This is a genomic window from Nitrospira sp. (assembly GCA_030692565.1).
Classification (GTDB): Bacteria; Nitrospirota; Nitrospiria; order Nitrospirales; family Nitrospiraceae; genus Nitrospira_D.
In genome coordinates this window covers 1-46,024 of sequence record JAUYAO010000002.1, presented here as the reverse complement: position 1 = coordinate 46,024, position 46,024 = coordinate 1, and the positions used below count along the sequence as shown (strand labels likewise).

Genomic DNA, 46,024 nt, shown 5'->3' with positions numbered 1-46,024 from the left:
CAGCTCCTGCACGGACGGAGGGAGCAGTACCGGCTGATCGACGTCCCAGGATTTGAATGTTTTAGCCATGCCGCCTAGAAACCACAATGCCCGCTGCCTGTCCAGTCCAAAATGCACATTACTCGGACAGGCTCCTAGCCCTTCTAGAGCATTCCCTTGGTCGAGAGGACTTTTCCGGCCAGCCGTTCTTCCGGCATAGGGGCCTGATCGAGGGCTTTGGCCAGCCCTTTGAAAATGGCTTCCATGATGTGTGTAGGTGCGACCATCACGTCTATGCCAATTCCCGGCCCCTTCGCGAACCAGCCCCAATTGCCCTCATTCAACGGCCCGCTTTTACCGGACGTCTGGACCGCCTAGCTTGGCGCGGGTGCTTCGAGATCAGCGGGAACTTCTCTGGATGCCTGATGGACTCCACGGCCACATCGATATCAAGGTCAGGCCAATAGAGGTGATTCGGCTGCGGCCACTCAATTTTCAGAATTTCTAAGACCGAGGCCTCCTTGAACCAGGGAAACTCTTTGAAAGGGATAAAGAGCTCTTCGTCGGCCAGGAGCAGCCAGAACCCGTGCTTTGAGATGCTCATCACCTCAGCGCCCGAAGTGGCTTTGCCAAGCGTTGCGGATTTCATTCTCGTGCTCCTCGATGAGAGTATTCGCGAGCCGGACCTGCCGGGCGTTCAGACCTGAATTTTGCGCCAATTCAATGGTCGGCTCCAGCCAGAACTTCGCTTCGCCACGTTCACAATACACATGGACGTGCATCCGTGTTTCCTCACGGGAAAAGAAATAAAAGCGAAATCCTCCCGCTCGAAAAATTGTTGGACTCAGGCCACATCCTCCGTCTGTGATCCGCACAAACCATTGTGGGCGAAGGCCCTGGATTAAAACAGATTCAAAGCGCGGCCTTTTTTACAGCATCCCCTTTGTAGAGAGAACTTTCCCCGCGAGCCGTTCTTCCGGCATGGTCGCTTGATCGAGGGCTTTGGCCAGGCCTTTGAAAATGGCTTCCATGATGTGATGCGGATTGCGGCCATACAGGAGGTTCACGTGCAGATTCAATCCGCCATGCGTCACGAAGGCCTGGAAAAAATCCTCGAATAAACCCAAGTCGAACGCCTTGATCTTCCGATCCGGCAAGGCCACGTTATAGACGAGATACGGCCGTCCGCTGAGATCCACGGTGATCTGGGCAAGCGTTTCATCCAACGGCGCCGAGGCAAACCCGAATCGCTTGATCCCCGCCTTCTCGCCCAGCGCTTGATGCAACGCCTTACCCATCACGATTCCGACGTCCTCAACCGTGTGGTGTTCATCGATATCGATATCGCCTTTGGCTTTGACCGTCAGGTCAAAGAAGCCGTGCTTAGCCAGCAGCTCCAGCATGTGATCGAAGAAGCGGATGCCGGTGTCGATCTTGCCTTGCCCGCGGCCGTCGATCGTCCACTCGACGGAAATATCGGTTTCTTTGGTGGCGCGATGAATCGAGGCCTGCCGCGATGCCGATCCGCGCTTCTTCATGAGAACCTGCTTTCAGCCGACTTGGCATGCGCATCGAATCCTTCGATATGCGCGAGACGCACCAGATGATCTTTCACCTTCCTCAACTCCTCTTTCGTGTAGTGCACGATATTGCTGGTCTTCACATAATCATGGACGGACAAGGCGGAGAAAAACCGCGCGGACCCGCCGGTCGGCAACACGTGATTCGGCCCGGCAATATAATCCGCTACAGACGGCGGGGTATACCGGCCCAGGAACAAGGCCCCCGCGTGGCGGACTTTCTCCAGATAGTCGAAGGGATTGTCCACTGAGAGGGTCAGGTGCTCGGCGGCGATTTCGTTCGCCAGGTCGATGGCTTCATCCATTGTCGTCACGACAAAGGCCACCGCGTGCCGCGCGATCGACTTCGAAGCGATCTTTTCCCGCTGTAGCCCCTTCAACTGGCTGTCGATCAGTTTGGACACGTCTTTGGCCAGTCGCTCGGAATTCGTCACCAGAAAGACTTGCGCATCTTCATCATGCTCGGCTTCGCAGAGGAGATCCGCGGCGACATGAGCCGGCTCCGCATCGGCGTCGGCAACTACCAGCAACTCGCTGGGGCCGGCGATCATGTCGATACCGACCGTTCCGTAGAGCAAGCGCTTCGCCGTCGCCACATAAATATTTCCGGGACCGACAATTTTGTCGACCTTCGCGATCGTCTTGGTGCCGTAAGCAAGCGCGGCGACCGCCTGCACGCCGCCGACACGATAGATCTCCGTCACTCCGGCGATATCAGCGGCCACCAGCAGATAGGGATTGATGGGGCCCTTCTGCGGCGGCGTGACCATCACGATCCGCTCGACACCGGCCACTTTAGCGGGAATGGCACACATCAGCACCGACGAGGGATACACCGCTTTGCCACCGGGCACATAGACTCCCACCGCATCCACCGGCGTCACGACTTGTCCCAATGTCGCGGTCTCATCCTGATACATCCAGGTCTTCGTGCGCTGGCGCTCGTGAAACGCGGTGACCCGCTGCGCGGCAAACCGGAGGGCATCGCCTTCGTCTTTGCGGATATGGTGATAGGCTTCTTTGATTTCCTCAGGAGACACTCTCAGCGCCTCGGCCTTGAGCGCGACACGATCAAACTGCTTCGTGTAGCGCAAGACCGCACGATCGCCGCCGCGTTGGACTGCCTGGAGGATCGTCCGAACGGTTTTTTCAACCGCATTGCTCTGAACCGCCCCGCGCAAGGCGACCTTCTTCACCGTCGCGGCAAACGACCGATCAGCCTGCGTGAGAATTTTCATGCGCGATCCTTCGCTGATATGGAAGCTCGTTTCAATCCTGTATTGCCCCGTGGCATCGATGGTGGTTTCTGAGAATCCGCCACGGCCTTCCGCAACCGGCGAATCATATCCATCAGTGGTGCATGTTTGAGCTTGAGGCTTGCCCGGTTCGCGATGAAGCGTGCGGTCGACTGGGCAATCAGGTCCACTTCGACCAGATCGTGCGCCTTGAGCGTACTGCCGGTCTCGACGAGGTCGACGATCCGATCCGCCAGTCCCACAACCGGCGCTAACTCAATTGAGCCGTACAGCTTGATGATTTCGACCGGGACCCCGCGCTGGTTGAAAAAGCGCTCGGTGATCCTGGGATATTTCGTCGCGACGCGAACCTTGGATGACAGCCGATCGCACGCGACCTCGGCCCGGAGCGCAGCGACCGAGATTCTACACGCTCCGAACAGCAAATCCAATGGCTCATAAACGTCGCTGTCCTGTTCCATCAGCACGTCTTTCCCGACGATTCCGGCGTCGGCACCCCCGTATTCCACATAGGTAGGCACGTCGCTCGGCCGCACAATCAAGAAGGTGGTGTCGATCTCAGGACAAGGAAAGATCAACCGCCGGCTCTCCCCCACTAACCCTGCGCTGTCATAGCCGGCCCGGCGGAACAGTTCCAGCGTCGGTTCGATTAACTTCCCCTTCGAGAGCGCAATCGTCAGCATAGATCCCTCTAACGGACTCCTGTGGCGGGGGTTGTCTTTCGGCGCTCAATGTTCGCCCCAACCGCCCGCAGTTTTTCTTCAATACGCTCATAGCCGCGATCGAGGTGATACACCCGCTGTACTTCCGTCGCACCCTCGGCGGCCAAGCCGGCCAGAATGAGCCCCGCGCTGGCACGAAGGTCCGAAGCCATGACCGGCGCTCCTGTCAGCGTGGGACGTCCCGTGACGATCAAGCGATTACCTTCGACCCGAATATCCGCTCCCATCCGTCGCAGCTCTTCCACATGCATGAAACGGCTTTCAAACACCGTCTCCGTGACCACGCTCGTGCCTTCCGTAATCGCCATCAGCGCGACCATCTGCGCCTGCATATCCGTCGGGAACCCGGGAAACGGTAAGGTCCGGACATCCGTCCCCTTGAGCCGTCCATTCCGCCTGATTCGCACCGTCTGGGCCTCGACCTGAATGTCCGCACCCGCTTCCCGCAACTTCATCAAGACCGCTTCAAGATGAACGGGACGACAATGGGTAATCGTGACATCTCCATTCGTGATCGCCCCGGCTACGAGGTGCGTGCCGGCCTCGATGCGATCCGGGATCACCTCATGATCCGCACCGTGCAATTCCCGCACACCTTCAATCGTGAGCATATCCGTCCCGGCCCCTGCGATACGGGCGCCGCGCTTGTTCAGAAACTCGGCAAGGTCTACGATTTCCGGCTCTTTCGCCGCATTTTCGATAACGCTGGTCCCCTCGGCGAGGGAGGCGGCCATCATCAGGTTTTCCGTACCGGTCACCGTCGTGGTATCGCAATAGATCCGCGCACCCTTCAGCCGCTTCGCCCTCGCGGTGATATACCCATGCTCGATCGAAATGTCAGCTCCTAATTTTGCCAACCCGGCCAAATGGAGGTTTACCGGTCGGGAACCGATTGCACAGCCGCCCGGCAACGAAACCTTCGCTTCCCCCCAGCGAGCGAGCAAGGGTCCCAATACCAACACTGAGGCACGCATGGTTTTCACCAGGTCATACGGCGCCTCTGTAGAATGAATCACGTCAGCTTTAATGACGGCACGGTTGGCCTCATGGGAGACCTGAGCCCCCAGAATGCCGAGGAGTTTCCCCATCGTCAGCACATCGACCACCCGGGGGACATTCGTAATGACACATTCACCGCCACCTAAGATGGTCGAGGCCAGAATGGGAAGGGCCGAGTTCTTCGCCCCGCTGATCCGGACTTCTCCGCGCAACCGATTTCCACCCGTAATGACAATCTCATCCATCGACGTTGTGCTTCCTATTCCACCCGCTGAGTCATGACCACCCGTTCGATCCCTGCCGCATCTTCGATAATCCGAAGCCCCCCATACCCGCCGATCTCCGCTACTAACCGCCGAACCGTCGGGGCTTGCCCCGCCCCCATTTCCATGACGAGCCACCCGCCTGGAACGAGAAATTCCCGGGATTCGCGCAGCAACCGCTCGTGAAATTCCGTTCCCTGCACTCCCCCGACCAATGCCATGCGCGGCTCAAATACCCGGACTTCCGGCTCCAGGCCAGTCCAATCGGATTCGGAAATGTAGGGTGGGTTTGAGACAATGACGTCGATCGTGTCAGCCGCCTGCCGAGCGTGAAGTGGCGACAGCAGATCCCCTTCGAGCCATTCAATCCGATCACGCACCCCATGTCTCATCGCGTTGGCCTGCGCCACCGCCAGCGCCTCCGGAGATCGGTCAATTGCAATGACGCGCTGCCCCTTCAGTCGAGCGGCCAATGTGATCGACAGGCAACCGGAACCCGTTCCCACATCAACAATGGTGGCATCGGGAAGAGATCGGACATGGTCCATAACGTGATAGATCAGCAATTCCGTCTCAGGACGGGGAATCAGCACGGCGGAGCTGACAGCGAATTCGAGTCCGCAAAACTCTTGCGTCCCAAGCAGATATTGGAGTGGTTCACGGGCCACACGCCGTGCGACCAGGGACTCAATACAGGCCCAGACATCGGGAGAGACCAACCGGTCCACCTGACTCACCAACTGGTGACTTCGTACCGCAAGCGCGTGCTCCAAGAGCCACCTCGCCTCCTGCGCCCCGTTGCTCACCCCGGCCTGGACCAAGGACTGCCGAGCCCACGCAACGAGGGCACCCACCGTCTTCAGCTCTGGCATGACAAGGGCCGCCATAGTCCCCTACACGTTGGCTGTGTCGATCTGCTGCTGTTGCGCTTTCAACGCCTGGACAAATTCATCCAGATCACCTTCCATCACCAATTCAAGCTTGTGCAACGTCATGCCGACCCGATGGTCGGTGACGCGATTCTGCGGGAAGTTGTAGGTACGAATCTTCTCGCTCCGCTCGCCGGTCCCGACCTGGGATTTTCTGTTCTGGGCGATCTCTGCGTCGTGCTTTTCCCGCTCCGCCTCAACAATTCTTGCGCGCAAGGTCCGCATGGCTTTCGTGCGATTCTTCAGTTGCGACCGTTCGTCCTGACAACTGACCACCACCCCGGTGGGGATATGAGTAATGCGCACCGCAGACTTGGTCGTATTGACGCTCTGCCCGCCGGCGCCGGAGGAGCAGAAGGTATCGATTCGGAGATCTCCCGGATCGATCTTGACGTCGATTTCGTCGACTTCCGGCATGACTGCCACCGTCACGGTGGACGTATGGATCCGGCCGGCCGCTTCCGTCACCGGCACACGCTGCACGCGGTGCACGCCGGCTTCGTACTTAAAATGACTATAGGCCCCCTTGCCCTCGATCAATGCCGTGATGTTCTTATACCCGCCTATGCCGGTTTCGGTGGCCTCGACGGTATCAACCTTGAACCCTTTCTGCTCTGCATACTTGCTATAGAGGCGAAAGAGTTCTCCGGCGAATAAGGCGGCTTCATCGCCACCGGTCCCGGCCCGGATTTCCAGCAACAGGCTCTTCGCGTCCCGTGGATCTTTCGGGATCAGGAACTCTTTGGCCTGCTCTTCCATGATCGCTTGCTGCCGCTGCAACTCATTCGTTTCATCGGTCGCCATCTTATGCATGTCACTACCGGCTGAGGGGTCGGCAAGAATCTGCGCCGCCTCTTCAAGCTGTCGGACGTTCCCGCGGTAGCTCTCAAACAACTGCGCCGCCGGCTCAAGATCTACCCGCTCCTTGCTCAGCTTGTGGAGTTGGGCCGGCTGACTGACGACCGAGGGGTCCATGAGCTGATCGGTCAACTCTTGGAATCGCGATGCCACAGATTCCCATTTTTTGAGTAGGGCGGCTTCCATCGTTCTCGTTCCTAGCAGGATGCTGAAAAAGTCCGCCAGCAGCGTTCTCGCTTCGCTCAGACCCCTCAACGTACCTCACAGGGTACGCCTCGGTACTTCACTCGCTGCGGCCTTGCTGGACGGCCTTTTTGAGCATCCTAACGTTCGATCAGGCCAAAAAACAAAGAGACCCTGCTCCAGGGCGAAGCAGGGTCTCTTCTATGACACGTAGAGTGGCTACTTGTCCTTCTTCGCGTACTTCTTCTTAAACCGTTCGACCCGTCCTTCGGTATCGATAATTTTTTGCGTGCCGGTAAAAAACGGATGACAGGCACCGCAAATATCGACGCTGATTTCCCCGATGGTCGTGCGCGTCTTGAATGAGTTGCCACAAGCGCAATGGACCGTGGCTTCCCGATACATTGGATGAATACCCTTTTGCATGACCTACGACTCCTTGCCAAACATTCGTTCAGGTTCCTGGCCCCACGCCAGGAGCGATGCACTCTATCCGAACCACAGGGGTAGAAACAAGCGGCTCCTACCGATTCATGGATTGCAGGAATTCCTGATTGGTTTTGGTCCCGCCGATTTTGTCCATCAGGAACTCCATCGCTTCCATCGTTCCCAACGGGCTCAGGACCTTCCGCAAGATCCACATCTTATTGAGCCGATCCTTATCCACCAACAACTCTTCTTTTCTGGTTCCGGACTTGCTGATATCGATCGCCGGGAAGAGGCGCTTGTCGGCCAAGCGACGATCCAGATGGACTTCCATATTGCCGGTTCCTTTGAACTCTTCGAAGATCACGTCATCCATGCGGCTGCCGGTATCGACCAGCGCAGAGGCCATGATCGTCAAGCTCCCGCCGTGCTCGATGTTGCGGGCGGCACCGAAGAAGCGCTTGGGCCGCTGCAGCGCGTTGGAATCGAGACCGCCGGAGAGGACCTTGCCGCTGGGCGGAGCGATGGTATTATACGCACGTGCGAGACGCGTAATGCTGTCCAACAGAATCACGACGTCCTTCTTGTGCTCGACCAATCGTTTAGCCTTCTCCAGCACCATTTCAGCGACTTGCGCATGGCGCTGTGCCGGCTCATCGAACGTCGAACTGATGACTTCGGCCTTGACCTGCCGCTGCCAGTCGGTGACTTCTTCCGGCCGCTCGTCGATCAACAACACGATCAGCGTCACTTCTTTGTGATTCTTCAGGATGGCCCGCGCAAGGGCTTGGAGCAACATCGTCTTACCGGTGCGGGGAGCGGCCACGATCAGTCCGCGCTGACCCTTCCCGATTGGCGTGGTTAAGTCCATCACGCGCGTGCAATATTCTTCGCGGTCAAATTCGAGATTGAGTCGTTCTTCGGGATAGAGAGGCGTCAGGTTGTCAAAGAGGATCTTATCCCGCGAGACTTCCGGGTCTTCGTAGTTGACCTTCTCGACTTTGAGCAGCGCAAAGTACCGCTCGCTCTCCTTGGGAGGCCTGATCTGCCCTGAGACGGTGTCACCGGTACGCAAATTAAACCGGCGAATTTGCGACGGCGAAATATAGATATCGTCGGGCCCCGGGAGATAGTTGGAGTCGGGAGCGCGCAAAAATCCAAATCCGTCCGGAAGGGTTTCCAGAACGCCTTCTCCGTAGACGACGCCGTTCTTTTCGGTCTGGCCTTGAAGAATGGCGAAGATGAGCTCCTGTTTCCGCAGATTGGCCGATCCTTCGATCTTGAGGTCACGCGCCACCTCGTTCAGATCGGCGATGGATTTCTGCTTCAACTCCGCCAAATACATGACCTCTCCCTTAGCAGCTTGCATAGCACTCCTATCGAGCCATCGGCTCTGTTGTCATGAACAAGAACTCACTAGATTGATTGACCATTCGTCGGAACAGATGTGTGTTTGTGTTTGAATCAGCGATATCGTAGTTTTGAGAGGACGATTCGTACGGTGCCTTGGCTACGCACGTTTCATGGTTATGAAGATGCTGCCCCGAGTCTCCGAAACATCTGAGAAATTGACCGTGATCAATGGATATTAGTGGCGTTCGCCTTCTACTTCGATGCTGACCAACTCAGTGTGGTTTCGATTCGAGAAAGATTCCGGAGGTTGAAATTACGTGGAGAGCGATTCGCATCAAATGTGAATGCTACAGCGGATGATACGCATGGCTCCCTCCATTGTCAACAGAACAAAACATTTTTCTCCATTCTCCGGCCGTCTCTACGTAAAGCGCCCGCTCCCATTGAATCGGGAAAAGGGCTGTGATACACAGCCTCAAGGAGTACCGACGACTATGGCTGAAGATCGAGATGAAGACAGTCCGGGACGAGTCTTTACGCTATTTGAAGCGAATCAACTCATTCCGCAGCTCCAAACCCACCTGGAGACCGTCAAGCAATTCAAGTCTGTCCTCGTCCGAACGCGCGATGAGGTCCGTAAGGCCTCAGAACAAGCGCTCTATGGAGGCGGAACGTCTGTGGGAACCCAATACGTGATCAGCCTGCAAACGATTAGTTCCAATCTTCACGCCATCCATGAATTGGGTGTCCACGTGAAAGATATCGATCTAGGCCTGTGCGACTTTCCTCACGCCCGTGACGGACGAATCGTGTATCTCTGCTGGAAACTTGGAGAAACCGAAGTCCGTTGGTGGCATGAAGTGACGCATGGATACAAAGACCGATGCCCCCTTGAAGGCCCTGCCTAAATCCCGTTCATAACGAAATTAGTGAGCCAGACCTGCTCGCGAAGAAAGATCTACGATGAAATTTGTAATTCTTGGTTACGACGGCCCTGAAGGAGAAGCGAAACGGAAAATCCATCGCCCAGCCCACCTCGCCAATCTTGAACCATTAGCGCAACAAGGCCGCGTCATTCTTGCCGGTCCTCTCACAGACAAAGCCGGCAGTTTGATGGTGCTGGAGTTCGAGTCGCAGGCTGAGGCCGAACACTTCGCCAACCAGGATCCCTATATGGTGAACGGCGTCTTTGAGCGGGTTGAAGTTCACCCGTTCATGCAGGTATTGCCCAAATAAGTTGGGCACTTCTGCACTTCACAATATTTCATCTCACCATTCCTTGGCCTAACTAAGATTCAAGCGCTAGCCCTACCTTGGGTGCATTGTCCGTCCAGATATCGCGCGGTATAGTTACACTATGAATCGCTCGATTTTGTTGCCGCTCACACGTCTCACCCTGTCGCTATCCATACTCTTTCTCGTTGCCCCTGGCGCCACCGCAACCGAAACCACGGTTGTGGCCGAAGGACAATATGTCATGGCCGACGGGGATACGTTGGCTATGGCGGAAGACAAAGTTCTGCAACGCGCCCAACGCAAAGCCGTTGAGGAGGCCGGAATTTATCTCGAATCAACTTTCCACGATTATGAATCGGTTCGGAACGGGAAACGCACGCAAATCAGCTCCCTTGAGATTCGAACGCTCGCTGCGGCCATTACCAAAACGGACGTGCTGGAATCCCGGCGCAGCTTTGAGCATGATCGACCGGTTTTCACCATTCGCATTCGAGCCGTTGTGAATTTAGATCAGCTCCAAGAGGCTGTTCGCCGATGGCGGTCCGAAGAGCAATTAGCCGCACATTTCCGACAATTACAAAAGGAAAATGCCGAGCTCAAGGCGCAACTCCGCGAGACACAGGCGCCGCCCGCAGGGGTGCGCACGCTCGTCATCGAGCCACCAGGACGCACAGGCCCGCAGGAACAGGCGCGCCACCTCTTGGAGACTGCCCTCCACTCACACGACCTTCGCCAGAAAATCGACCTGACATCACAAGCCACAACCCTGGATCCTCAGTTCGTAGATCCGTTGATCGTCAGGGGACAGACCTATCTAAAGATGGCTTCTCTGGCTTTTTTCAACAAATCTCACCCGAGTGAATACTCGGAGTCTATCGACTGTGCTCGAATGGATTTTGACCGCGCCCTCATTTTGGACGCAAGAAATCCGTGGGCACTTCTCGGACAAGGAGATGTGAATACGTGGCTGAATCAGCCGGAAGAGGCCGAAAGGGCTTACGCGCAGGCCTTGGAAATCGACCCGTTTTTCGACATCGCCCGCCAGAGGCTCATTCGCGTTACCACCACTCAGGCCCGCAAACTGGTATCTGCCAAGCAATGGGGGCCCGCGATGACGACCCTCAATCGGACCCTCAACTTATCGGTCTCTGAAAGCTGGATCCCTTCTCAAAAAGAGGCCTACCTCCTCCGAGGCGAACTCCATCAAAAGATGAATCAGCCTGCGCAAGCTATTGATGATTTGAGCGTCGTCATCGGCATAGACCCTACGCACCTCCAGGCGCTCTTCATGCGTGGCAAGCTCTACCAGGAACAACTCCAAGGACGTCTCGCCAAAGAGGACTTTGAGCAAGCCTGCATTCTCGGCGCTTCAGCCGCCTGTGAGCAGCTCCCCTGACCCGTCAATCCAATACAGTTTGACGAGGCGCCTTCCAGGGCAGAATCGGCCGTATCGTGTTTGACAAGGAAAAAGTCTGCCCCCTATAATGTCGGCCAAATTGCAGTCAGAATCACACGCTCTGAGCCCACAGTTGGTAGTCCCTAAAGGCCTAATCTAACTCTGCCTTTATAGCCCAAAAGCTCCGGGAGGTGGGCCTTCTGTGAGGTTGCAGAAGGTGTAGAGAAAAGCTTAGAGTGTTGACAGGATTCAAGAGTCAGAACTGAGTCGTTGCTGAGGCCCTTCACCCTTTTGCCCGGAGAGTAAGGCGTAATGAGTCAATACCGCGTGCTTCCAGGACCAGAACACTTTCTGCCCCCCGCTGCCGCCAGTATGGGCATTCGGTTACCGAACCCAGGCGAAGCCCACATCAACGGCGTCATTGTCTCCGAAGAAAAAGCCTATGAAGAAGCTGCCAAGCAATTCTTGATGGCCAAAGTGCCGACCCTCTTCCCTGGGCCCTTGGTGCTCTGGGCTTGGAATGAAAAGGCCGCCAAAAAGGCGACGGCAATCCGCCATCTGTACAACACACTGAAGGAATGTGTGCAGCCAGGCCAAAAGCCCATGCTGATTCCCATGCCGGACTATCGCCCCAAGTACCCCAAGATCAATCCCGAAGTTGAAATCAACCCCAACCATCCGAATCTGACCATCTGGCACAACAAGATTGACTGCTGCATGTTCATCGGTGTGCATTGCCACCAGGCGAACCTGTCGCTCAAGATTATTCGGGGCGGGACCTCATGCTACACAATTGCAATGTGTGCGCAAGCCGGCCATGAAGACGCGATGCTCTCATTCCGCGATGCATCGGTCGAAAAAATCATGACCCTGGCAGACTGGGTGAGAAAGTTGAAAGGGACAGTCCAACCACGGCTGACGTCAGCCAAGAGCGGGGCGTCAAACTAAACCGTTTGAAACTCCCCGTGCAGTGAAAGGAGGCTAGGTCCATGGCAGAGAATAAATCCCTCATCGGGACAAAAAATAAAAAAGGGCAGACCTTTACCGATACCTGGACGATGATGAACGACGCCCCGCGTACTCCGTCGTTCTATACAGGTAGCGAAGTCATTAAAGAAGCGTTGAGACGCGCCAGTTGCGACGTCATGATTGCCTATCCGATCACCCCGCAGAGTGAAGCCGCGGCGTTGATCGGCGAATTGTTCGCGGAAGGCTACATCGGTGACTACTTCCGCGGTGAGAGTGAGTTTGCCGTCATGTCCCAGTGCGCCGGCGCCGCATTCGGTGGCGCGCGTGTCTTCACGACGACTGCGGGCCCCGGCACAATGCGCGCCATGGAAAACTTCCCCATGTGGTCCGGTGCGCGGCTGCCGATTCAAATGATCGTCACGTGCCGCGGCATCAACTCGCCGCTCTCTATCCAACCGGACACACTCGAAATCGCGTACTTGTTGAATACCGGAATGCTGGTCTGGCATGCGGAAACCGCGCAAGACTTCTTCGACTGGATCCTCAAAGGCTACATGGTATCGGAAGAGCCGGACGTGCACTTGCCCCTCGCGCTCTGCTGCGACGGATTCTTTGTGACACACACGAAGGACGTCGTAAATTTGACTCCGGCCGACATGTGTTTACCGCCCTACGACCCCTACCGCTCACCGGTCCCCTGCATGGACATGGAATGTCCGCCGGTCCGGATGATGCGCGATCCCTTCGTCATGAAGAGTAACTACATCAGCTACGCCACCCATGCCAGCTGGCAGCAGGAAATCTGGGCGGCGATTGAACGCTCAAGAAAACATACCATCAAGTGGATCAACGGACTGGTCGATACTGAGAATACCGATGCCGAGATCATGATCGTGGCCTCCGGGACAGCCGTCTCACAGGGACGCGAAGCCATCCGCCTCTTAGAGGACGAAGGCATCCGCTGCGGACTGGTGAAAGTAAAGTCCCTGCGCCCCTGGCCGGAAGAGGAAATCCGGGAAGCCACGAAAAACGCGAAGCACATTTTCGTGCCGGAGTTTAACGTCACCGGGTGGCTGGCGAAAGAAATCAAGGCGACGATTCCCAATCACCATCGAGTCCATTCCGGTCCGCGCGTGTGCGGAGGCATGACGATGCCGCCGGAAATCATCGTTCAGGAAATCAAAACAGTGCTCGGGATGAAGACCGTCTCCCTGGCTGGTCGTGGGAGCTGAACAACTTAACGAACGGGCAAGCTACCTAATATTGAACGAGACCCCTTTGAGGAGGCATATATGAGTAAAGAACGTATTCAGATTTCAGAAGCCCTCTACGACATCATGCCGTCCGATTATCAGGACCTGGTCAAGAGCGCGACCTACGGCAAGGAAGATCGTGGCTGGAAAGATATCGGTAACAGCAAGGAACTCATCGAGCAGCACTCACTCTGCGCGGGCTGCCCGGAGTCCATGGCGTTCCGCTATATCCTGGCCTCACTCCCCAATCCGGAAGACACCGTGATGGTTGGTTCAACCGGTTGCACCAGCTTGGTGTTCCCGATGGTGGCTGTCCACAACATTCACTCTCTCTTCGGCAACCAGAACGCCATCGCGTCCGGGTTGAAGCGCGCCCTGAGTGTCCGCTTTCCAGGCCGGACGAAAGACGTCGTGGTCCTCGCCGGTGACGGCGCCACCGTTGACATCGGCCTCGATATGACCCTTCAAGCCTGGTTCCGCCAGGAAAAGTTCACCACGATCTGCTTCGACAACGAACTCTACGCCAACACCGGCGGCCAGGAGAGCGGACTGATGCAGAAGGGATTTGTCGCCAAGATGGCTCCGGTCGGCAAGCTGTTCGACAAGGTCCGGTTGCCGGAAATCGCCCGCGAGTCCGGCTGTCACTACGTAGTGAATTGCACCGTCAGCAAGCCCTCCCTGGTCGAGAAAGTCATCCGTAACGCCGTGCATATTGCGCGCGAGATCGGCCCGACCTATCTCCAGCTCTATACGCCCTGCATTCTGGAAATCGGGAAGAACAGCATGGAAGGCCTTCAGGAGATGCGTGACTCCGAAAAGCCGACCGAGCGGTTCGCGTACAAGGAATACGTCAGCGAGCCGGCCAAGCAATTGCTGGCCGAACTAGCTGCGAAGGATAAAGAACGGAAAGCGGCCGCCAAGCAATTGGCCGGGCAAGCCTAACGAAACCGGAGGTTGTCCATGATTAAGAAGAGACTCAATATCCGGATGTCGGGTTTAGGCGGACAGGGCGCGGTCACCGCAGCCCATGTCTTGGCCATGGCCGCAAACCGGGACGGAAAGTTTTCGATCTCCAACCCGTTCTTTGGAGCGGAGAAGCGGATGGCTCCGGCGGAGAGCTATTGCCGTATCGGCATCGAGCGGATCTACGACCGCGGCGAATTGGTATTCCCGGATGTGATCCAGGTATTTCACCCTCAGGTCATCACGATGGGCAAGAGCTATACGATGCCATTCTATTCCGGCGTGAAAGAAGGCGGCGTCGTGGTTATCAACTCCGCGCAGCCCCTTCTGTCAGAAGAAGACATTCAGCGGCTCAAAGATTTGAACGTCGCTCTGTTTTATATCGCCGGGACTGAGCTCGCGATCGAAGTCGCTGGCACCGAGCTGTCCACGAACATGGCCATGATCGGATCTGTGGCAGGCATTACCAAGTGCGTCTCGATGGAGGCCTTGGATGGCGCGCTTCAAGAGCGCTTCGGAAAGAAGTTCGTCGCGTCAGGCGGTACGGCTTCACTGGACGAAGCGATCAAGAAGAAGTTCGCCAAGAAGGAAATGCTGCTCGCCAAGAATCTGGCCACCGTGAAGGCGGCCTATGAAATCGCCAGCGAATGGGCGGATAAGAACAAGATCGAGTTACGAGTCGGCAATCCTGCCGTAGCCGCGTAAGAGAAGGAACTACGTCGCATGTATAACGTAGCGCAAGTCATCGATGAGAAATGCACTGCCAAGAAGGGCTGCCGCCTCTGCATCATGTATTGCCCGGAAGCCAACTGCCTGGACCTGAACTCCAGCAAGATGGTCGCCGAGGTCAATATTGATCGCTGCAAGGGGTGCGAACTGTGCGTGGTCGTTTGCGACGCCGCAAAGCACCATGCGATTGAGATGCAGGCCGTGAGCGCCACCGGTCAGCTGATGGCGAAAAAAGGCGAGTCAGCAGCTCTGGGACAAGCCTACCAAGGCTAATCCATTACGATGTGAATAACGGGAAACCCCATAGCGTCCGCGCTATGGGGTTTTTTGTTGAGAGAAGAGGGACCCCATGGACACTGAAGACAACGTCATCAATGAGCTCCTCGCAAAGATCTCCGGTCTGATCACGCAATACCCCAAGGCAATCGAGCGGCGCGCGGCGCAAATCCAAGCCTCGGGGAAAGATCCTGAACTCGTCGATAAGCTCGTGAAAGCAGCCGATACGATGCGGGATAGCGGAAATCTCTATCTGACCTGGGCGAAACACTATGCCGCGTTAGCCGATGGCAATACGGATGCCTCTTCCGACGAAGATGAAACTGAGGACTTTGACGTCTAAAAAAGACTCCCCCTCCGCAAGAAGTTTTGCTAGAATGGGTCCCGCTTCCATGTGAACTCTCCGTTCCCCGGTAGCTCAGTTGGTAGAGCAGCCGGCTGTTAACCGGCTGGTCGCAGGTTCGAGTCCTGCCCGGGGAGCCAAAATATAAAGAGGGCTGACGGCACAATGCCGTCAGCCCTCTTTTCGTTTCAGCTGTCGTTCGATTATGCCGCCAGACTCGATGCCCGTTGATTGAACGCGCGTGCGGCGACACCACTCTTCAGAACAATCTCGCAAATATGATCCAACCGCTCGATATGCTCATAGGCAGCCCATGGATCCACGGCCACAGCGCAGACTCCGTGGTTTGCCTGCCCAACGATGTCGAATTCGAGAGTCCCATCCTTCTGCAGCCCAAAACATTCAGCCGTGGCATCAGCCAGATCGCGAGAAAGCGCCGGTAAGGCTGGGACGGTCCGACCGACCCTGGTATAGCGTGAGATCTCCGGAAACTCAGCGCTCATGGCCTGTAAGTCCACTCCTGCATAGATCGCCGATACAATGTGGGTCGCATGCACGTGGACCACAGTCCGTGTCTTTTTGGAGTCCCGTTGCAGATTCCAATGCATCCAGAGTTCGCCGGACGGTTGCTGTCCATCCCGAACTTTGGGAATCAGTTGATTCGTCACCGGATCGCTTACAATCTCCAGTCGAACCACGTGCTCCGGATGCACAATCGTCTTTCGCCATCCGGAAGGCGTGATATAGAGATACTTGCCCTCGCGTTTCCGCATACTGATATTGCCGTCTCTGGTCGTAATCCACCCTCGCTCGTACACCCGCCGCATGACGTCGCCGATTGCTGTTAACATGCCTGCCTCCTTATACGAACTCCCAGGTCCCGTTATCGGTCGCTGGGCGTCCCCGCTTGAGGGGCGATCGTGAGTCGCATCTGTGGAACTTTCAGTCTACGCTCCAGGGCAAATATTGTTTATGATGTGGCGAGATGAATCACACAGACCGATTTGCTCCGCCAGCCATACTCCGGAATGCGCATCTCATGACCCTGGCGCCACGGTACTGGCCACGAGATCTCTCCCTGAGACAGATCCCTCAGCGCGAACGGCTCTTTACCACTGAACCGAATACGCAGCTCCTCGGATTCTGCCACTGGCAGCCACGTTCCTTGGAATCACCCACACTCATTCTTGTTCATGGACTGGAGGGCTGCGCAGACTCCCATTACATGCGTGGGATAGCCGCAAAAGCCTACCGACGGGGATTCAATGTCGTGCGGCTAAACCAACGCACCTGCGGCGGCACCGAGCACCTTACGCCAACCCTCTATAACAGTGGACTGAGCAGCGATTATCGCGAGATTGTCAGAGAACTGGCGATGGCGGACGGCCTGACGCGCATCTGGCTGGTGGGCTATTCGATGGGTGGCAATCTGGTGCTGAAGGCGGCCGGTGAAATGGGAGGAGCGATACCAGCCTTCTCAGGAGCCGTCGCGGTATGCCCGAACATCGATCCGACCCACTGCGTAGCGGCTCTGGAGCAACCACGCAACTGGATCTATCACCACCACTTCCTGTCACGGCTCAAAGCGCGCATGAAACGGAAGGCTGGGCTCTTTCCGGGGAAGTGGGATCTGCGTCCGATGGGCTCGATGCAAACCATCAGCCAATTCGACGACTGCTACACGGCCCGCGACGGAGGCTATCGAGACGGAGCCGATTACTATGATCGCGCAGGAGCCCGGCATGTGCTGCATCAAATCGCGGTCCCGACCTTGATCATCACCGCCCAGGACGACCCATTCATTCCCTATTCACTATTTGCTCAACCCGAGCTCATCGGGAATCAATCCATCTCGCTTCTGGCGCCTCGCCATGGCGGACATTGCGGATTCTTCAGCCTGAGCCAAAACGGTGAAGACTCCTACTGGGCGGAAAACAGAATTGTCGAGTTTGTGACTCGCGCGCGGTAGCCGTCGTCGCGGCCCCAACCAAGAAGCCGCCACCGGGAACGATCCGCTAGGCGGCTCTCTTCAGACGCCGGGAAGCAGTCGCAGCGACAAGCGGAGCGCAGGTTCGAACCCAGGTCACAATGAGCCAGGCAATGGCAGACACAATCCCCACGATAAACGCCCAGTTGTAGATTCCCTTGGCGAACTTATTCAGAAACGGACCGCCCACCAGCAACAGGACGCCATAGGCCAGAATCACCGTGACCAGCATCGTCATCGGGAGGATCAATGCCCGATAGGGCATCAGCCATTTCCACTCCTCGGGAGGATCGGCCGCCAACTGGCGCACGCCAAGCCAGCCGAGGGCAATAGTGCAACCGTACCCGAGGAACTGGACCAGATCGGAAGCAGCTAACTTTCCCACGGCCGTTTCACGAAACAGCGGAACTTGCCCGAGAATTAAGGCGAACGCGCACGAAAGCATCATCGCCACACCATATTGCATCATCCACGTCCGTGCTTTCATCGTAGACCTCCTGCTGGTCGCGGGACGAATCACCCGTCCCGTGACAAGCATATCATTCCGCCGGCGATTTCATAGAATCTGCGTGTTATGCGCGCACGCGGTGAGCCTGAGTCACGGTCCGGTCAGATGGATTGGAGATAGGTGCGAACGTCCTGGACATAGGTTTTGAAGGGGTCAGGCATGGGGAACGGGGTACGCCCGTTGATCTGGAAAATCGACCAATTGATGACATAGGCCGGGAAGAATCCCTGGTCCTGAGTCTGATCATCAAAGGCCTCAGGTGGACCCGCCGCTAGGATATGGCGAACCAGCTCTCCCCGGCCGAAGGCGCGCGTGTTGCGTGGAGGATGTTCCATCGCCAGCGCAATCGCCTTGTCCGTCGTCATGCGAGGCACCCGCCCCTCTTCGAGCAGCCCGAAATAGAGTCCTCGATCGGCACGCAAATTATGATATTCGAGGTCGAGGCTCTTGAGCGCCGGATCCTGCCAATCCAGCTGTTCGGCCTCGCGAAAGGATTCGAGCAGCCATAATTTGGAGGCCCAGTCGACCCGGCCGACCAGCTTGGCATAGTCGCCGCGCAAATCCGTCAGCACAGATTCCCACTGATCAAGCACCCAGTCCGTTTCCTCATCCTGCCCGGCGTAGGCTTCTCGCGCGGCCGCGAGAAATTGCTCTTGAATATCGATCGCTGAGATTGTCTTGCCTGATTGCAACCGCACGATCCACTGGCGCTCTTGATCCTGCGAGATCTCTTGCAGCGTTTCGACGGGCTCGTCGAGCTCCACGCCGGCCGGCGCCTTTCCCTCTTCGATCAACTGCAACACCAGTCCCGTCGTGCCCATTTTGAGCGCCGTGGCCACTTCGGCCATGTTGGAATCGCCGAGGAGCAGATGAATACGCCGGTATTGATTGGGATCCGCCAGCGGCTCGTCCCTGGTATTGACGATCGCGCGGTTCTGCTGCACCCACTCGAAGAAATCGTTCACGATATGATCGGCCCGCTGCGAAATCTGATAGGGAATCATCGTCTGCGGGCCATGTGAACGAAGCGCCCCACGCGGCACAATCAGGCGATCCACCTGGATCCAGGCATCCTGCGGATTCGCCGCCCCGATACGGCCGGAGCCGGCGAAAATCTGTCTGGTGACCAGGAAAGTGACGAGAGGACTCAACCCTCTCCGACTGAAGGGAAACCGGCGAGTGACCAGATAGTTCTCGTGCGATCCGAAGGTCGCGTCCGTTTCATGATCGATATTGTTTTTGATGAGCGAAATGGTCTCGCCGAACCCCAAGGCCTCGATCGCCTCCTGTAACAATTGATCCCCGGCCCGATCGACCGCGACAAGATCCACGAGCGACTGGCATTCCGGCGAGGCATATTCGAGGTGCCCCATGTCGAGATACATCCGCCCGGCATTGGTCAGAAAACCACCGTTCCCCGGCGGCTCATCATGCCCGCGATGGTGCAGGTCGAGCACCCCTCGGTGCTGAACCTGGAACAGATAATCCCGGATCTGGCGGGCAAACCATGTCGGGGAGTGATCGGGCCGATCCTGATTGACGAGGAGTCCGTACTCCGTTTCAAGCCCGAATATCCGGTTCAGCATGTTGGCGCGCCCCTATCGTACGCGCGAACTCGATGATCGTACATCTGGCTGGCACACCACGCCGGCGAGCGCTCGGGGCCTTCCCGATACACCAACAGTCCGTACTCCGTTTCAAGCCAGCACATACGGTTCAGCATATTAGCGATTCACGACGGCCTGAAAGTCGCCGGGAAGCAACCGTGCGAGCTCGGCCGGCGTCAGCGCACGATATTTGGATGAACCGACCTGCTGCCGCTCCAGGACCGCGCATTCCAGCGTCTTATCCGCCAGCACCTCACGGAGATGCGCGAGCAACGCAGTCTGATCGGGAATCGATGCGATCGTCTCGCGACTGGTCTCATGCCCGCCATCAGCCGACGCCTCTGCCGAATCCTGTTGATGCGCCAGTGATCCGATCGCCCAGGTGCGCAGAGCCAACTGCAAGCCCTGCCCAAGCGGGCAGGGAGACGGTTTCTGCGCCTTCAGATACTCCTGCATACGCGCCTGCGCCTGCTTCGTTGCGGCCAGCACGGCATACTCCTTAAGCTCTTCGAACGTCCCGTCATAGTTGATCGTGAGCAGCGTATCCCTCTCCGGCTTCTGACCCAACTCGGCCAGGACAATCCTGACGATAAACGGCGCCTTATAGACTTCTTCAAAAGCCTGTTTGATGACCGGAGCTATCCCGTATTTCACCAGCCGCGAGCCGGTGACATCCGACGGAGACCGGTTAAACCCTTCAGTATGCGCCATCTCCAACAGGCTGAATCGGAGCTTTTCCAGATCTGCCGGATGCCCCATGCCTCCGAGCGCAATCCGGTCGTAAATCTCATAGAGCTTCGACGTCCCTTTGCTGACCGTCGTCAGGAGCAGCCCCCCGTCGTAGCCCAGTGCCACCACCGGACTCCCCTGCCGAAACTGCTCATCGAGATAGGTTCGGCGATTGCCGACCGCTTCGACCCACCGGTAGGGTTCTTCATACATGGCGCACCACCTTAGATTCGCAAAATAGATTCAATCGACTCTTACCCGTCCGGCAACTGCCGACTGATCCAAGCCATCGACAGCGTGCTTCATGCATGGCGCACCACCTTGGATTCAAAGAGCGGTTTCAACCGGTCGTCAGGGACTACCCGCACTCCGTCCTGCGTAATCAATTTGATAATCGGATAGAGGCTGGACTCGCGATTGACGCCGCCCGTGGCCGAATCAAACTCGGCGGCACTGGTTAAGAGACGCAACGCTTGCACGGTCGCCTCTTCCTCCGTCATCACCGCCAGGGGACGCTCGCCCCAGGTATTCACATAGTGCAGAATGCCGCGGATTGTCGGCGACCCGGAACCTGACACCGCATACTCAACCCCTTCAAACTCGGCGCCGAGAATGTCGTAGAAAAATATCTTGGCCGCGCCCTGCTCGAAGTCATAGCCGGCAAACACCGGCACCACGGCGCCGGTTCCCGCCAAGGCCGCGGCCACATTTTCCTTCAAGAGTTTCGATACCGCACGCAGCTTCCCCTCAAAGCTCAACTCCTGAAGCTGAGTCCGCCGGTAGTATTTGAACGAGTGCTCCAATATCCGCACCATCTCATAGGCCGTAGCAGGAACCCCCGCGATGGCCATGACACTATGACGATCGATTTCGAGGACCTTGTCCGTCCGATCGTACATCACCATGTTGCCGGCCGTCGCCCGGCGATCACCGGCAACGAGGACGCCATCGCAATACTTGAACGCGAGAATCGTCGTCGCACTCGGCAGATCGACTCCCGCTCCGGCAACCGTCGGCTGGCCGAATTGATAGCCCTGCTCTTTCAACAGCTGAAAAAAATCTCCCTGCATCCCCATCGGTTCACCCTAGTGCTGCGTTCAAAGTCCTGAGTGCTGAGTGAGTATTCGGAATCTGCTCCCTGAGTTGAGCCTATGGCTCAGCACTCAGCACTGCTTCCTCTATTGTCCTGTCCGCTGCCGGTACCGCTCGGCCTGTTTCGGATCGACCTTCTTCATCCGCTTCATCAAACTGTCCTTGTCTGGCGACCCGGTATCTGGCCGCCGCGGCCCGCCGCCCTCTTCCGACGGACTCGGCGCCTTCGGCATCGGATCAACCGGTCCCTCCCGTCGCTCAGGCATCATCTGGTAGATCATGACTGTGATTCCTTTCTTATACTCCAGGCAGCCACGGCTTCGGCCGGAGACGCCGCCTGTTCAAAAATCTCGGCATAAGCCCGCACCTCGATCGGATCGAACAGGTCGCCCATCTCCAGCGTCTTGCCCCTTAACCCGCCCGAGAACTGAATACGCTCCCACTGCATCGACTTGATCTGATCGGAAAACCGCCGCACACACAGGCCCCGCAACCCACCGCGGGTATCGTGAGGACCGGCGGACAGGGCCTGCTCAATGTCGGCCTCCGTGGTCATACGCCAGGCCTTCCCTTCGGCTTCCAGCCCGAGGTACAGTCCACGGTCGGCGTTCAGATTGTGGTACTCGAGATCCAGACTCGCCAGCCAGGGATCATCCCAGCCGATCCGCTCTTCCCGTACAAAGGTCTCCAGCAACCACAACTTCGTCACCCAATCGAGCTTACCGACCAATTGACTGCGATCCTGCTTGAGCAGCCCCAGGGTCTCACCCCATTCGCGCAGCACCCAGTCCGTCTCAGCATCCGCGCCGGCCAGCATGCGCCTGGCTGCCGTATAGTACTGTTCCTGAATGTCCAGACCGGAAAGAGCCGGCCCCTGCTTCTGGCGCACGGTCGCTTTGAGGTCGGGATCCCGCGAAATCTGCTTCACCGCCGAAACCGGATCGGCCAGTTCAATCGCAGGTGCAGCCCCCCGATCGATCAACTCCAGTACCAATTGCGTTGTGCCGACCTTCAACGCCGTCGCATACTCGCACATATTCGCATCGCCGATGATCAGATGCAGCCGTCGATACTTCTCCCGAACGGCGTGCGGCTCATCCCTGGTATTGAGAATGGGCCGGTTATGCATCGTATCGACGCTCAGATCCGTCTCCATGAAATCGGCCCGCTGTGAGAGCTGATACTGCCCGGGAACGAAACCGCTCTCCTGCGCCTCGATACCGACTTTACCGGCACCAGCAATCACCTGACGACTGACTAAGAACGGCAGGAGACCTGCGACCAGTTGCTGAAACGGGATTGAGCGCGAGACGAGATAGTTGTCATGGCAGCCATAACTATGGCCATGGAGATCGGTATTGTTCTTATAGAGCTGCACATGCGGACCACCAAGGGTTCGATTCCTCCGCTCGGCCGCGCGTTGCACCACCCGCTCTCCCGCTCGATCGTGCGCGAGCAAATCGCGCAAGGTTCGACATTCGGGGCTGGAATACTCCGGGTGCGTATGGTCGTTGTAGAAGCGGGCGCCGTTCGGCAGCACCAGGTCGCTTTTCATCTCATGAAATGAAAAGGGCCGGTGCGCATCGATCTTGGCGAAGTCGTCTTCTTCTTTATCCTGTTGGAGCCCGGACACCCGAAACCCCCGGGCATCATCGTGCGGATCTTCTCCGCCATAATCCCAGCGCCGTTCGAACGACGCCGTCAGATGCGCGCGCACCAGCTCCATGGACTCGACGACCGGATCCACCTCATCGAGATCCTCGCGCGTAATCCCGTACTCTGTTTCTATGCCGAAGAGACGCAACATTAGATAATCTGATTGATCAAGCGCTCTTCCGTCTGCCGACCGCGCCGGAAGGACGACACGCCGACGACCTGCTCCGGATGATGGTCGAGCAGCTTCAACCATTCTTCCGCGGCATCATCGGGCGGCAGCATCTCCCCCTCGCGGAACTCTGCCAATACGGAATCAGAGAGATCCTGCGCGATGAGCCCGGCCGACTGGCCGGATTGGATCATGCGATCGATCGCCTTTTCCTTCGCCCGCTGGATAATGGACGAGAGAATCGCCCCGCTCACAAGATCGCCCCGATAGAGCACCTTATTCTGACCGCTCCGGAGCCGGATGGAGAGCAACCGGTTCTCATCCGTCCGTTTGTAAATTTGGTCGATGACCTCATCCACCAGCGAAGCAAAGGCCTTCGTCTTGTCTCCGCCGCGGTCGGCGATGACGGAAGAATCCAGCGGCAGCTCCTCCGTAAGATAGACTTTCAGAATCTCGGCGGCCGATTCCCGATTCGGGCGGCTGACCTTGATCTTGCGATCGATGCGTCCCGGACGCAGTACGGCGGGATCGATCAGATCCGGCCGATTCGACGCGAGAATGATCACGACATCCCGCAACGATTCGATCCCGTCCATCTCTGAGCAAAACATCGGAACCAGCGTGCTCGAAATATTGAACGAACGCGACGCCCGTCTCGTCCCTAGAATCGACTCGGCTTCGTCGATGAAAATAAACGGGAGCGCTCCCTCACGGCGGCGGGCTCTGGCCTTGGCGAAAAGGTCGCGCACCATCCGCTCCGACTCGCCGAGCCACATATTCAGAATCTCGGGCCCTTTGATATGGAGGAATGCGCCGCCGGTGATCGCGGGCAACGTCTCTGTTTTCCCGCCGGCAACCATCGACTCGCTCACGAGCTTCGAGAGACTGGCTGCGGCAGCCTGGCCGATCAGTGTTTTCCCGCAGCCCGGCGGGCCATAGAGCAGGAACCCCTTGGGTTGCGTGAACTTGAACTGCTGGAACGTCTCCGCATGCAGCAAGGGGTATTCGATCGCCTTGCGAATCGCGCTGATCGCCTCCTGCTGGCCGCCGATCTGCTCCCACGTGACCGTCGGCACTTCGTCGAGGACATGGGTCCTGGCTTTCCGGTCCTCCAGCTTCTCGATTGCAATCCGGTGGCCCGGGTCGATCCGCAATTCATCGCCGGCCTTCAGCTCTACCCCCACAAGGTCGCTCGACCGCTGGAGGATCATGGATTGGCGGCCCATCTCCTGCTCGAAACGCAACCGCCCGTCCGGCAATGCTTCCGTCAGCTTGAGCACCGGCCCGTTCAGGTCGTAGCCCAGTGTCTTGATGACCGCATAGGCTTCGTTCACGAGAATCTGCGCACCGATCTTTAAGTCCGCATTCGCCACACGGGGATCCACATTCGCATAATACTCGGCCCCGCCGACGATGATCCTCGCCAGGCCTTCGCCAGGCAGATCGAGCAACGTGCCGATCCGGTTGGCCGGCGCCGTCAGCTTCGCCACGACCTCGCTGATTTTTTTGAATTCGGCCTCCCGTTGCTGCTGACTGGCGGCCGCCAGCATGACGGAGTGGCGGAGCTTGTAGAGGATCTGTTGGCGCGGATCGTTCTCAGGAAAAGAGGCGAGGCATTGTTCGATCAACTCAAGCGGGTCGGGAGTGGTTGAGCCCGTCCGCTTTCCTGCTCCCGCGCCGGATGTGCCGGTCTGCCCTATATCGTCTGGTCGGTGGTCGCTCATAGCAATCTCCAGGTTGGTCAGGCGTCATCATAACAACATGTCGAAGCCGGACGCTACCAGCGTTAATTGACCGCCTGGAGGGTAAGAGGCAACTGTTGCCGTTTATTGGCGCGGATAATGTCGAGCGTCACCTGATCGCCGACCTTATGCGCTTCCATGATATCCATCATGTCGTCGATCGTCTCGACCGGCTTTCCGTCGATCGCCACGACAATGTCGCCGAGCTCGATGCGCCCGGCTTGCGTCTCGCGCGCCCCCCGCAGCCCGGCGCGATCGGCGCTCCCGCCGCGTGACACTTTTCCAATCACCAACCCTTTGATCCCCCATCGTTTGACGATGGAATCGGGCACCAGCGACACACCCAATCCCGGCCTGATCAGCTTCCCGTGCTTGATCAACTCCGGCACGATGCGATTGACGGTATCCACCGGTACCGCGAAGCCGATGCCGGCATAGGCGCCGCTGGGGCTGACGATTTGCGTGTTCACGCCGATCAACCGACCGCTGCTGTCGAGCAACGGCCCCCCGGAGTTGCCGGGGTTGATGGCCGCATCGGTTTGGATCACGCCCTCGATCGTCCGGTTCGACATCGACTTGATCGTGCGCCCTAGAGCGCTGACCACTCCTGTGGTCAAGGTATGGTCCAGCCCGAACGGATTGCCGATCGCCAGGACTTTCTGCCCGACCCGCAAGTCGTGCGACGCCCCGATCGCCAACGGCTCCAGAAGACTCTCAGAAACCTTTATTTGCAACACCGCCAGGTCATGGTCCGGATCGGCCCCGACAATCTTGGCTTGATGTTCGCTCCGGTCGGCCAGCGTAACCTTGATGGTATCGGCCCCGTAGATGACGTGGAAATTCGTCACAAGATAGCCCTGCTTACTCCAGACAAACCCGGAGCCGGACCCCTGCGGGACTTCCATCGTATCGAAGGACCAGATATCTCGTTGGATAGCCGTGTTCGCGATGAAGACCACCGACTTGGTGGCCCGCTCGAACACCGCCATGGTCGCGCGTTCGTCCGGGCTTAATTCGGCCGGTGCGGGAGTGACCGGCCGAGGCTTGCCATCCGCGCCATCGTAGGTCCCGCCGAGCGGTTTACCCCAGTCCGCCGCCATGGCCCACATGCTCAAGGCGAGGACGCTAGCTCCCGCCGTCATACCAGCAAGTCTTCGCATGGCGCGCCGCATGCTCATCATCACTCACCGATGAGTTGGAAGATCAGCTCGCGCGTGCGGGATCTGGTGTCAAAATCGACCACGACGACCTGCTGCCACGTGCCCAGCAGAAGCGCCCCTTCGGAAAATGGAATCGTGATAGACGGCCCTTGCAGCTGCCCGCGGAGATGGCTGTGCCCGTTATCTTCACCGGCATTTCTCGTATTGTGCTGCCAGGCGGGATCGGCCGGCACGGTGCGATCCCAAAAGGCCTTCGTATCGGCACGGATACCCGGCTCGTCCTCGATGATCATGATCGACGCAGTCGTGTGCTTCACAAACACCGTGACGATACCGGCGCTCAGACCGGACTCAGCGACGGCGGCCTGCACCGATTTCGTCAGATTCTCGATATGCGTCTCGCCCTGCATATTCACGCGAGAGGTCACGGTCTTCACAGACATATCAACACTCCATCTGCCGGAGAAATCGCCGGTCGCCAGGCGAGAGCCGGCAACCCCGCGCTTCTTCCAATACCCGGTCGAACTCGCCGCCAGCGGCCAACCCGCGAAGTGCAGACATGACCGCCCGGCTCAAGAGGCCTTCCTGCTGCAGCTTTTCCAGATAGGCAAACGCATCGGCGAGCGTTTCCTTCTTCCGTCTGTAGTAATCGCGCCCGCGCTGCTGATTGCTGTAGGCTTCAAACTGTTCGCAGGCGACCAGAATCTCCGCTAACTGCTTCACCCAAGCCGGGGCGCCCGCCAGCTTCTCGGGATAGTAGTAGTACAACATCACCCGCTGCATCCAGGGCTCCCACCGCACGCCCATCTGCTTGATCTCGCCGCGCACCGTTCGCAGCCGGCGGGAAAGCCGCCGGGAATACCCGAGGCGCATCTCGACCTGCTCCTTGGCCCACGCCGTCATCGGAATGCCGGCCGCATCGAGTTCGACTCCGTATTGACGCAGGAAGGCTTCGGTCTCCCGTCCATACGCCGTCTCCGGATGTAGGGCTCGCCATTCACGCGGCCTGGTCGGAATGCCATGCGCTTTGGCCCAGGACCAGATTTTCCCGAACAGCACACGATCGAGCCCCGCCCGGCCCAAATCATGCAAAACACAAGCAATCTGATACTGGCGCACTCGCGCAGCGTCATGCCCCAAAGCCGCGGCCACTGCCGCGCACATGCGCGCCGTGCGAACGGCATGTGGCCGGTCGTACCCGCGGATGATGCGGCGAGGAATCGTCGGATGCGGATAGTCGTAGAGGCGCAGCAGTTGGGCCGCGAGAGCTTTGGAGATTAACAACGGAGCGCGAGAAGCCGTAGACGTCATGCGTAATAGGATCGGAAGGAGACTGCCATCGACTGCGGCGAGAATAGCGTTCACCGAAAGAGCGTGTCAAGGCGCGCGGGAGAACAAAAGCTCGCCCACCGCCGCGATCTTTGCTATGCTCCGACCGGAATTCGGATTAAGGTGATCTGCCGATGAATCAACTGCGCCACATCCTTATGGGTTCGACCTTCACCACCCTGCTCTGCTTCGCGCTGTTCGCGAGCGAGATTGCCACGCCGGCACAGAGCCAGGCCGCCTCGCCGTTCGACCATCTGACTGATTTCACCGGCAAAGCAACCGTGATTGTCACGTTGAAAGGCCGCGACAACTTTACGAGCGAATACCGCTACGACGTGAGCGTCCGTAACCACACGGCGGACCTCATCATGGCGGATTCACTGATCATTGTGCTGGATAAAATCACCAACCTTGCAGGTCAAGACCGAGAAGGGTTGACAGGGGAATCCTTCCTCGAGCGGTTCGACGTCCTGGGACAGGACGGGGAAACCGAGGACGGCAAGCCATTCTTCCGCATTCCTGCCGGAGCCACACCGGACCTGCCTCCACAGACCGATAGCCTGCCGGCATCGGTCCGTATCAGGAACCGGGACTACCTGGCCGTGTTCACACCTTCGTTCCGCATCTTCGGACAGAAACGCCCGTCGGCTGAGCCGAAGAAGATAGAGGCGGCCGTACCCGCAGGCCCGGCCCCGGTTTCTCAGCCCCATTCCCCGCCCAGCCGCGCATCAGTCGACAAGCTGCTCCAGTTGCTGCTCAAGAAGGGCGTCATTACGGAAGAGGAGTGGCGAAAGGCCAATCAACCATGACTGATCCGACATGCAAAGCCTGTCAGGGAACCTGGCCGCGCGCCGACCACTTCATCGCCGACCTGGGACTTTCTCAGGCCTACTTGCACGACGACCAATTTTTTAAGGGCTGGACCGTCGTCGTCTTCCGGCGCCACGCGACCGAACTCTTCCAACTGGCCCCCACGGAGCGGATGCAATTAATGGAAGAAGTCACCCTGGTGGCCAAGACACTGGCACAGGTTTTCGATGCCCGAAAGATCAACTACGAGCTACTGGGCAACCAACTCCCCCATATCCACTGGCACCTCATCCCCCGCCTCACGACAGACCCGGCCCCCTTGGAACCGGTCTGGCGGGTACACCATGAGCCGGTCCAACCACCAGCTCAAGAGCTCCAGGCCAGCATTGAACAGATCAAAGACGCGATGGCCAAGCTGCGCTAGACCGTTTACGCGCTGTATTTTGCCATTCCTAACCAGTCTGCCCTGCCCGATCGGATGCTATAATAATCCCCATCCATACCCATTTCAGGAGGGTCATAGATTTCGATGCGTCGTCGTGTAGTGCTCGTGACCATCCTTGTTGTTCCGCTGCTGTTCGACCTGCACGGCGCGTCGTTCGCCCAAACATCTGACGAACAGACGGCCGCGCCGCCGATCCTCGAATCTCCCGATCCCAATCTCAATGTGGATCCCGATCCAGTCTCCCAGCCTCCGCAACAGGACGAGCATCGTTTCTCTGAATGGACTGAACAAGAGCGCAGCAATGCCGTCTTCATGCTGAGCGAGTTGCGTGGACGGGTCAGGACGTTTCCCGCCAGCGCCGAAGACCGCCTCAAGTTGGCGCAAGAACTCTATCGCGTCGGCGACCTCGACGCCGCACTCGACGAATGCCGCATCGCGCTCAAACTGCGACCGGGCCATGCCGATGCGTTGCTGCAACTCGGCATCATACTCATGGCGAAACAGGATGGGCGCGCCGCCGCCACGGCCTTCATGGAAGCCATTCTCCTCAACCCCGAATTGACTCATGCGCACTACAGTCTCGGCAGCGTCCAGTACTCGCTCGGCAATATCAAAGCCGCGATTCACTCCTATCGACGGGCCATTGAACTGCAACCGCACTTCCCCGACGCCCGTTATCGGCTTGCACTATTGCTGAAACTGACGAATCGCGATCAGGAAGCGGCACAGTTCATGGAAGAAGCGGCCCTCGGCGGAGTCCCGCAGGCGCAGTTTTTTTCAGGCAATGCCTACAAGAGCGGGCAGGGCGTTGCCAAAGATCTGGCCCGGGCCATCTTCTGGTGGACCAAAGCGGTTGAACTCGGCCACCAGCCGGCCGGCGACGCCCTCGCTAAACTCCGGCGGCAAGCCCTCTCGACCGACCAGGCAGATCGACGGCGCAACGACGCACTCGAAGGGTTTCATGCCTACCGCGGCCTGCTCTGGGAGGAGTTTCCTGATTACAGCCGGTCAGGCGACCAAGACACATTGGGAGTGACGTTACTCAAGAGCCATCGGCCAAACGAAGCAATTGCGGTGCTCCTTCAAGAGAGCTATGCGTTGAGCGACGCGGCGTTGAACGAGCTGGCCGCGCTCTATGAAGCCGGGCTAGACCAGCACCTCGCCCCCTTCGACAAAAAGCTGCTCCTCTGCATGGAGACCATTGCCGGCGAGGGATTTGCGCCGGCGAAGAAAGCGCTCGCGCGCATCTACGGCCGCGGCCTCGGCGTGGCGCCGGACCGAGCCAAGGCGAAAGCCTCGCTCAAAGGCCTGCCGAAGCAAGACGCCAAAGCCCTGATGGATGAACTGAACCTCCAGTAATTCACATGCTCGACTGGCACAAACTCTGGCGGCATTTCATCACATCGCTGCCCCTTCAGGCGCTCACGATCGGCGTGCTGGCAACCCTTCTGGCCCGGCTGCTCTGGCTCATTGCGCCCGCGACTGTCAGCGCCCTCGATTGGACGGTCTACGATACGTGGCTCCGCCACCGCGCACCGGTCGCCGTCAGCCCCGCGCTGACGATCGTCGCGCGCGATCCCGTGAGCGAAGCACAGTTCGGGCCCGGACCATGGGACCGGGCCGTCCTGGCTCAGCTGATCACCACGGCCCATGAAACCGGCGCAGCCGCCATCGGGATCGACCATCGCCTCAACCACGCCAGTCCCGCCCACCTGGGCGGGGCCGCCAGTGACGCGCTGCTCCTGGAAGCGACCACATCTGCCGGCCACGTCGTCACCGTCTTCGATGACGAGGCCCCGCCGACCTCGGATGCCATCATTCAAGGGCATCTGACCCTGTCCCCCCATAGCGATCACGTGGCTCGCGCCCTGCCTCTCTTCATAGAACACGGTTCTCCGCCTCTCCCCTCATTCGGACTGGCGCTGTTCTCCCTCGCGAAACGCCAGCCGCTTCCTCACGAAACCGCAGAAACCCGCCTCGTGAACGTGGTCGGCAATGGAACCCTGGCGGATTTGCCGACCGTTCCGCTCTCCACCGTATGGGAAGCGATCCATCATCACGACAGTACCGCGCTCGACGGATGGTTGAAGGGCAAGGTGGTCGTCATTCTGTCTCAGGTCCCCTCACAGAACCTCTGGCTGCTACCGACGGGACAATCCGTCGACGGCATGACCGCGCATCTCCAGTTCCTCAACAGTCTGCTCACTGAAACCCGCCTCTGCCAGCTCGGGCCGCTCGGACGCGCCGGCGTCACCATGGTGTTCGCCTCGCTCATCGCCTGGTGTCTCCTGCGATTTCACGGCTCCATCAGTCTGGTATTCGCCGCCGGAGCCATCGCCCTCTATGCCGCCATGACCGCCGTCGTACTTGGCGGACTGCATCTCGTGTTGCCGGCAGCCCTCCCGCTCACTGCCGCGCTCATAGTCCTGCTCGGCACCACCGCCTGGACACACCTCACGGCAGGCCAACGTCTGGTTCTGTTGGAGCGAGACATGCTCCGCATCCAACAGGATGCCGCCGCCGTGCGGGAAGCCCTCGTGCTGCGGGAGAATCGCGCCGAAGCCTTGCAGGAAGACTTGGACGCAGCCAAAGCAGCCGCCGCGCAATCGGCCGGTCAGCGGCAGGATCTCGCCCGCGCCACCGAGTCCCTGCGAACCGAACTGGCCGACGTCCAGATGCAGGAACAGACCGCCCGCGAACAACTCGAACGATTGGAGCGGCAGCTCCACGATCTGCGCGCCGCCGGTTCAGAATCCGGTACGGTCGGCGACGCGGCGCTTAACCAGTTGTCCATTGAATGCCGCCAACTCGGGATCGTTACCAGAGACGCATCGCTTCTGCGCCTGTTCAGAGACGTAAAGAAGGGGGCCGGATCGCCGCTCACCGTTCTCCTGCTCGGAGAACCTGGCACCGGCAAGGAACTCTTCGCCCGCGCAGTCCATCGGCTCAGCCCAAGACCGAGCCGGACCTTCATCGCCGTGAATATGGCGGCCATCTCGCCCGAACTATTTGAAAGCGAACTCTTCGGCCACACCAAGGGCAGCTTCACCGGCGCCGCCGCGGACCGGCGCGGCTACTTCGAGTTGGCCCACCATGGCACGATCTTTCTTGATGAAATCGGCGATCTGCGACTGGATCACCAGAGCAAGCTGCTCCGGGTATTACAGGAGAAGTCCTTCTACCGTGTGGGAGCGACCACCCCGACCACCGTGGATGTGCGCATTGTCGCCGCGACCAATCGCGATCTGCAGCGCGGAGTCTCCGAAGGCTGGTTCAGAGAAGACCTGTACTTCAGATTGAAGGGATTGGTATTCAGGCTGCCGCCGCTCCGCGAACGGGCCGCCGATATCCCGCTTCTCGCCGATGTCTGCCTCGCCGAGATCGCCACGCAGATGAGCCGACCGGTCCCCAAACTCTCCAACGACGCCCTACGCCTGCTGACCGAGCATGACTGGCCGGGCAATGTCCGGGAATTCCGCCATGCCCTCGAACGAGCCATCGCCTTAAGTGATGAACCGGTACTGACGAGGGCGGCCTTCTCCCTGGAAGGGTCCGTCGAGACTCAGGCTCCCAAGGGATCGAGCGGGGCGACCGTGCTTCCTGAACCAGCCGGGGATGCCGCCGTGCTGAGCTGCCTCCGGCAGCACGGATTCGACATGCAGGGCACGGCGAAGGCCCTCGGCTGGGACCGCAGCACCGTGACGCAGCGATTGAAAGGCCTCTGCTTCCAGGCGCTCGTCGACTCCCGCGGCGACCAGGCGAAAGCCGCCCTGTCCATCGCCGGCGATCCAAGCCACCTGAGAACCGTTGAACTGAAGCTTCTGGACTACCATAGCCACCTCCTGTCGGTGATCGCCCCCTTCAAGACCGCCGAGGAAGCCCTGGCCGACTGCAGACGCCGCTTCAAGAACCTGCCAGACCGGCACTTTGCCTCGGTCGAAACCCTCGTACGAGATCACTTTGCCAAGATTCCACGCCCCTAACTCCCGCATCAAGCCGCACAGCACCCCTTCCTGAGACCTGACAAGCGCACCGCCCCGCCCCAGGGAAAGAACCCTCGTAGTCAGAATCGGAATCCCTCTCAACATAATCGCCACAGGTCATGAGGCAGTGTAGCGGCCCGCCCCTACACTTATACAGAATCGGCGGTTCAAGGATCCTGCAATGCACCGATTATCAAGCTTTTTCCACATACCGACAGCAGACGTACCACGGCACCCGGATTGCACATGACCACGCGCCCACTTAGGACTATTTTTTATTTCTTGGACGTATCCATGACACCCTCTTCCTTCATTCACGAACTCCGCTTCACCCAGGTATCTCTCGCGATCACCACAACCGCCACTGCTATACTGATCTGGTCGACCGGGACGATCGCAAAGACCGCCCTGGCTCAAGGTCACGTCGGGGATCTGCTGGAAGCCCTGCTCTTTGGGTCGCTCGCCGGATTCTTAGTCTACGGCAACCTGTGCTACCAGTTGGCGCGGCTTGGACATCTGAAACGGGATGCCGCGTTCCGCCTGGCAACCTTACAGCCAGCCAAACCCTTCGATCCCCTATCGGCCCCGGCCCTCACCGTGCTGGTGCCTTCATACAAAGAAGAACTCCCCGTCATCCGGCAAACGCTGTTGTCCGCCGCACTCCAGAACTACCCGAACAAGCGGGTCGTGCTGCTCCTCGATGACCCGCCTGCCCCCAAAACCCACTCCGACCGGGCTGGCTTATGGGCAGCGCGCAACCTTCCCTTTGAATTGCAGGCCTTGCTCAATGAACCGGCCACCCATATGACCCAAGCCCGAGCGGCATTCCAGGCTAGACGGGCACATCACACCGTCACCGTCAGCGACGAATGTGTCTGGCTCTCAGATTGTCTCAGACTGGCCACGCAGTGGTTTGAAACCCAGGCCAAACACTCCTCGACCGAGACCCACACCGATGTCTGGTTCGTAGAACAGGTGCTCACCCAATCCGCCGAGTCCTACCGGGAACAGAGCGCGCAGTGGTTCGCCCGACGCAGGGAGCCGGCGCTGGTCTCCGACGAGCAACTCCTCGGCGAAATCGAGGATGCCTATACGGAACTGGCGGCCCGTTTTCAGGTTGAGTTTGATGTCTTCGAGCGGAAGCAATACTGCAATCTATCCCACGAGCCCAACAAGGCGATGAATTTGAACAGCTACCTGGGCCTCATGGGCCGCCGCGTCCGCCCGGTGGTCCGCCAGACCGGGCTTGCCCTGGAGGAAACCGCCTCACGAGCCGGCAGCCGCCTGATCCCCGATACGCCCTACGTCATCACCCTCGATGCCGACAGCCTCTTGAAATCCCACTATGCCAGCACGCTCGTCCGACTCATGGAACAGCCGGACTATGCGCGGGTAGCGGTCGCCCAAACGCCCTACAGCGCCTTCCCCAACGCACCGGGCGTGCTGGAGCGGACCGCCGGAGCCACGACCGACATTCAGTATCTCGTCCATCAGGGCTTCACCTACTTCGGCGCGACCTTTTGGGTCGGCGCCAATGCCTTGCTGAGAAAGTCGGCGCTCGAAGAAATCTGCGTCGAATCGAACGAAGACGGGCACACCGTTCGCCGCTATATCCAGGACCGGACGGTCATTGAAGACACCGAATCGACCGTCGACCTCCTCGCCAAAGGATGGTCGCTGCACAATCACCCCGAGCGGCTGGCCTACAGCGCCACCCCCCCGGATTTCGGATCGCTGGTCATCCAGCGGGCGCGGTGGGCCAACGGGGGATTGATCATTCTGCCCAAATTGTTGTCCTTCCTGCGCCACACACCGAAGCAGGCGAGAACGGTTCCGCGAGCTCTGCTGCAAATTCATTATTTGACCTCGCTGGCGTTCGCCCCTTTGAGCGTCTTGCTGCTGCTGGCCATCCCGTTTTCTTCAGAGTTGATGACGCCCTGGATGCTCATCGCCGCGCTTCCTTACTTCGCCCTCTATACCAGGGACCTGGCGAATATGGGCTATCGGCCGTTCCGGGATCTTTTTCGCGTCTACGCACTCAATCTGCTCTTGATTCCCATTCATCTCACCGGTGCCGTCACCTCCATGCAACAGGCCATCGCCGGGACCAAGATCCCGTTCCGTCGGACGCCAAAAATCTCCGGACGAACCAGAACGGCGGGACTGGATCTGGCCCTGCAGTTGGGCATGGCACTCTCCAGCCTGGCCTTGGGGCTCTACTACGTCTCGCAGTTCCGATGGATGGCAGGCGCCTTTCCCCTCGCCAATGCCGGCCTGTTGATCTACGGCATCCGCCAATTCATCGGCTTCGCCGAAATGCAGCAAGATCTTCGCCTGAGCCTCGTAGAAACCTTCAGCGATATGACAAACCGCGTACGAGGTGCAGGCGCACGGCTCTTGACCAACACGCTCGCTCAGCTGACCCCGGTGATCGAGTGGAGCAAAGAATTCGTCCTTCCGATACGTGCGCGGGTCGCCTCCCGTCAGATCCTCTGGAGCCTGCTGGTTGCGCTCGAAGCTATCTCTCCGGCCCTCGCCACCGGACAATCCACCGCCCCGCTCAATCCCGTTCAAATCGAGAATCGCAAATCCGGCACCAGCGACTGGGTCCTGGCCAAGCCGGCCAGGAATCATGAGATCGAAGGCTATGCCTCCGCAACCAGCGTCAACCAGGGCGAGACGATTCGTCTCTATGTTCATTCGCTCGCACCCACGTACCGCCTCACGATCTACCGCATGGGATGGTACGGAGGGCTCGGCGCCCGGCAGATGTCCGGACCGATAGAGGTGCCGGGGCACCGACAACCAGCCCCTGTCGTAGACAGTGAAACCGGCTTGATCGAATGCCAGTGGGAATACCCGGTCGCGCAAACCATCCCGGCCGGCTCCCAAGGCGAGAGCACCTGGCCGTCAGGGTATTACCTGGCGAAGCTGACAGCGGAACCCTCGGGAGAAGAGAGCTACATTCTGTTTATCGTCCGGGACGATCAGCGCCCCTCGACCTATCTCGTCCAAGCCAGCGTCACAACCTATCAGGCCTACAACAATTGGGGCGGACGCTCGCTGTATTCGTTCAATAGTCCCGGAGGGCAGGCCGCGAAAGTGTCCTTCAACCGGCCCTATGCCGGCAGCGCGATTCCCGCCGCAGCCTCCGGAACCGGGGCGGGCGATTTCCTGATTTCCAACTCAATCCCACCCGGCTACCCGGCGTCCCCCGCCGGCTGGGAGTACAATATGGTCCGCTGGTTGGAGCGAGAAGGCTACGACGTCACCTATGCCACCAACCTCGATGTGCATGCGAACCCTGCGCTGCTCGTCTCGCACCAAGCCTTCCTCTCAATCGGGCACGATGAATATTGGACCTGGGAGATGCGGCGCCATATCGAACAGGCGCGCGACCGGGGCGTTCATCTCGGCATTTTTTCGTCGAATACCTGTTATTGGCAGATCCGCATGGAGCCCGGCCATATCACTGGGGAGCCGCTCCGGACCATGGTGGCCTACAAAGAGAATACGCCGCGTCGCGACCCCTTCATGACCGACCAGAGTCCGGAGAACGATCACCTCGCCACCACGCGCTGGCGCAACGCACCCGTGAGCCGCCCCGAGGCAGGCTTGCTCGGCACCATGTATCTGGAAGTAGAAAATCCCGTCGATAGCTCGTACGTAATCGAGGAGGCCGACGCCTGGATGCTCGCAAAAACCAGCCTCGCCAAAGGCTCGTCGCTGCCGGGCGTCGCCGGGTATGAAGTCGATGGACTGAGCGCCGCCAGCCCGACCGGCACGCACATCGTCGCACGTATGCCGGCAGGCCAACTCGCCGGCGCCGTGACCCTCTATCGCGCCGCCAGCAACGCGCTGGTCTTCTCAAGCGGATCGATGCAATGGAGCTGGGGGCTCGATGATTTCCAAGCTCCGCACCTGCGCAAATCCGTGTTGAATCCGGCCGTCCAGCAGATCACCCGCAACGTACTGGCTCGATTCACGCGCGCAGAAGACTAAGCCCGTCTCTGAATTCGGCACCCCCTTCACCCCGCGACCTTTCCCGAACAGGACCGCACCGATGCCACAGACATCAGCGACACCACTCTCATCGGGAGAAGCCTCCACCAGAAGCACCCAGCCGGATCGACGCTCGGCCCGGTACGATGTCCTGCGAGTCGGCGCCTGTCTCGCGGTCATCCTGTTGCACCTGGCCGCCACCATCGTGATGGAACGCGAGCTCTTCGGCACGCTGCAGTGGCACCTCTCCAATGCCCTCGACGCCGCCACCCGCTGGTGCGTCCCGGTCTTCGTCATGCTGAGCGGTGCGCTGTTGCTCGACCCGCAAAAATATACGGGCCCGGGCGCCTTCTGGGCCAAACGCATGAGCCGGTTATTGCCGGCCCTCATCGCCTGGCCGACGATCTATTTCGCCTGGCGCGCCTTCTACTGGCATGAGCCGCTCTCGATTGAGATTATCGGCCGTGATATGGTCCTCGGCAGGCCCTATATCCATTTATACTTTCTGTTTCTCATCGCCGGGCTCTATCTCGTCACACCCTTTCTCGCGAAAGCGCTCGCCACCTTCAGCCTCTCGCAGTTGCGCGACCTGATTCTGATCATGGCCGGGCTGGCGATGGGGGCTAATCTATTTGATTTTCTCGCCTCCAGCGCCTTCACCATATTCGTCCCCTATCTGACCTATTACCTGGCGGGCTGGTATTGCGCGCGGCTCCGGATCGAGCGGCCGTCGCGCCTCGCATTCGCGATCATGATCGCCGCTGCGACCACCACGCTCCTGACAGCCATTCTCGTCTCGACGCGCGGATACGACGACCGCTGGGCCTTCTATTTCTACGAGGATTTCAGCCCCACCGACATGGTGATGGCCGTCGGCCTCTTCCTGCTGATCCTGCAGGGGACGATTTCTCCAAAAGTAGAATCCATTGCACAGACGCTCGCACCGCTCACGCTCGGCGTCTACGTGGCCCATCCCATCGTGGTGGAATTGCTGCGCTATGGGTACTTCCTCGCCGTCCCGATCCTGCTTCGCCCCCCCTACTACGTACCGATCACCTTCCTCGCGACCTGCGCCATCACATTCTGCCTCGTCATGCTCATGCAGCGAGTGCCAGGCCTGCGACGAATTGTGTAGCGGGTGTATAGAGAAACGATTCGTCAGGGACAGAGGACAATATTTTTGTAATCTGCTAGAGGCCGCCGGGCTGCCAGGTGGCGGGTTTGAAGTAGGCCTGAGGTTGGTTCTGATTGACGGCCTTGCGGATGACGAGAAAATGCGTGGAGCAAGGCAGTGCGTCGATCTCACTCGGCGAGAAGAATCGCGCATCGGATGTCTCTTCATGATCCGGACGAGGCGTCCCGCGAATGACACGCGCGGCGAACACCGTCGTGACGGCGGCAAGCTGATCGCCGTTGTCGTAGGTCTTAGAGAAGTGCTCACCCGCAAAGACGCCCAGGATGTGGGTCAGCTCCACAAACACTCCGGCTTCCTCCCACGCCTCCCGCACCGCCGCATCGGACGGCAACTCATGCGGGTCGATAATTCCGCTCGGCGCGCTCCAGCGGCCGGAGTCCTTGTCCTGAATCAGCAAGAGTCGCCCGCGGTCGTCGTACGCAAAGACCATCGCGGTCGGAACTTGCAGCAGCTCAGTGCCGATCTTGGAGCGGAGGGATTTGATGAACTCTGGAATCGGCATTATGTGCACCCCGTACAATATTTATACGTCCCTAGCTTGACCTAGCTCGCTGACACATTTCAAAAAGTCGACCGGAATGTCCCTGTAAATTTCGTTCTGCCCCCGTCACTGAGCTAGGCCGCTCTCCCTGGCGTCCTCCTCCCTCGCACCAAGAGCTCGACATCGCAATCCAGCACATGCAGTAACGACAGAAGTTGGTCCACCGACTTGCTGTAGTTGGTTTGATCGAGCAACCGATAGAATTGCGTGGCCGAGGTTCCCAGACGCCGGATGATCTCGCGCTTCGACAAAGCACTGGCCTCAACCCGCTTCTGCGCTTCAACCGTCAGCTTATACAGCAAGGCATCCCTCAGGTAACGAGGATCCTGGTTGTAGGCCAGCACCTGCTCACTATGAACCGTGCCTTCCTTGCCGGACTTCAGGACATAGGTAAATCCCTCGTTCCCCAGATCTTTGTCGACAAAAATCCGAATGATCGGATCAGCTGCACTTGGTTTCAGATCCACCGTTGAGTAAGGAAGCTGGAATGTCTGCTTCGACGTCTTGACCTGGAATGCCTTTTTGCGATTATTCAGGCTCACGGCTTGGATCTTCATAGAACCCCCTCACGTTCCAATTCCTCAATCAGCGTACACACTCGCCTTGTACTCTTGCCGATCATCGGTTGTCCACGATCCAGATCCCATTTCACAATGAGGACACCGTCCCGATACACATGGACATGCCGGGGAGGGTGATCGCTCTTCCAGGTGACGAACACATACCCTCCTCGACGAACTTTACCCATGTGCAAGTGTTACCTCCACAGGTATCACCTGTCAAGACAGAAGGTCGGCGGGCGAATTGTTACAGGCCTGACAGCTGCCAGGTGGCCGGCTTGAAGTAGGCTTGGGATCGGTCGTGGCTCAGGGCCTGACGAATCACGTGGAAATGCGGCTGACAGGGCAGCGCCGCGATCTCGTCGGGAAGAAAGAACCGCGCATCGGCCGTCTCAGCATGATCCGGGCGAGGCGTGCCGCTGATCGGACGCGCGGCAAAGACGGTCGACACACAGGCTATCTGGTCGCCGTTGTCGTAGGTGCCGGAAAAGTGTTCTCCGGCAAAGACGCCGAGGACGCGGGTTAACTCGACAAACACTCCGGCTTCCTCCCAGGTCTCCCGCACCGCCGCATCGGCGAGCAACTCAAGGGGCTCGACGATGCCCCCCGGCGCGCCCCACAAACCTGAGGCCTTTTCCTGAATCAACAAGAGACGCCCGCTGTCGTCATAAGCAAACACGGCGACGGTGGAAACCTGCAACAATTCCGTGCCGACCTTGGAGCGGAGAGATTGAATGAAACCGGGAATGGGCATGGGTCTGGCTAACCTTTGCTGTGAGCGGCCGACGAGGGCCTGAACCCCGCATTGGGCCGCTCGATAAGAGGGTGCGTGGCACGGTTGACGAGACACTCGGCGGCGACAAGATTCGGCAGCCAGCAAAGCCACGCGATGATCGGATAGACGATTTCAAACGCCGCCCCAAGAGCCACGGAGGCAGGCAAGTACAAGCGCAGCGTGACGGCGGCGAAGGTGAGCGCGAAGTTTCGAACCATCCAGCAGCGATGAGCCGTGAAGTCGCAGGCCCGAACGGCGAAATAGGCACGGGAGCCGCTGTACAGCCAAGCAACAGCGAGACAGGCGAAGCCTAACCGGGACGGAAGGCCGCCGAACGCATGAAACGCCATGAACAGGCCCGAGAGCCCTCCGATCAGCACACCAATCGCAAGGTAGAGCCGGCCGAGCCGGCGGTGCAGAGCAGGCCGCCGGTCGCGCAACGTCGATGAAAACTGAAACGGCCCCAGGGCCAGCGCGACGGCCGCGCCGAACACATGTGCATAAATGCCGACGGGATGGGCTTCGAAGGTGGCGCGCATGTCAGGATGAACCAGCGCCCCGACAGGCAGGAAGCCATAGACGGCGAGAGCGTAGCCCGCAACCGCGAGCGACAATACGACCAGTGCAATAAAGCCAGCGAGACGCATAACACCATGGTCCAGGCTCATAGGTATCCGTGACAGCCCAACGTCGCCGGGCCAGCTGACCGGACTATCCCCGTTTTTTGCATTCTACGTTTGACGAGTTTCTATGATCAACCGGGAAGCCGATGGCTTCTGCCAAGGGCTCCTACCGCAAAACGGTTTACACGCCTCACTCGAACTAGCCCTCGTCGCTCAGGCCATTGCTATGCCGCGTGGTTTTCCCTGGATGCTCGATCGGGGGCAGCAAATGCGTTGGCACAAAAAACCAACCCGCGATGAGCGTAGGGACCACCGCGCTCGCTATCACGGCAGCCACGAGAAAGGAATATTGCTCCTGGGTCACCAAGCCATGCGCTAATCCATAGAGAGACGAGATGGTCCCGAATGTCAGGCCGGTCGACATCAGGAGCGTGTAGTACCAGCGTTCGTTGCGATCCTGCCGGAAGGCACTGATAATCGGATAGAGGCCGAAAATCTTGGACGCCACTTTGCCCAGGAGCAACGCAATGAACACCAGCGGCGCCGCAAGCAGCGCCGGCAGCGACACCAGCGTCCCGGCGCGCAGGAAATAGAAGGGTGTGAGAAACCCCACCGTCAGCGTTCGCAACCGGCGGATCCAATGCGTATCTCTCGCAGCGCTTCCCGCCAACACCATGCCGACAAGGTACGCCGGCAGCACAGCTTCGCTCCCAGACCACAAAGCCAGCGCGCCCAATCCAAAGAGAATCAGCATGATCCATTTCGTCCGGATTGCAGCGGTGCGATGGGCATAATGCCTGGTCAGCCACGCCGTCGTGAACGGCAACCACGCCAGCACCACAATGCTGCCCACAACGAACACAACCGTTTTGTAGGTGAAGGGCGCGAAGAGCAGGCCGAGGGCGATCACGGTTCCGAGGTCATTGATGAAACAGGAGCCGAGAATCCCCTTCCCGAACTCCGTCTTATTGAAGCCGGTTTCCAACATGACGGCATAGACCACCGCCATGGAGGTCGTCGAGAGAGCAATACCGCAGAGCCAACTGGCATTCGTATCCCATCCCAACAAATAGTAAGCGACTGCGGCGCAACCGAAAAATGGCGCCAGAAACCCCGCCAAGCCGACGACGCTGACTTCCATCAACTTCGTTTTGATCACGTCAGGGTCTAATTCCGCACCGGCCAGGAACGTCAGCACGACTGCGCCGGCGGCCGCGAGGAATCGCACCCACTCGGAATTGGCGGCAAGCACATCGCCGAGGCCGAACCAGCCGGTGGCGGCGGCGGCACCGACACCCACACAAATTTCAACGAGCGCGATCGAAAGACCCAGGGAAGAAGCAATGAGGGCGGACACAACCGCGAGGGCAAGCCACAAGGATGCAGTGATGAAGATGGGTTCCATTCGGGAGTCCTCCGTTTCGGCCTGGTTGTACAAACCGGGCGCCGCCACGCTGGCGGCAATCCTACGGCTACGGCAGTAGTAGCGTAGGAGTCATCAGCCTGGCCGAGGCGGTTATACGGGGGACTCCATCCCCTGGGGAAGAAGAGTATACGCGAAATAACGAGCTACGGCATCACTGCGTTTCTATCAATTGAATGCCCGACGCCAGCCCCACGCAAAAATGATTGCGTAGACCAGCGCATTGCCCGCCACAATGGACACACCTGCCACGAGTTCCAACTGTCGCGGCATGCCCCGCGGGTAAACAATGGGTCCGATGTAGTGTTGTACAAAGCCACCCGAATAGCCGAGCTGACCGGCGCGAGTGCGGAGGGAATTCTCAATCGGGGTCAACGGGCAGGTCCAGCTCATGAGATTCACAACTGAAGACCAGAGCACCACGGGAATGTGCACCCAGGCCCAGGCGTGATCGAAAAACACCAACAGTCCGCCGAAGACTGCAAATGCAGCAAAGAGAAAGTGCGCGAGCAACACTAGATCCGCACCGACACGATACAACATACCGATCTGCTACCCGACGCCCAAGAGGCGAGATTTACTTATATGGCGGGGGTAATGGTGTCTGACATCTCTGTTTCTCATGTCGCGCCATCAGATCGTTATGTCGCTGATTTCGATGATAGCCTCACCTCGCTCAATGAGGGTTCGAGCTGAGGGCCACGCCTGCGTGAGGATCGCTTTCAGTTTTGCGTTTGACGTGTTCCCGCAAGTGACCCAGACAATTTGCGGTGGCTGACCAAGCTGGGTCACGAGATCGACCAAGTCACGGTCCTTCGTCAGCACAACCGCCTTGGCCCTTCGTGCGGCAAGAAAGATGGTGCGATCCGTCGCATCGCGCAAGCCCACATCTTTGAGTCCAATCGCCTCAATGTCGAAAGTTGAACTCAGCCATGGCGCAATGAAAGGAGAAATCTGGGCGTCGAGCCAGATCTTCACGCAGCGAGGATCGGGTGATTGAGTCGGCTACTGGCAAAGCGAAGGCAGGCAGAGATATCTTCCGCGACGAGATCCGGCAACTCTTCAAGCACCTGTTGCTGTGTCAGCCCAGCGGCCAGGAGATCGAGTACATCGATCACTCGAATCCGCATCCCCCGAATGCAGGGCCGACCTCCGCACTGCTCAGGATTCACGGTGATACGATCAACAAGTTCAGCCATGATAGACGCCTCCCGACCAGATCTCTCGCCAGCACATCGTCATGAACGAAGACCAACCCTTCGCTACGGGCAAGTCTACTGAAGAATTGGCTGTTTTTCTACTACCCAGAGGGAGAAAACTCTCCCCCGTGGGGTTCGTTACTAAAAGATCCAAGCCCCGCTAGGCTGCCATCATCCCCACGCCGAAGCCATCGTAAACCCAAGGCCTTTTGGATTTCGGCTGAAATGAATTGTTAGACGGCATCGACAGCGCCGCCTTTATGTATGTCATAGCGCAGCTCAGCCATACCAGACCCGATCTGACGAACCGATACTAAGCGCAGATTCGGGCTGAGCACCCTGCGAGGGAAGAGCGGTTTCCCCTTGCCGAGCGTGACTGAGCCAATCTGGATGATGAGTTCGTCCAAAAGGCCGGCATCGTAGAATTGACCGGCGAGATCACCGCCTCCAACGATCCAGATATTTTTGCCGCCGGCGGCCGCTCGCATGTCAGCATGGACTTCGCGCACACCGCCACTGACGAAGCGGATGTTTGCACCGTCAGTGAGTGGAAGCGTGCGGCGAGAGAATATCCAGACTGGCTGGGTATACGGCCACGGCGAACCAGTCTCAGCCGCAACCTTGTGTGCGTTGCGCAGCATCCATTCGTAGGTCGCCGACCCCATAGCCAACGCGCCAACTTCCGAGATGAATGCCGGATAGCTGGAATCATTCAGATCACCGAGCGGGAACAGCCACTCCAGCGAGTCATCTTCAGTGGCAATGAATCCGTCTAGGCTTGTGGCTGCGTAGTACTGAGTTTTCATGATGTGAGTTTCGGCACGTCATGAGGTCTGACCACCGTGATTCCCTCACCCAAGAAATGATGGCTCCTGCCCGTCGCGCCCCACCGCCAGAAATCTAGAATGTCCCCGTTTTTTCCGCGCATGGATAAGACTCTTCATGCGACTCTCAGCACGAGGCGTTTGCCGCAAGCTTTGACATACTTACGCAGCGTGGCCACAGACGGTGAATGCTTGCCGCTTGCTAGGGCGCGCTCAAGCCTCGCGACGGCTGGCGCTTGGGTGCCCATACGTTCAGCAACTTGAGCCTGTGTGAGCCCCGCTGCTTGCCTGGCCTTGAGCAGCGCATCGAGAAGCGCAGACTCCTCACGTTCGAGGCGTTCCACCTCTGCACGAACGCCGGGACGACGCATGAGCTTCTTGATAAGCTGGTTATGACTTTGCATGTTTGATCTCCTTCAAACGGCGCTCCGCAATCGTTTGCTCTCGAAGAGGTGTTTTGTCCGACTTCTTGATGAAGCTGTGCAGCATGACGATGCGTTTGCCAACAAGAGCACAAAAGAACACACGGGCAATGCCTTCAGCTCCTTTAAGCCTCAGCTCGAACAGACCCTCACCGAAGGCTTTCGTATGAGGCTCGCCAAGATGTGGCCCAAGAGCAATCATCCTCCTCGTGAGCACGATGTAACGAGCAGCCAGTGTGTCGGGGAGAGCCAAAATTTCTCCCTGCACGGCTTCACTGTAGTACGTGATGGTGCAGTCCACTGCGCGATACTAACAAATATGTTACTTACTCGCAAGAATGGCCCAACAGGCTAGCACTGCCACCCGAAGGAGAAATGAATAGTTCCTGGAACCTTTTCCTTGGGGAGGAGCAAAGGTGTCTGACACCCTTGTTTTCTCTGACACCCTTGTTTTCTCCCAGACTCAACACGAGGCTGAATAGCAGCATGATAGCCTCCTCGGTGTGAAGTGAAGGACTGCGCAAGAAACAATGGTGTCTGACACCTTTGTTCCCTCTGCGACGGTGGAAACCTGCAACAATTCCGTGCCGACCTTGGAGCGGAGAAACTTGATGAAATCTGGAATGGGCATGGTAGTGATTATCTGAAGATGGTTGTTCAGGAAGAAGAAACCGCGCAGTCCTACTTCATCACGCCACGCGTCGCAGCACACGCACCCGTTCACGGCCCTCACGACCGGGAAAGGCTGCATCCGGCACATAATCTTCGACGATCTCATAGCCTTCCGCGAAGAGCGCCGTCAAATCAGCGACGCTGAGCGGGAAGGGTGGTCCCTCATTACCCGGATCGAGCGCCGGATTGATGAACCACACCCCGATCAGCACACCTCCGCGCCGCAACGTGAGATCGATGCCCCGCCGGTAGTCGGCGCGCAGCGCCGGTGGCAGCCCGCCCATGCAGGTATGCTCCAGCACCACATCAAAGGCATCGCGCATCTCCTTCGGCGGATCAAACAAATTGCCGATCACGAAGCGCTCCGCCAGATGGGGATACTTCGCGCGCGCCTCCGCCACCCCCGTCGGCGCAATGTCCAGCCCCGTCGCATCCAACCCGTATTCCACCGCCAGCGCCACCTCATGCCCGCGGTCGCAGCCCGGCACCAGCGCCCGCCCGCGCACCATCTGACGCGCCAGATACTGCCTCATCGCCGGCGACGGAGCCCCCTTATCCCAAAATGCCTCGCCTTTTTGATACTTCTCATCCCCGTCAATGTGCGCCATCTAACCTTTTGTCATCACGGTGTCACTCACAAAAAATACAGAAATCTGATCACTTTGTTTTCCATACTCAACAAGATGCAAAGTCAAGCAACGACCCCATACTTTGCAGTTCATTTCACGCACCGACGAGAGTAGCTCGGCGCCAATATTCACTTTGGGCTGACGACCGGTAGGTTTCTGTTGGGCTTTACGCATTTTCGATCTCCTCTTTGATTTGACGAAGTACATGCGCCGGGATGTTTTCACGCAT

At 58.5% G+C, this 46,024-nt stretch carries 52 protein-coding genes, 1 tRNA gene and 1 riboswitch; of the genes, 17 read left to right on the top strand and 36 right to left on the bottom strand.

Translation table 11 applies throughout. The annotated features are described in order from the left end of the window. Nucleotides 1-143: 143 nt before the first annotated feature. The 11 genes from Q8N04_01020 to rho all read right to left on the bottom strand — a co-directional run bounded on the left by Q8N04_01020 (nt 144) and on the right by rho (nt 8,540). Nucleotides 144-269 carry a hypothetical protein gene (locus tag Q8N04_01020; protein MDP3089233.1) on the bottom strand — a complete coding sequence of 42 codons (126 nt, stop codon included), beginning with the start codon at nt 267-269 and terminating at the stop codon, nt 144-146. 50 nt (nt 270-319) lie between these two features. Then, nucleotides 320-628 carry a DUF2442 domain-containing protein gene (locus Q8N04_01015; protein ID MDP3089232.1) on the bottom strand — a complete coding sequence of 103 codons (309 nt, stop codon included), beginning with the start codon at nt 626-628 and terminating at the stop codon, nt 320-322. Beyond that, the gene (locus tag Q8N04_01010; GenBank protein MDP3089231.1) at nt 588-761 is read right to left on the bottom strand and encodes a DUF4160 domain-containing protein; all 174 of its coding nucleotides are present in this window, start codon (nt 759-761) and stop codon (nt 588-590) included. The genes Q8N04_01015 and Q8N04_01010 overlap by 41 nt, the downstream gene beginning before the upstream one ends. A gap of 147 nt (nt 762-908) precedes the next feature. Then, nucleotides 909-1,517 carry an imidazoleglycerol-phosphate dehydratase HisB gene (gene hisB / locus Q8N04_01005; GenBank protein MDP3089230.1) on the bottom strand — a complete coding sequence of 203 codons (609 nt, stop codon included), beginning with the start codon at nt 1,515-1,517 and terminating at the stop codon, nt 909-911. Beyond that, the gene (gene hisD / locus Q8N04_01000; GenBank protein MDP3089229.1) at nt 1,514-2,797 is read right to left on the bottom strand and encodes a histidinol dehydrogenase; all 1,284 of its coding nucleotides are present in this window, start codon (nt 2,795-2,797) and stop codon (nt 1,514-1,516) included. Before hisD ends, hisB begins: the two co-directional genes overlap by 4 nt. Beyond that, complete coding sequence (gene hisG / locus Q8N04_00995; protein ID MDP3089228.1) at nt 2,794-3,498, bottom strand: ATP phosphoribosyltransferase; 705 nt, start codon at nt 3,496-3,498, stop codon at nt 2,794-2,796. Before hisG ends, hisD begins: the two co-directional genes overlap by 4 nt. Before the next feature lie 8 nt (nt 3,499-3,506). After that, nucleotides 3,507-4,781 carry a UDP-N-acetylglucosamine 1-carboxyvinyltransferase gene (murA, locus tag Q8N04_00990; GenBank protein ID MDP3089227.1) on the bottom strand — a complete coding sequence of 425 codons (1,275 nt, stop codon included), beginning with the start codon at nt 4,779-4,781 and terminating at the stop codon, nt 3,507-3,509. A gap of 14 nt (nt 4,782-4,795) precedes the next feature. Next, complete coding sequence (prmC, locus tag Q8N04_00985; GenBank protein MDP3089226.1) at nt 4,796-5,671, bottom strand: peptide chain release factor N(5)-glutamine methyltransferase; 876 nt, start codon at nt 5,669-5,671, stop codon at nt 4,796-4,798. A gap of 21 nt (nt 5,672-5,692) precedes the next feature. After that, entirely contained in the window at nt 5,693-6,772 is a 1,080-nt protein-coding gene (gene prfA / locus Q8N04_00980; protein ID MDP3089225.1) for a peptide chain release factor 1, read from the bottom strand. 216 nt (nt 6,773-6,988) lie between these two features. Then, nucleotides 6,989-7,195 (bottom strand): 50S ribosomal protein L31, encoded by a 207-nt coding sequence (gene rpmE / locus Q8N04_00975; protein MDP3089224.1) that lies wholly within the window; start codon nt 7,193-7,195, stop codon nt 6,989-6,991. Nucleotides 7,196-7,292: 97 nt separating this feature from the next. Then, a complete protein-coding gene (gene rho / locus Q8N04_00970) occupies nt 7,293-8,540 on the bottom strand; it encodes a transcription termination factor Rho (GenBank protein MDP3089223.1) in 1,248 nt (415 codons plus the stop codon). A 502-nt stretch (nt 8,541-9,042) separates the two neighbouring features. Between rho and Q8N04_00965 the strand changes: the two genes are divergently transcribed. From Q8N04_00965 to Q8N04_00920, 10 genes are all read left to right on the top strand, one after another. After that, nucleotides 9,043-9,456, top strand: a complete 414-nt coding sequence (locus Q8N04_00965) for a DUF2203 domain-containing protein (GenBank protein ID MDP3089222.1) — start codon at nt 9,043-9,045, stop codon at nt 9,454-9,456. Between the two features lie 55 nt (nt 9,457-9,511). Next, the gene (locus Q8N04_00960) at nt 9,512-9,784 is read left to right on the top strand and encodes a YciI family protein (protein ID MDP3089221.1); all 273 of its coding nucleotides are present in this window, start codon (nt 9,512-9,514) and stop codon (nt 9,782-9,784) included. Between the two features lie 121 nt (nt 9,785-9,905). Further along, complete coding sequence (locus tag Q8N04_00955) at nt 9,906-11,180, top strand: hypothetical protein (protein MDP3089220.1); 1,275 nt, start codon at nt 9,906-9,908, stop codon at nt 11,178-11,180. 312 nt (nt 11,181-11,492) lie between these two features. Beyond that, complete coding sequence (locus Q8N04_00950) at nt 11,493-12,128, top strand: carbon monoxide dehydrogenase beta subunit family protein (GenBank protein MDP3089219.1); 636 nt, start codon at nt 11,493-11,495, stop codon at nt 12,126-12,128. Nucleotides 12,129-12,169: 41 nt separating this feature from the next. After that, a complete protein-coding gene (locus Q8N04_00945; protein ID MDP3089218.1) occupies nt 12,170-13,381 on the top strand; it encodes a transketolase C-terminal domain-containing protein in 1,212 nt (403 codons plus the stop codon). A gap of 60 nt (nt 13,382-13,441) precedes the next feature. Beyond that, a complete protein-coding gene (locus Q8N04_00940) occupies nt 13,442-14,344 on the top strand; it encodes a thiamine pyrophosphate-dependent enzyme (protein ID MDP3089217.1) in 903 nt (300 codons plus the stop codon). An 18-nt stretch (nt 14,345-14,362) separates the two neighbouring features. Further along, nucleotides 14,363-15,070 carry a 2-oxoacid:acceptor oxidoreductase family protein gene (locus tag Q8N04_00935; protein ID MDP3089216.1) on the top strand — a complete coding sequence of 236 codons (708 nt, stop codon included), beginning with the start codon at nt 14,363-14,365 and terminating at the stop codon, nt 15,068-15,070. An 18-nt stretch (nt 15,071-15,088) separates the two neighbouring features. Beyond that, entirely contained in the window at nt 15,089-15,367 is a 279-nt protein-coding gene (locus Q8N04_00930; GenBank protein MDP3089215.1) for a pyruvate ferredoxin oxidoreductase, read from the top strand. 76 nt (nt 15,368-15,443) lie between these two features. Then, nucleotides 15,444-15,713: a hypothetical protein gene (locus Q8N04_00925; protein ID MDP3089214.1), complete on the top strand. Its 270-nt coding sequence runs from the start codon at nt 15,444-15,446 to the stop codon at nt 15,711-15,713. A gap of 64 nt (nt 15,714-15,777) precedes the next feature. After that, nucleotides 15,778-15,853 (top strand) — tRNA-Asn (locus Q8N04_00920). A 63-nt stretch (nt 15,854-15,916) separates the two neighbouring features. On the opposite strand, the gene Q8N04_00915 is transcribed toward Q8N04_00920, so the two are convergent. Then, nucleotides 15,917-16,564 (bottom strand): class II aldolase/adducin family protein, encoded by a 648-nt coding sequence (locus tag Q8N04_00915; GenBank protein MDP3089213.1) that lies wholly within the window; start codon nt 16,562-16,564, stop codon nt 15,917-15,919. Between the two features lie 134 nt (nt 16,565-16,698). On the opposite strand from Q8N04_00915, the gene Q8N04_00910 reads away from it, so the two are divergent. Then, nucleotides 16,699-17,682 (top strand): alpha/beta fold hydrolase, encoded by a 984-nt coding sequence (locus Q8N04_00910; protein ID MDP3089212.1) that lies wholly within the window; start codon nt 16,699-16,701, stop codon nt 17,680-17,682. 46 nt (nt 17,683-17,728) lie between these two features. Here the strand turns inward: Q8N04_00910 and Q8N04_00905 are convergent, their stop codons facing one another. From Q8N04_00905 to Q8N04_00860, 10 genes are all read right to left on the bottom strand, one after another. Further along, complete coding sequence (locus Q8N04_00905) at nt 17,729-18,187, bottom strand: hypothetical protein (protein ID MDP3089211.1); 459 nt, start codon at nt 18,185-18,187, stop codon at nt 17,729-17,731. Between the two features lie 122 nt (nt 18,188-18,309). Further along, nucleotides 18,310-19,794 carry a proteasome accessory factor PafA2 family protein gene (locus Q8N04_00900; GenBank protein MDP3089210.1) on the bottom strand — a complete coding sequence of 495 codons (1,485 nt, stop codon included), beginning with the start codon at nt 19,792-19,794 and terminating at the stop codon, nt 18,310-18,312. A 138-nt stretch (nt 19,795-19,932) separates the two neighbouring features. Further along, nucleotides 19,933-20,757 (bottom strand): hypothetical protein, encoded by an 825-nt coding sequence (locus tag Q8N04_00895; protein ID MDP3089209.1) that lies wholly within the window; start codon nt 20,755-20,757, stop codon nt 19,933-19,935. Between the two features lie 89 nt (nt 20,758-20,846). Then, nucleotides 20,847-21,620, bottom strand: coding sequence for a proteasome subunit alpha (locus Q8N04_00890; GenBank protein ID MDP3089208.1), 774 nt, complete (start codon nt 21,618-21,620; stop codon nt 20,847-20,849). 102 nt (nt 21,621-21,722) lie between these two features. Continuing rightward, nucleotides 21,723-21,917, bottom strand: coding sequence for a ubiquitin-like protein UBact (locus tag Q8N04_00885; GenBank protein ID MDP3089207.1), 195 nt, complete (start codon nt 21,915-21,917; stop codon nt 21,723-21,725). Continuing rightward, nucleotides 21,914-23,443, bottom strand: a complete 1,530-nt coding sequence (locus Q8N04_00880; GenBank protein ID MDP3089206.1) for a proteasome accessory factor PafA2 family protein — start codon at nt 23,441-23,443, stop codon at nt 21,914-21,916. Before Q8N04_00880 ends, Q8N04_00885 begins: the two co-directional genes overlap by 4 nt. Beyond that, complete coding sequence (locus Q8N04_00875; protein MDP3089205.1) at nt 23,443-25,185, bottom strand: AAA family ATPase; 1,743 nt, start codon at nt 25,183-25,185, stop codon at nt 23,443-23,445. Before Q8N04_00875 ends, Q8N04_00880 begins: the two co-directional genes overlap by 1 nt. Before the next feature lie 62 nt (nt 25,186-25,247). Next, nucleotides 25,248-26,363, bottom strand: a complete 1,116-nt coding sequence (locus Q8N04_00870; protein ID MDP3089204.1) for a trypsin-like peptidase domain-containing protein — start codon at nt 26,361-26,363, stop codon at nt 25,248-25,250. 20 nt (nt 26,364-26,383) lie between these two features. Beyond that, nucleotides 26,384-26,806 carry a secondary thiamine-phosphate synthase enzyme YjbQ gene (locus Q8N04_00865; GenBank protein MDP3089203.1) on the bottom strand — a complete coding sequence of 141 codons (423 nt, stop codon included), beginning with the start codon at nt 26,804-26,806 and terminating at the stop codon, nt 26,384-26,386. A gap of 1 nt (nt 26,807) precedes the next feature. Further along, nucleotides 26,808-27,674 carry a hypothetical protein gene (locus Q8N04_00860; protein ID MDP3089202.1) on the bottom strand — a complete coding sequence of 289 codons (867 nt, stop codon included), beginning with the start codon at nt 27,672-27,674 and terminating at the stop codon, nt 26,808-26,810. Between the two features lie 152 nt (nt 27,675-27,826). On the opposite strand from Q8N04_00860, the gene Q8N04_00855 reads away from it, so the two are divergent. The 6 genes from Q8N04_00855 to Q8N04_00830 all read left to right on the top strand — a co-directional run bounded on the left by Q8N04_00855 (nt 27,827) and on the right by Q8N04_00830 (nt 38,067). Then, a complete protein-coding gene (locus Q8N04_00855) occupies nt 27,827-28,501 on the top strand; it encodes a hypothetical protein (protein MDP3089201.1) in 675 nt (224 codons plus the stop codon). Then, on the top strand, nt 28,498-28,926 hold the full coding sequence (locus Q8N04_00850) for an HIT family protein (protein MDP3089200.1): 429 nt from the start codon (nt 28,498-28,500) through the stop codon (nt 28,924-28,926). Before Q8N04_00855 ends, Q8N04_00850 begins: the two co-directional genes overlap by 4 nt. Nucleotides 28,927-29,031: 105 nt before the next feature. Further along, nucleotides 29,032-30,306, top strand: a complete 1,275-nt coding sequence (locus Q8N04_00845) for a tetratricopeptide repeat protein (GenBank protein MDP3089199.1) — start codon at nt 29,032-29,034, stop codon at nt 30,304-30,306. A gap of 5 nt (nt 30,307-30,311) precedes the next feature. After that, nucleotides 30,312-32,930, top strand: coding sequence for a sigma 54-interacting transcriptional regulator (locus Q8N04_00840; protein ID MDP3089198.1), 2,619 nt, complete (start codon nt 30,312-30,314; stop codon nt 32,928-32,930). Between the two features lie 294 nt (nt 32,931-33,224). Next, nucleotides 33,225-36,932: a glycosyltransferase family 2 protein gene (locus Q8N04_00835; protein ID MDP3089197.1), complete on the top strand. Its 3,708-nt coding sequence runs from the start codon at nt 33,225-33,227 to the stop codon at nt 36,930-36,932. Nucleotides 36,933-36,993: 61 nt separating this feature from the next. After that, nucleotides 36,994-38,067, top strand: coding sequence for an acyltransferase family protein (locus Q8N04_00830; GenBank protein MDP3089196.1), 1,074 nt, complete (start codon nt 36,994-36,996; stop codon nt 38,065-38,067). Nucleotides 38,068-38,122: 55 nt separating this feature from the next. Here Q8N04_00830 and Q8N04_00825 read toward each other — a convergent pair whose 3' ends face one another. The 14 genes from Q8N04_00825 to Q8N04_00760 all read right to left on the bottom strand — a co-directional run. Continuing rightward, the gene (locus tag Q8N04_00825; protein ID MDP3089195.1) at nt 38,123-38,629 is read right to left on the bottom strand and encodes an NUDIX domain-containing protein; all 507 of its coding nucleotides are present in this window, start codon (nt 38,627-38,629) and stop codon (nt 38,123-38,125) included. Between the two features lie 113 nt (nt 38,630-38,742). Continuing rightward, on the bottom strand, nt 38,743-39,225 hold the full coding sequence (locus tag Q8N04_00820; GenBank protein ID MDP3089194.1) for a hypothetical protein: 483 nt from the start codon (nt 39,223-39,225) through the stop codon (nt 38,743-38,745). Beyond that, the gene (locus Q8N04_00815; protein MDP3089193.1) at nt 39,222-39,416 is read right to left on the bottom strand and encodes a hypothetical protein; all 195 of its coding nucleotides are present in this window, start codon (nt 39,414-39,416) and stop codon (nt 39,222-39,224) included. Before Q8N04_00815 ends, Q8N04_00820 begins: the two co-directional genes overlap by 4 nt. Nucleotides 39,417-39,475: 59 nt before the next feature. Further along, nucleotides 39,476-39,982, bottom strand: coding sequence for an NUDIX domain-containing protein (locus Q8N04_00810; GenBank protein ID MDP3089192.1), 507 nt, complete (start codon nt 39,980-39,982; stop codon nt 39,476-39,478). Nucleotides 39,983-39,990: 8 nt separating this feature from the next. Beyond that, the gene (locus Q8N04_00805) at nt 39,991-40,671 is read right to left on the bottom strand and encodes a DUF2306 domain-containing protein (GenBank protein ID MDP3089191.1); all 681 of its coding nucleotides are present in this window, start codon (nt 40,669-40,671) and stop codon (nt 39,991-39,993) included. A gap of 154 nt (nt 40,672-40,825) precedes the next feature. Next, entirely contained in the window at nt 40,826-42,031 is a 1,206-nt protein-coding gene (locus Q8N04_00800) for a cation:proton antiporter (GenBank protein MDP3089190.1), read from the bottom strand. A 77-nt stretch (nt 42,032-42,108) separates the two neighbouring features. Further along, nucleotides 42,109-42,173: riboswitch (Fluoride riboswitch) on the bottom strand. A gap of 44 nt (nt 42,174-42,217) precedes the next feature. Beyond that, nucleotides 42,218-42,592, bottom strand: coding sequence for a DUF2784 domain-containing protein (locus tag Q8N04_00795; protein ID MDP3089189.1), 375 nt, complete (start codon nt 42,590-42,592; stop codon nt 42,218-42,220). Nucleotides 42,593-42,682: 90 nt separating this feature from the next. Further along, nucleotides 42,683-43,027, bottom strand: a complete 345-nt coding sequence (locus Q8N04_00790; GenBank protein MDP3089188.1) for a DUF5615 family PIN-like protein — start codon at nt 43,025-43,027, stop codon at nt 42,683-42,685. Continuing rightward, nucleotides 43,024-43,248 (bottom strand): DUF433 domain-containing protein, encoded by a 225-nt coding sequence (locus Q8N04_00785; protein ID MDP3089187.1) that lies wholly within the window; start codon nt 43,246-43,248, stop codon nt 43,024-43,026. Before Q8N04_00785 ends, Q8N04_00790 begins: the two co-directional genes overlap by 4 nt. A 233-nt stretch (nt 43,249-43,481) precedes the next feature. Then, nucleotides 43,482-44,054, bottom strand: coding sequence for a dihydrofolate reductase family protein (locus Q8N04_00780; protein MDP3089186.1), 573 nt, complete (start codon nt 44,052-44,054; stop codon nt 43,482-43,484). 134 nt (nt 44,055-44,188) lie between these two features. Further along, a complete protein-coding gene (locus tag Q8N04_00775; GenBank protein MDP3089185.1) occupies nt 44,189-44,476 on the bottom strand; it encodes a helix-turn-helix transcriptional regulator in 288 nt (95 codons plus the stop codon). Then, a complete protein-coding gene (locus Q8N04_00770; GenBank protein ID MDP3089184.1) occupies nt 44,463-44,795 on the bottom strand; it encodes a type II toxin-antitoxin system RelE/ParE family toxin in 333 nt (110 codons plus the stop codon). Before Q8N04_00770 ends, Q8N04_00775 begins: the two co-directional genes overlap by 14 nt. A gap of 388 nt (nt 44,796-45,183) precedes the next feature. Next, nucleotides 45,184-45,774, bottom strand: a complete 591-nt coding sequence (locus Q8N04_00765; GenBank protein ID MDP3089183.1) for a hypothetical protein — start codon at nt 45,772-45,774, stop codon at nt 45,184-45,186. Continuing rightward, nucleotides 45,775-46,024, bottom strand: a 250-nt coding sequence (locus Q8N04_00760) for a hypothetical protein (protein MDP3089182.1), incomplete at its 5' end; no start/stop codon positions are given. It abuts the gene before it with no gap.

Excerpts from the sequence above, each read along its gene's own strand:
- Q8N04_01015 (MDP3089232.1), bottom strand. The coding sequence starts at position 628 with ATGAAATCCGCAACGCTTGGCAAAGCCACTTCGGGCGCTGAGGTGATG.
- Q8N04_01010 (MDP3089231.1), bottom strand. The coding sequence starts at position 761 with ATGCACGTCCATGTGTATTGTGAACGTGGCGAAGCGAAGTTCTGGCTG.
- hisB (MDP3089230.1), bottom strand. The coding sequence starts at position 1,517 with ATGAAGAAGCGCGGATCGGCATCGCGGCAGGCCTCGATTCATCGCGCC.
- hisD (MDP3089229.1), bottom strand. The coding sequence starts at position 2,797 with ATGAAAATTCTCACGCAGGCTGATCGGTCGTTTGCCGCGACGGTGAAG.
- hisG (MDP3089228.1), bottom strand. The coding sequence starts at position 3,498 with ATGCTGACGATTGCGCTCTCGAAGGGGAAGTTAATCGAACCGACGCTG.
- murA (MDP3089227.1), bottom strand. The coding sequence starts at position 4,781 with ATGGATGAGATTGTCATTACGGGTGGAAATCGGTTGCGCGGAGAAGTC.
- prmC (MDP3089226.1), bottom strand. The coding sequence starts at position 5,671 with ATGCCAGAGCTGAAGACGGTGGGTGCCCTCGTTGCGTGGGCTCGGCAG.
- prfA (MDP3089225.1), bottom strand. The coding sequence starts at position 6,772 with ATGGAAGCCGCCCTACTCAAAAAATGGGAATCTGTGGCATCGCGATTC.
- rpmE (MDP3089224.1), bottom strand. The coding sequence starts at position 7,195 with ATGCAAAAGGGTATTCATCCAATGTATCGGGAAGCCACGGTCCATTGC.
- rho (MDP3089223.1), bottom strand. The coding sequence starts at position 8,540 with ATGTATTTGGCGGAGTTGAAGCAGAAATCCATCGCCGATCTGAACGAG.
- Q8N04_00965 (MDP3089222.1), top strand. The coding sequence starts at position 9,043 with ATGGCTGAAGATCGAGATGAAGACAGTCCGGGACGAGTCTTTACGCTA.
- Q8N04_00960 (MDP3089221.1), top strand. The coding sequence starts at position 9,512 with ATGAAATTTGTAATTCTTGGTTACGACGGCCCTGAAGGAGAAGCGAAA.
- Q8N04_00955 (MDP3089220.1), top strand. The coding sequence starts at position 9,906 with ATGAATCGCTCGATTTTGTTGCCGCTCACACGTCTCACCCTGTCGCTA.
- Q8N04_00950 (MDP3089219.1), top strand. The coding sequence starts at position 11,493 with ATGAGTCAATACCGCGTGCTTCCAGGACCAGAACACTTTCTGCCCCCC.
- Q8N04_00945 (MDP3089218.1), top strand. The coding sequence starts at position 12,170 with ATGGCAGAGAATAAATCCCTCATCGGGACAAAAAATAAAAAAGGGCAG.
- Q8N04_00940 (MDP3089217.1), top strand. The coding sequence starts at position 13,442 with ATGAGTAAAGAACGTATTCAGATTTCAGAAGCCCTCTACGACATCATG.
- Q8N04_00935 (MDP3089216.1), top strand. The coding sequence starts at position 14,363 with ATGATTAAGAAGAGACTCAATATCCGGATGTCGGGTTTAGGCGGACAG.
- Q8N04_00930 (MDP3089215.1), top strand. The coding sequence starts at position 15,089 with ATGTATAACGTAGCGCAAGTCATCGATGAGAAATGCACTGCCAAGAAG.
- Q8N04_00925 (MDP3089214.1), top strand. The coding sequence starts at position 15,444 with ATGGACACTGAAGACAACGTCATCAATGAGCTCCTCGCAAAGATCTCC.
- Q8N04_00915 (MDP3089213.1), bottom strand. The coding sequence starts at position 16,564 with ATGTTAACAGCAATCGGCGACGTCATGCGGCGGGTGTACGAGCGAGGG.
- Q8N04_00910 (MDP3089212.1), top strand. The coding sequence starts at position 16,699 with ATGAATCACACAGACCGATTTGCTCCGCCAGCCATACTCCGGAATGCG.
- Q8N04_00905 (MDP3089211.1), bottom strand. The coding sequence starts at position 18,187 with ATGAAAGCACGGACGTGGATGATGCAATATGGTGTGGCGATGATGCTT.
- Q8N04_00900 (MDP3089210.1), bottom strand. The coding sequence starts at position 19,794 with ATGCTGAACCGGATATTCGGGCTTGAAACGGAGTACGGACTCCTCGTC.
- Q8N04_00895 (MDP3089209.1), bottom strand. The coding sequence starts at position 20,757 with ATGTATGAAGAACCCTACCGGTGGGTCGAAGCGGTCGGCAATCGCCGA.
- Q8N04_00890 (MDP3089208.1), bottom strand. The coding sequence starts at position 21,620 with ATGGGGATGCAGGGAGATTTTTTTCAGCTGTTGAAAGAGCAGGGCTAT.
- Q8N04_00885 (MDP3089207.1), bottom strand. The coding sequence starts at position 21,917 with ATGATCTACCAGATGATGCCTGAGCGACGGGAGGGACCGGTTGATCCG.
- Q8N04_00880 (MDP3089206.1), bottom strand. The coding sequence starts at position 23,443 with ATGTTGCGTCTCTTCGGCATAGAAACAGAGTACGGGATTACGCGCGAG.
- Q8N04_00875 (MDP3089205.1), bottom strand. The coding sequence starts at position 25,185 with ATGAGCGACCACCGACCAGACGATATAGGGCAGACCGGCACATCCGGC.
- Q8N04_00870 (MDP3089204.1), bottom strand. The coding sequence starts at position 26,363 with ATGCGAAGACTTGCTGGTATGACGGCGGGAGCTAGCGTCCTCGCCTTG.
- Q8N04_00865 (MDP3089203.1), bottom strand. The coding sequence starts at position 26,806 with ATGTCTGTGAAGACCGTGACCTCTCGCGTGAATATGCAGGGCGAGACG.
- Q8N04_00860 (MDP3089202.1), bottom strand. The coding sequence starts at position 27,674 with ATGACGTCTACGGCTTCTCGCGCTCCGTTGTTAATCTCCAAAGCTCTC.
- Q8N04_00855 (MDP3089201.1), top strand. The coding sequence starts at position 27,827 with ATGAATCAACTGCGCCACATCCTTATGGGTTCGACCTTCACCACCCTG.
- Q8N04_00850 (MDP3089200.1), top strand. The coding sequence starts at position 28,498 with ATGACTGATCCGACATGCAAAGCCTGTCAGGGAACCTGGCCGCGCGCC.
- Q8N04_00845 (MDP3089199.1), top strand. The coding sequence starts at position 29,032 with ATGCGTCGTCGTGTAGTGCTCGTGACCATCCTTGTTGTTCCGCTGCTG.
- Q8N04_00840 (MDP3089198.1), top strand. The coding sequence starts at position 30,312 with ATGCTCGACTGGCACAAACTCTGGCGGCATTTCATCACATCGCTGCCC.
- Q8N04_00835 (MDP3089197.1), top strand. The coding sequence starts at position 33,225 with ATGACACCCTCTTCCTTCATTCACGAACTCCGCTTCACCCAGGTATCT.
- Q8N04_00830 (MDP3089196.1), top strand. The coding sequence starts at position 36,994 with ATGCCACAGACATCAGCGACACCACTCTCATCGGGAGAAGCCTCCACC.
- Q8N04_00825 (MDP3089195.1), bottom strand. The coding sequence starts at position 38,629 with ATGCCGATTCCAGAGTTCATCAAATCCCTCCGCTCCAAGATCGGCACT.
- Q8N04_00820 (MDP3089194.1), bottom strand. The coding sequence starts at position 39,225 with ATGAAGATCCAAGCCGTGAGCCTGAATAATCGCAAAAAGGCATTCCAG.
- Q8N04_00815 (MDP3089193.1), bottom strand. The coding sequence starts at position 39,416 with ATGGGTAAAGTTCGTCGAGGAGGGTATGTGTTCGTCACCTGGAAGAGC.
- Q8N04_00810 (MDP3089192.1), bottom strand. The coding sequence starts at position 39,982 with ATGCCCATTCCCGGTTTCATTCAATCTCTCCGCTCCAAGGTCGGCACG.
- Q8N04_00805 (MDP3089191.1), bottom strand. The coding sequence starts at position 40,671 with ATGAGCCTGGACCATGGTGTTATGCGTCTCGCTGGCTTTATTGCACTG.
- Q8N04_00800 (MDP3089190.1), bottom strand. The coding sequence starts at position 42,031 with ATGGAACCCATCTTCATCACTGCATCCTTGTGGCTTGCCCTCGCGGTT.
- Q8N04_00795 (MDP3089189.1), bottom strand. The coding sequence starts at position 42,592 with ATGTTGTATCGTGTCGGTGCGGATCTAGTGTTGCTCGCGCACTTTCTC.
- Q8N04_00785 (MDP3089187.1), bottom strand. The coding sequence starts at position 43,248 with ATGGCTGAACTTGTTGATCGTATCACCGTGAATCCTGAGCAGTGCGGA.
- Q8N04_00780 (MDP3089186.1), bottom strand. The coding sequence starts at position 44,054 with ATGAAAACTCAGTACTACGCAGCCACAAGCCTAGACGGATTCATTGCC.
- Q8N04_00775 (MDP3089185.1), bottom strand. The coding sequence starts at position 44,476 with ATGCAAAGTCATAACCAGCTTATCAAGAAGCTCATGCGTCGTCCCGGC.
- Q8N04_00765 (MDP3089183.1), bottom strand. The coding sequence starts at position 45,774 with ATGGCGCACATTGACGGGGATGAGAAGTATCAAAAAGGCGAGGCATTT.